Annotated in this window: 50 protein-coding genes and 1 riboswitch (2 of these 51 only partly in view); of the genes, 39 read left to right on the forward strand and 11 right to left on the reverse strand. The window is 38.9% G+C overall.

Features of this window, described 5'->3' with window-relative positions:
- The 9 genes from rhaB to NYE63_RS11905 all read left to right on the forward strand — a co-directional run.
- Positions 1 to 260, forward strand: the final stretch of a protein-coding gene (gene rhaB, locus NYE63_RS11865; protein ID WP_342605272.1) for a rhamnulokinase. It extends 1201 nt beyond the left edge of the window; only the last 260 of its 1461 coding nucleotides appear in the window; the start codon falls outside the window, past its left edge; the stop codon is at positions 258 to 260.
- Positions 261 to 275: 15 nt separating this feature from the next.
- Positions 276 to 1571, forward strand: a complete 1296-nt coding sequence (locus NYE63_RS11870) for a class II aldolase/adducin family protein (protein ID WP_342605273.1) — start codon at positions 276 to 278, stop codon at positions 1569 to 1571.
- 118 nt (positions 1572 to 1689) lie between these two features.
- Positions 1690 to 2451 carry a DeoR/GlpR family DNA-binding transcription regulator gene (locus NYE63_RS11875; RefSeq protein ID WP_342605274.1) on the forward strand — a complete coding sequence of 254 codons (762 nt, stop codon included), beginning with the start codon at positions 1690 to 1692 and terminating at the stop codon, positions 2449 to 2451.
- A gap of 449 nt (positions 2452 to 2900) precedes the next feature.
- Positions 2901 to 3800, forward strand: a complete 900-nt coding sequence (locus NYE63_RS11880; RefSeq protein ID WP_342605275.1) for an ABC transporter ATP-binding protein — start codon at positions 2901 to 2903, stop codon at positions 3798 to 3800.
- Entirely contained in the window at positions 3793 to 5043 is a 1251-nt protein-coding gene (locus NYE63_RS11885) for an ABC transporter permease (protein ID WP_342605276.1), read from the forward strand. The genes NYE63_RS11880 and NYE63_RS11885 overlap by 8 nt, the downstream gene beginning before the upstream one ends.
- Before the next feature lie 172 nt (positions 5044 to 5215).
- Positions 5216 to 5518 carry a hypothetical protein gene (locus NYE63_RS11890; RefSeq protein WP_342605277.1) on the forward strand — a complete coding sequence of 101 codons (303 nt, stop codon included), beginning with the start codon at positions 5216 to 5218 and terminating at the stop codon, positions 5516 to 5518.
- A gap of 705 nt (positions 5519 to 6223) precedes the next feature.
- On the forward strand, positions 6224 to 6571 hold the full coding sequence (locus NYE63_RS11895) for a metal-sensitive transcriptional regulator (protein WP_342605278.1): 348 nt from the start codon (positions 6224 to 6226) through the stop codon (positions 6569 to 6571).
- 16 nt (positions 6572 to 6587) lie between these two features.
- Positions 6588 to 6794 (forward strand): copper chaperone CopZ, encoded by a 207-nt coding sequence (gene copZ, locus NYE63_RS11900; protein ID WP_342605279.1) that lies wholly within the window; start codon positions 6588 to 6590, stop codon positions 6792 to 6794.
- Between the two features lie 76 nt (positions 6795 to 6870).
- Positions 6871 to 9285 (forward strand): heavy metal translocating P-type ATPase, encoded by a 2415-nt coding sequence (locus tag NYE63_RS11905; protein ID WP_342605280.1) that lies wholly within the window; start codon positions 6871 to 6873, stop codon positions 9283 to 9285.
- A gap of 194 nt (positions 9286 to 9479) precedes the next feature.
- Here NYE63_RS11905 and NYE63_RS11910 read toward each other — a convergent pair whose 3' ends face one another.
- Positions 9480 to 9983, reverse strand: a complete 504-nt coding sequence (locus tag NYE63_RS11910) for a DinB family protein (RefSeq protein ID WP_342605281.1) — start codon at positions 9981 to 9983, stop codon at positions 9480 to 9482.
- A 649-nt stretch (positions 9984 to 10632) separates the two neighbouring features.
- On the opposite strand from NYE63_RS11910, the gene NYE63_RS11915 reads away from it, so the two are divergent.
- The 4 genes from NYE63_RS11915 (at position 10633) to NYE63_RS11930 (ending at position 14893) form a co-directional block, all read left to right on the forward strand.
- Positions 10633 to 11553: a patatin-like phospholipase family protein gene (locus NYE63_RS11915; RefSeq protein ID WP_342605282.1), complete on the forward strand. Its 921-nt coding sequence runs from the start codon at positions 10633 to 10635 to the stop codon at positions 11551 to 11553.
- Between the two features lie 392 nt (positions 11554 to 11945).
- The gene (locus NYE63_RS11920) at positions 11946 to 12221 is read left to right on the forward strand and encodes a hypothetical protein (protein ID WP_342605283.1); all 276 of its coding nucleotides are present in this window, start codon (positions 11946 to 11948) and stop codon (positions 12219 to 12221) included.
- A gap of 365 nt (positions 12222 to 12586) precedes the next feature.
- On the forward strand, positions 12587 to 13885 hold the full coding sequence (locus NYE63_RS11925) for an MFS transporter (RefSeq protein WP_342605284.1): 1299 nt from the start codon (positions 12587 to 12589) through the stop codon (positions 13883 to 13885).
- A gap of 21 nt (positions 13886 to 13906) precedes the next feature.
- Positions 13907 to 14893 carry a D-glycerate dehydrogenase gene (locus NYE63_RS11930; RefSeq protein ID WP_342605285.1) on the forward strand — a complete coding sequence of 329 codons (987 nt, stop codon included), beginning with the start codon at positions 13907 to 13909 and terminating at the stop codon, positions 14891 to 14893.
- Positions 14894 to 15390: 497 nt separating this feature from the next.
- Here the strand turns inward: NYE63_RS11930 and NYE63_RS11935 are convergent, their stop codons facing one another.
- A complete protein-coding gene (locus tag NYE63_RS11935) occupies positions 15391 to 15558 on the reverse strand; it encodes an aspartyl-phosphate phosphatase Spo0E family protein (protein WP_342605286.1) in 168 nt (55 codons plus the stop codon).
- 594 nt (positions 15559 to 16152) lie between these two features.
- A riboswitch (cobalamin riboswitch) is annotated at positions 16153 to 16342 on the forward strand.
- Between the two features lie 154 nt (positions 16343 to 16496).
- On the opposite strand from NYE63_RS11935, the gene nikA reads away from it, so the two are divergent.
- From nikA to NYE63_RS11960, 5 genes are all read left to right on the forward strand, one after another.
- Entirely contained in the window at positions 16497 to 18128 is a 1632-nt protein-coding gene (gene nikA, locus NYE63_RS11940) for a nickel ABC transporter substrate-binding protein (RefSeq protein ID WP_342605287.1), read from the forward strand.
- A gap of 36 nt (positions 18129 to 18164) precedes the next feature.
- Positions 18165 to 19103, forward strand: a complete 939-nt coding sequence (gene nikB, locus NYE63_RS11945) for a nickel ABC transporter permease (protein ID WP_342605288.1) — start codon at positions 18165 to 18167, stop codon at positions 19101 to 19103.
- Between the two features lie 2 nt (positions 19104 to 19105).
- Entirely contained in the window at positions 19106 to 19936 is an 831-nt protein-coding gene (gene nikC, locus NYE63_RS11950; RefSeq protein ID WP_342605289.1) for a nickel transporter permease, read from the forward strand.
- A gap of 135 nt (positions 19937 to 20071) precedes the next feature.
- Positions 20072 to 20929: an ABC transporter ATP-binding protein gene (locus NYE63_RS11955; RefSeq protein WP_342605290.1), complete on the forward strand. Its 858-nt coding sequence runs from the start codon at positions 20072 to 20074 to the stop codon at positions 20927 to 20929.
- A 19-nt stretch (positions 20930 to 20948) separates the two neighbouring features.
- Entirely contained in the window at positions 20949 to 21743 is a 795-nt protein-coding gene (locus NYE63_RS11960; RefSeq protein WP_342605291.1) for a dipeptide/oligopeptide/nickel ABC transporter ATP-binding protein, read from the forward strand.
- 599 nt (positions 21744 to 22342) lie between these two features.
- On the opposite strand, the gene NYE63_RS11965 is transcribed toward NYE63_RS11960, so the two are convergent.
- Complete coding sequence (locus NYE63_RS11965) at positions 22343 to 23605, reverse strand: beta-propeller fold lactonase family protein (RefSeq protein WP_342605292.1); 1263 nt, start codon at positions 23603 to 23605, stop codon at positions 22343 to 22345.
- An 891-nt stretch (positions 23606 to 24496) separates the two neighbouring features.
- Between NYE63_RS11965 and NYE63_RS11970 the strand changes: the two genes are divergently transcribed.
- The 3 genes from NYE63_RS11970 (at position 24497) to tatC (ending at position 27376) form a co-directional block, all read left to right on the forward strand.
- Positions 24497 to 26239: an alkaline phosphatase gene (locus tag NYE63_RS11970; protein ID WP_342605293.1), complete on the forward strand. Its 1743-nt coding sequence runs from the start codon at positions 24497 to 24499 to the stop codon at positions 26237 to 26239.
- A 75-nt stretch (positions 26240 to 26314) separates the two neighbouring features.
- Entirely contained in the window at positions 26315 to 26527 is a 213-nt protein-coding gene (locus tag NYE63_RS11975; RefSeq protein WP_063233420.1) for a twin-arginine translocase TatA/TatE family subunit, read from the forward strand.
- 114 nt (positions 26528 to 26641) lie between these two features.
- Positions 26642 to 27376 (forward strand): twin-arginine translocase subunit TatC, encoded by a 735-nt coding sequence (tatC, locus tag NYE63_RS11980; protein ID WP_342605294.1) that lies wholly within the window; start codon positions 26642 to 26644, stop codon positions 27374 to 27376.
- 129 nt (positions 27377 to 27505) lie between these two features.
- Here tatC and NYE63_RS11985 read toward each other — a convergent pair whose 3' ends face one another.
- Positions 27506 to 28831, reverse strand: a complete 1326-nt coding sequence (locus NYE63_RS11985) for an MFS transporter (RefSeq protein WP_342605295.1) — start codon at positions 28829 to 28831, stop codon at positions 27506 to 27508.
- A 284-nt stretch (positions 28832 to 29115) separates the two neighbouring features.
- A complete protein-coding gene (locus tag NYE63_RS11990) occupies positions 29116 to 30321 on the reverse strand; it encodes an iron-containing alcohol dehydrogenase (protein ID WP_342605296.1) in 1206 nt (401 codons plus the stop codon).
- Between the two features lie 177 nt (positions 30322 to 30498).
- Between NYE63_RS11990 and NYE63_RS11995 the strand changes: the two genes are divergently transcribed.
- The 10 genes from NYE63_RS11995 (at position 30499) to NYE63_RS12040 (ending at position 42687) form a co-directional block, all read left to right on the forward strand.
- Complete coding sequence (locus tag NYE63_RS11995; protein ID WP_342605297.1) at positions 30499 to 31914, forward strand: sigma 54-interacting transcriptional regulator; 1416 nt, start codon at positions 30499 to 30501, stop codon at positions 31912 to 31914.
- A 368-nt stretch (positions 31915 to 32282) separates the two neighbouring features.
- Positions 32283 to 32915, forward strand: coding sequence for a YitT family protein (locus tag NYE63_RS12000; protein ID WP_342605298.1), 633 nt, complete (start codon positions 32283 to 32285; stop codon positions 32913 to 32915).
- A gap of 372 nt (positions 32916 to 33287) precedes the next feature.
- Positions 33288 to 34700: an amino acid permease gene (locus NYE63_RS12005; protein WP_342605299.1), complete on the forward strand. Its 1413-nt coding sequence runs from the start codon at positions 33288 to 33290 to the stop codon at positions 34698 to 34700.
- Between the two features lie 175 nt (positions 34701 to 34875).
- Positions 34876 to 35334 (forward strand): hypothetical protein, encoded by a 459-nt coding sequence (locus NYE63_RS12010; RefSeq protein ID WP_342605300.1) that lies wholly within the window; start codon positions 34876 to 34878, stop codon positions 35332 to 35334.
- Between the two features lie 105 nt (positions 35335 to 35439).
- Entirely contained in the window at positions 35440 to 36270 is an 831-nt protein-coding gene (phnX, locus tag NYE63_RS12015) for a phosphonoacetaldehyde hydrolase (RefSeq protein ID WP_342605301.1), read from the forward strand.
- A gap of 174 nt (positions 36271 to 36444) precedes the next feature.
- On the forward strand, positions 36445 to 38208 hold the full coding sequence (gene xsc, locus NYE63_RS12020; RefSeq protein ID WP_342605302.1) for a sulfoacetaldehyde acetyltransferase: 1764 nt from the start codon (positions 36445 to 36447) through the stop codon (positions 38206 to 38208).
- Between the two features lie 150 nt (positions 38209 to 38358).
- Positions 38359 to 39711: an aminotransferase gene (locus NYE63_RS12025; RefSeq protein ID WP_342605740.1), complete on the forward strand. Its 1353-nt coding sequence runs from the start codon at positions 38359 to 38361 to the stop codon at positions 39709 to 39711.
- Positions 39712 to 39861: 150 nt separating this feature from the next.
- The gene (locus NYE63_RS12030; RefSeq protein WP_342605303.1) at positions 39862 to 40611 is read left to right on the forward strand and encodes a PIG-L family deacetylase; all 750 of its coding nucleotides are present in this window, start codon (positions 39862 to 39864) and stop codon (positions 40609 to 40611) included.
- Between the two features lie 45 nt (positions 40612 to 40656).
- Positions 40657 to 41709, forward strand: a complete 1053-nt coding sequence (locus tag NYE63_RS12035) for a putative sulfate exporter family transporter (protein WP_342605304.1) — start codon at positions 40657 to 40659, stop codon at positions 41707 to 41709.
- A gap of 270 nt (positions 41710 to 41979) precedes the next feature.
- Complete coding sequence (locus tag NYE63_RS12040; protein ID WP_063233428.1) at positions 41980 to 42687, forward strand: GntR family transcriptional regulator; 708 nt, start codon at positions 41980 to 41982, stop codon at positions 42685 to 42687.
- Positions 42688 to 42893: 206 nt separating this feature from the next.
- Here NYE63_RS12040 and NYE63_RS12045 read toward each other — a convergent pair whose 3' ends face one another.
- The gene (locus tag NYE63_RS12045; RefSeq protein WP_342605305.1) at positions 42894 to 43403 is read right to left on the reverse strand and encodes a divergent PAP2 family protein; all 510 of its coding nucleotides are present in this window, start codon (positions 43401 to 43403) and stop codon (positions 42894 to 42896) included.
- A gap of 310 nt (positions 43404 to 43713) precedes the next feature.
- Here NYE63_RS12045 and NYE63_RS12050 point away from each other — a divergent pair, with 310 nt between their 5' ends.
- Positions 43714 to 44040: a hypothetical protein gene (locus NYE63_RS12050; protein ID WP_342605741.1), complete on the forward strand. Its 327-nt coding sequence runs from the start codon at positions 43714 to 43716 to the stop codon at positions 44038 to 44040.
- Positions 44041 to 44715: 675 nt separating this feature from the next.
- The gene (locus NYE63_RS12055; RefSeq protein WP_342605742.1) at positions 44716 to 45699 is read left to right on the forward strand and encodes a tRNA-dihydrouridine synthase; all 984 of its coding nucleotides are present in this window, start codon (positions 44716 to 44718) and stop codon (positions 45697 to 45699) included.
- Between the two features lie 315 nt (positions 45700 to 46014).
- On the opposite strand, the gene NYE63_RS12060 is transcribed toward NYE63_RS12055, so the two are convergent.
- Entirely contained in the window at positions 46015 to 46455 is a 441-nt protein-coding gene (locus NYE63_RS12060) for a GNAT family N-acetyltransferase (protein ID WP_342605306.1), read from the reverse strand.
- Positions 46456 to 46577: 122 nt separating this feature from the next.
- On the opposite strand from NYE63_RS12060, the gene NYE63_RS12065 reads away from it, so the two are divergent.
- Positions 46578 to 47030 (forward strand): MarR family transcriptional regulator, encoded by a 453-nt coding sequence (locus NYE63_RS12065; RefSeq protein ID WP_063233436.1) that lies wholly within the window; start codon positions 46578 to 46580, stop codon positions 47028 to 47030.
- A 52-nt stretch (positions 47031 to 47082) separates the two neighbouring features.
- Here the strand turns inward: NYE63_RS12065 and NYE63_RS12070 are convergent, their stop codons facing one another.
- Genes NYE63_RS12070 through NYE63_RS12080 form a run of 3 tightly spaced genes read right to left on the reverse strand, consistent with a single transcriptional unit; the run spans position 47083 to position 51139 of the window.
- Positions 47083 to 48942 (reverse strand): ABC transporter ATP-binding protein, encoded by a 1860-nt coding sequence (locus NYE63_RS12070; RefSeq protein WP_342605307.1) that lies wholly within the window; start codon positions 48940 to 48942, stop codon positions 47083 to 47085.
- Positions 48939 to 50663, reverse strand: coding sequence for an ABC transporter ATP-binding protein (locus NYE63_RS12075; protein ID WP_342605308.1), 1725 nt, complete (start codon positions 50661 to 50663; stop codon positions 48939 to 48941). The genes NYE63_RS12070 and NYE63_RS12075 overlap by 4 nt, the downstream gene beginning before the upstream one ends.
- Positions 50660 to 51139 carry a MarR family winged helix-turn-helix transcriptional regulator gene (locus NYE63_RS12080; protein WP_342605309.1) on the reverse strand — a complete coding sequence of 160 codons (480 nt, stop codon included), beginning with the start codon at positions 51137 to 51139 and terminating at the stop codon, positions 50660 to 50662. Before NYE63_RS12080 ends, NYE63_RS12075 begins: the two co-directional genes overlap by 4 nt.
- A gap of 492 nt (positions 51140 to 51631) precedes the next feature.
- Between NYE63_RS12080 and NYE63_RS12085 the strand changes: the two genes are divergently transcribed.
- The 5 genes from NYE63_RS12085 (at position 51632) to NYE63_RS12105 (ending at position 57223) form a co-directional block, all read left to right on the forward strand.
- The gene (locus NYE63_RS12085; protein ID WP_342605310.1) at positions 51632 to 52627 is read left to right on the forward strand and encodes a thiamine pyrophosphate-dependent dehydrogenase E1 component subunit alpha; all 996 of its coding nucleotides are present in this window, start codon (positions 51632 to 51634) and stop codon (positions 52625 to 52627) included.
- A 12-nt stretch (positions 52628 to 52639) separates the two neighbouring features.
- Entirely contained in the window at positions 52640 to 53623 is a 984-nt protein-coding gene (locus NYE63_RS12090) for an alpha-ketoacid dehydrogenase subunit beta (protein ID WP_342605311.1), read from the forward strand.
- A gap of 493 nt (positions 53624 to 54116) precedes the next feature.
- The gene (locus NYE63_RS12095; RefSeq protein ID WP_342605312.1) at positions 54117 to 55040 is read left to right on the forward strand and encodes an EamA family transporter; all 924 of its coding nucleotides are present in this window, start codon (positions 54117 to 54119) and stop codon (positions 55038 to 55040) included.
- Between the two features lie 496 nt (positions 55041 to 55536).
- Positions 55537 to 56514 carry a ring-cleaving dioxygenase gene (locus NYE63_RS12100; protein WP_342605313.1) on the forward strand — a complete coding sequence of 326 codons (978 nt, stop codon included), beginning with the start codon at positions 55537 to 55539 and terminating at the stop codon, positions 56512 to 56514.
- A 109-nt stretch (positions 56515 to 56623) separates the two neighbouring features.
- Positions 56624 to 57223 (forward strand): nitroreductase family protein, encoded by a 600-nt coding sequence (locus NYE63_RS12105; RefSeq protein ID WP_342605314.1) that lies wholly within the window; start codon positions 56624 to 56626, stop codon positions 57221 to 57223.
- A gap of 156 nt (positions 57224 to 57379) precedes the next feature.
- On the opposite strand, the gene NYE63_RS12110 is transcribed toward NYE63_RS12105, so the two are convergent.
- A protein-coding gene (locus tag NYE63_RS12110; protein WP_342605315.1) for a PLP-dependent aminotransferase family protein crosses the window boundary here: on the reverse strand, positions 57380 to 57671 show its 3' portion. The gene runs 1052 nt beyond the window's last position; only the last 292 of its 1344 coding nucleotides appear in the window; its start codon lies off the right edge, out of view; the stop codon is at positions 57380 to 57382.

A 57671-nucleotide genomic window follows, 5' to 3' on the forward strand; every position in this document is an offset into this window, starting at 1 on the left:
GAGCGAAAAATGAATTCGTTAATCAACTTACGGCAGACCTTAGCGGGAAAACCATATACGCTGGACCAACAGAGGCTACGGCGATTGGGAATATACTAGTTCAAATGATTTCAGACAATGAATTAAGCGATTTACAAACGGCACGTAAGTTAATACAACACTCGTTTCTTATAAAAAAATATGAGCCAAAAGGAAAAATTGAATCATCCCTGATTGAAAAATTTAAACAAGCAATTTCCATGAAAGAAGAATGTAAATAATAGGAGTGATAAAGTATGAATGAAAATCTGCATCCAGCCGAACAAATTGTAATGATCATGGAACGTGTCTATAAATATGGTATGACAACAATTTCAGGAGGAAACCTTTCTATTCTAGATGAAAATGGTGACCTTTGGATTACTCCATCGGGCATTGATAAAGGAACATTAACCATGGATGATATCATGTGCGTCAAAAAGGACGGTACAGTCATAGGGAAACATAAACCATCGGTAGAGCTTCCTTTTCATCAGGGAATTTATGAAGCAAGGCCCGATATAAATGCTGTCGTACATGCACATCCCCCGGCATTGGTTTCCTTTAGTATGGCTCGTAAAGGACCAAACCCAAAGTTACTTTTACATGCATATAAGAGTGTAGCAGATTCCCTTCAGGTTGCACCCTATGCGATCCCTGGAAGCGACAAATTAAAAGAAAATATTTCTGCTGAATTTGCAAAAGGAGGGGATGCAGTCATATTGGAGAATCATGGTATTGTGGTAGGGAAACCCACTATATTTGATGCCTTTATGTTGTTTGAAACCCTTGAAGATACTGCTTGTATGGAAATAAATGCGAGAAATATAGGGAAGCCATTTGAACTGACCGAACAAAATTTACAAGAAATAGATTTATATAAAGTTAATAAATTAACACAGATAGAAATGAAGTACCATTCTGTCGAAGAGGTTTCTTGCCGTCAAGAAATGATCAGGTTATTGGAACGGTTATATGATCGTCAGCTTTTTACAAGTACCTCAGGCAGCTTTTCAACACGCCTTAAAGATGGATCTATTTTAATCACGCCTTCTCAACAGGACCGTAAATATATTAAGGAAGATGAATTGGTTCTGGTTCATCATGAATTTAGTGAAGCTGGCAAGGAACCATGTGAGTTTTATGAGCTTCATCAAAAAATATATGAGTTAAACCCGGAGCTTACATCCGTCATCATTGCCAACCCAAGATTTTTAATGGCCTATGCAGTGACAGATGTTAAATATAATACACACATAATTCCAGAGGCCTACATTGTTCTTCGGGATATAGATAAAGTGCCTTTTGGAATGGGAGAAGATCATAATAGAATGATTGCAGATAAACTAGCAGAGGATAATCCTGTCCTATTAATTGAGAATGGGTATGCAGTTGTCTCAGGAAAAAGTTTACTGAGTGTATTTGATAGGCTAGAAGTAGCTGAATATAGTGCAAAAGCATTGGTGTACGCTAAAAGTATTGGCGAAGTAATCGATATTAGTGATGAAGATATTGAAGAAATTATTGAAGGTTTTAAGCTAATTGCCAAATAACGATATCAATGAAAAAAGCGGTTCCTAAGCTCTCTATTTATATAGAGGGCTTTATATATGTTACAATACAAAAACAAACAAAAGTAAACAAAGATTATATGGATAGGAGAAAGTTGGTATGCTGGTAGCTCAAAGACATCAAAAAATTGTCGAACTCGTAAATGAACGATCAAGTATTCGTGTTACAGAATTAAGTGAAATCTTTTCAGTTACAGAGGAAACAATCCGGCGTGATCTCGAAAAGCTTGAGAAAGAATCAAAACTAATACGCAGCCACGGCGGTGCAGTCAGCCTGCAAGAAGATGATTCGGAAATCCATTTTTCCGAAAGAGTGATAACAAATGTAAACGAAAAAAAAGTGATAGCATATGAAGCGGCAAAGCGGGTAGTGGAAGGTGACAGGATTATTTTAGATGCAAGTACAACTGCCTGGTATATGTCAAAAGCCTTACCAAACATACCGCTAACGGTTATTACCAATTCCACCAAAGTGGTTATGGAATTGAGTAAAAAAGAAAAAATAGAGGTTATTTCAACTGGGGGAAGATTGCTGTCAAAGTCTTTATCATTTGTTGGTCCGATAGCAGAGAAATCATTAACGATGTATCATGTCAACAAAACGTTTTTGTCTTGCAAGGGGATTCACTTAGAAGAAGGACTCAGTGATTCTAATGAGGGGCAGGCTTTATTAAAAAAGAAAATGATCGAAAGGTCGGATGCAGTGATCCTGATGGTGGATTCCTCAAAGTTTGGAAAACTGGCTTTTTCGTTAATCGTACCGCCTAGTGAAGTGGATGAGGTCATTACGGATAGAGAAATAGATGAAGCATCAAGAAAATTGCTAGAAAAAAGAAATGTAAAACTAACGATTGTAAAATAAGATAGACTCATTAGCGACAGTTGGGAAATGTGTCCTTTAAAGCGAGCAATCTGTAACTTATAGAGGTTGGGTATCTTTACGCTACCCAACCTATTTTTTTTGTTGCCTCGTTTTCAAAAAATGGGCTTTTCAGTTAAATAACATGCTCGCCGTTAGGGATAGGCAGGAGACGTACGGGGATGTGAAAATGTTGACCATGTTATTACCAATAAGGAAGGGAAATGGAGATTTGTCTTAAGGTTCGCAGAAAAAATACTATTAGGGTAAAGCGCAAACGTGAAACGTTAGGAGGCAGTCTTTCCTTTCAAGGGGCTAGATAGTGAAATTTTTTTCTGGAAATTTGCATATAATCGAAGAAGAAAAAGAGTTGGTTGTTTCTTGGTGATAGTTGAAATTGGAAAACCTTTCCGTTAACATATACATAGAAACATATATTAGGAGGTTGTGCATTGTCTTTACAAATAAAAGAAGTTACGAAAAAATTCGGGGAATTCACAGCTGTCAACCAGCTTGATTTAACTATCCCCGAAAAAGAAATGTTCGGTTTTTTAGGTGGGAACGGAGCCGGGAAAACGACCACGTTCCGGATGATACTCGGCCTGCTTGACCCCACTGAAGGGGAAGTGATCTGGGATGGTAAGAAAATCGATTATACGACCAGTTCATTGATTGGCTATCTTCCTGAGGAACGCGGATTATATCCAAAACTGAAGGTCCGCGATCAAATTGTATATTTGGCTAGATTAAGAGGGATGAACAAAAAGGATGCTTTGAAAGAGTTGGAGTATTGGCTAGACCGCTTTATGGTACCTGAGTATATCGATAAGCGAGTTGAAGAGCTTTCAAAGGGAAATCAGCAAAAGATCCAGCTGATCGCTTCCATGATTCATAAACCTGAATTACTTATCCTTGACGAACCCTTCAGCGGACTGGATCCGGTGAATGTGGAAATACTGAAGAAAGCTGTCATTGACTTAAGGGACAGCGGCACGACGATCGTTTTCTCGAGTCATCGCATGGAGCATGTTGAGGAGATGTGTGAGCATCTATGCATCATGCATAAAGGTTCCCCTGTTGTGGCAGGAAAATTAAAAGAAATCAAGCGTTCTTTTGGTAAAAAGAATGTATCAATTAAAGCTGATTTTGACTTATCTTTCTTGGATACTTATTCAGGTGTAACAAAAGTTAAGAACACGATGGAAGGGAAAATTCTTCAAGTCACAGGTGAAGATGTGGCTGAGAATATGATTCGTGATCTTGTTCCAAGAGGTTTCGTCCGGAAGTTCGAATTGGAAGAACCATCGCTGACGGATATTTTCATTGAAAAAGTAGGTGCCGTCTATGAATAACTTTTGGATTGTCCTTTCCCATACATATCTATCAAAATTAAAAACGAAATCCTTTATCATTTCTACAATCATTATGATGGCCCTGATTCTTGTCCTTACGAATATCTCGAATCTTATTGATAAATTCGACAGTGATGATCAGGAAAAGGTTGCCGTCATCGATCAGACTGAAGATAGCTTATTTGATTCTTATAAAAATGCGGTTACAGGTGTGAACGATGACCTATCGATCATTTCCGCCCAGGATGAAAAGGAAGCGGAGAAAATGGTCAGCGCAGAAGAAATCGTTGGGTATCTGTTAATCGAAAAGGATGACAGCCTAGGCTTCAAGGGAACGTATAAAGCGAATCAAATTTCAGATTCTGCAGTAAGTAATGATTTGCTTTTAGCGCTTACTCAATTGAAGGGTCAAATAACTGCGAAGGAATTGAATTTGACAGAGCAGCAAATCGCTCAATTGAATACGCCGCCAGCATTTGATACGATTGCACTTCAGAAAAATGCAAAAACGGAAGAGGATCTTAATCAAGCACGAGGTCTTGTGTATGTGCTCCTATTTGTCATTTACTTTGGTGTGTTGATGTATGCAACGATGATTGCAATGGAAGTGGCCACTGAGAAAACATCCCGAGTCATGGAAATCCTGATTTCTAGTGTTCCGCCAGTCACACAGATGTTTGCCAAAATAATGGGTGTTGCTTTACTTAGTCTTACTCAAATGATTTTATTTTTTGGAGTGGGCTATTTCTCGATTAAACAAAACTTGACAGGTATGGATGAAGGATTCTTTTCATTTTTCGGTTTCGGCAGCACCGATATCTCAACGATCATTTATGCAATCATTTTCGCTTTGCTTGGTTATTTTCTGTACGCGACTCTTGCGGCATGCCTTGGGTCCGTTGTCAGCAAAATTGAAGATGTACAGCAAATGATTTCACCGATGACCATGTTAGTCGTCATTGCCTTCATGATTGCGATGTTTGGACTAGGGAATCCGTCAGCGAGTTATATTACGGTTACATCATTCATTCCATTTTTCACGCCTATGATCATGTTCTTGCGCGTAGGGATGCTTGAAGTTCCATTCTGGGAAATCGCCATCAGCATTGCTGTGTTGATCTTAACCATTGTTTTACTAGGAATAATCGGAGCAAAAATCTATCGTGGTGGAGTCTTGATGTACGGAAGCTCAAAATCACTGAAAAGCATCAAGAATGCATTACAATTATCAAAGAAAAATTAACATGAAACCTGGATCCTTCATTCCTGTTGAAGGTATTCAGGTTTTTTAATAATATAATAACATTCAAATGAAAAATATTATGAGAGTTATGAAGAAGGAACGAAAAGTAACATAGATATAAGGGAACATAAATATATTCCATTTAAGCAACCACGATTAGGAGTGAACTATAATGAGCAATCTGGTAACGTTGACGATAGCTTCAGAAGCGTTTCTCTTGTTATCCTTCATCATTATTATTTTATCAACCAGGAATCCTAAAAAGAATGTTCTCTTTGTCATCCTATTCATCATTGGAGCTGCACCGCTTTTATATTTAGCCATAGATCATGTGAAAAACGATTATATGGATGCAAATATAGGATTAGGCCTTGCCTTTATGTATACCTGGATATATAGCGCAGTAGCCTTTATCATTGCCATCATCCTTTTAGTGAAAAAGAAAAGGAATAATAATATTTCAAAAGAACTGTGATAATCACATTTTGGAATCTAATTAAATGAAAAAAACGCTGAGGATACATTAGTATCTCAGTGTTTTTTTTTTGAGGGTTTGTAAATTTTGAACGTTGCCTCCAGGCACTCGCTTTCCCGCAGCAGTCTCGTATCTCAGGAAAGTTTTTTAGAAAAAAACTGTATGCACACTGGCGTTTCTTCAAACGAATGATCTCTAAACCCCAACCATGATTTTAAAACAAACTTTGTTACCCTTCATGTTTTTTACCTTAATACGAGATGAGACCTTACTAGATTGAAGAAATTTGCGACACTCCTGCCGAATAACTGGCTAGCCGAGACCCCACAGACGCTTGCGTCGAGGAGGCTTGGCAGACAGTCGGCGGAAAGGGAGCGGATTTCTGAAATCGGCTGAATATTTTTTTAGAAAAACGGCAGTACAACTGACTTTTCGTCGAGTTTGTCTACAGTCTGGCTGAGGATACATTAGTATCCTCAGTGTTTTTTTGTTATTTGGGTTAAAAAAAACATTCTGATACTCGTATTCTTAGGCAAAGGTTCTTGGCTAGCTAGATGTTGGATAGTCCAACCCACAAAATGTACGTTTATTAGCTTAAGAATAGAAAAAGTTAAAAAACAAATAGTAATAAATAATGAACATTATTCTTTTTCTTTGCATAGGGTAGGAGGGTATGGTATATTAATTTTCGAGGAGGGATGGGTAATGGATGAAATAATGAATAGTCAAGATTCTATGAATGAAGAAGAATGCTGTACGACATCTTCCCACGGCCGAAAGAGTCATCACTCAGAAGCAGTAAAAAAGAATTTAACGACCCGGTTAAATCGAATCGAAGGTCAAATTCGCGGTATAAAGGGTCTTATTGAAAAAGATACGTACTGTGATGATGTGATTACCCAAATAGCAGCTACACAAAGCGCGATGAATAGTGTTGCCAAGATTTTATTGGAAGGTCACCTAAGGAATTGTGTGGTCGAACGCCTGAATGATGGGGATACAGAGGTTATAGATGAAGTTCTTGTAACGATACAAAAATTAATGAAAAAATAAAGGAGTAGATGTTGAAGTGGAAACAGTAACATTGAATGTAAGTGGAATGTCTTGTGGTCATTGTGTGAATGCAGTTGAAGGGAATGTAGGAAAACTTGCAGGTGTTGAAAGCGTAAAAGTGCATTTGGATGCAGGAAAAGTAGATGTAGCGTTTGATAAGGAAAAAGTATCACTTGAGAAAATAAAAGAAACAATCGATGATCAAGGCTATGATGTCAAGTAAGTCATGAGAGTGCTGTTAAGCACTTCTTTTTTACAAATAATTATACCCCATATCGGTATAGGAAGGCGGGGATGATGTGAGCAGCCAAATAAAAGAAACAACTATGCAGATTACAGGAATGACTTGCGCTGCCTGTGCTAACCGAATTGAAAAAGGGTTAAACAGAATGGAAGGCGTTGAGGAAGCCACCGTTAATTTGGCTCTTGAGAAATCGGTCATTAAATATGATTCGGAAAAATTAAGCAACAAGGACTTTGAAAAGAAAATTCAAGATCTTGGCTATGATGTAGTAAAAGAGAAAAAGGAATTTACGATTACGGGCATGACCTGTGCCGCATGTGCTAACCGAATTGAAAAAGGGTTAAATAAGTTGGATGGAGTAAGCAGAGCCAATGTGAATCTTGCGCTCGAAAATGCGACAGTCGAGTATGATCCTACCGAAGCCTCCCCAGTTGACATCATTCAACGGGTAGAGAAGCTGGGGTATGGGGCGATCATCAAGGAAGATAATACGGAATCCGTGGATTTCCGTCAAAAAGAAATTCAAAAACAAAAGAATACATTCATCTTTTCGGTGATATTATCTTTTCCATTGTTATGGGCGATGGTAAGCCATTTTAGTTTTACTTCGTTCATCTATATGCCTGATTTCCTCATGAATCCTTGGGTGCAAATGGCTTTCGCCACCCCCGTGCAATTTCTGATTGGAAAGCAATTTTATGTTGGGGCATATAAAGCTTTGAAAAATAAAAGTGCCAATATGGATGTATTAGTCGCAATGGGAACATCCGCTGCCTATTTTTACAGTGTTTATCAGGCGATCATCTCGATGGGATCCCATCACAATACGGCACAACTTTATTTCGAAACTAGTTCGATTCTTATCACCCTCATTCTTTTAGGGAAACTTTTTGAAGTAAAAGCAAAAGGACGTTCTTCCGAGGCCATCAAAAAATTAATGGGGCTTCAGGCAAAAACGGCATTGGTTTTAAGAAATGGTGAAGAACGTGAAATACCACTTGAAGAAGTCATCGTGGGGGATACGATTGTGGTGAAGCCGGGTGAAAAGATCCCTGTCGATGGAGAGGTGGTAGAAGGGAACTCTGCCGTCGATGAATCCATGTTAACAGGTGAGAGCATTCCGGTGGATAAAACAATTGGGGATACGGTAATCGGTTCAACATTGAATAAGAATGGTTTTCTAAAAATGAAAGCGACAAAGATCGGGAGGGATACAGCTCTTTCTCAAATCATCAAAGTGGTCGAAGATGCTCAAGGTTCCAAAGCTCCGATACAACGTCTTGCTGACCAAATTTCTGGCGTCTTCGTTCCCATTGTTGTAGGAATCGCCCTTTTAAATTTTCTGGTTTGGATGATCTGGGTTAACCCAGGAGAATTCACACCAGCTTTTGAAGCGATGATTGCGGTGCTAGTCATAGCCTGTCCTTGTGCTTTAGGTCTGGCCACTCCTACATCCATCATGGCAGGATCAGGGCGAGCCGCCGAATTCGGTATTTTATTTAAAGGCGGGGAACACTTGGAAACCACTCACCATATTAATACGGTCATTTTGGATAAAACGGGAACGGTAACGAATGGTACACCAGTGTTAACCGATGTCCTCATCGAGAATGGTATGGAGGAAGAACAGTTTTTATCTCTAATCGGTGCCGCTGAAAAACAATCTGAACACCCTCTTGCCCAATCAATCGTTCAAGGAATTCAGGAAAGGCGGATAGCACTTGCTGCGGTTGAGGAATTTGAAGCGATTCCTGGATACGGGGTAAGAGCTGTAGTGGATCAAAAAGTGTTATTCGTCGGAACGCGTAAATTGATGAAGCAAAACAACGTGGATATTACTAAGGCGCTAACAGCTATGGTAGAACTTGAAGAGCAAGGAAAGACCGCAATGCTCGCCAGCATTGAAGGAGAATATGCAGGACTCATTGCGGTTGCGGATACAATAAAAGATACCTCGCTAACGGCAATTAAAAGGTTAAAAGCGATGGATATCCAGGTAATCATGATAACAGGGGATAATCAAAGGACCGCAAATGCCATCGGCCATCAAGTCGGCATTGACCAAGTGATTGCAGAAGTCCTTCCTGAAGGGAAAGCGGAAGAAGTGAAAAAACTGCAGGCCTCCGGTAAAAGAGTGGCAATGGTCGGAGATGGGATAAATGATGCTCCCGCGCTGGCACTAGCCGATATAGGAATGGCGATAGGAACCGGGACGGACGTAGCCATGGAAGCTGCTGATATTACATTGATCCGGGGGGATTTGAACAGTATTGCAGATGCAATCCTAATGAGCAGGAAAACGATGAGAAATATCAAACAAAACCTATTCTGGGCTTTTGCCTATAATGTAATCGGGATACCAATTGCGGCAATCGGACTGCTTGCCCCTTGGTTAGCGGGTGCTGCCATGGCCTTCAGTTCTGTATCAGTCGTATTAAATGCACTTCGCCTTCAACGTGTAAAGCTTTAAAGATCATGTAACATATATTGGTACTGACTGAATATAGCCATGCCACGTGTGTTTGGATATTCATTCCCAACAAATAAAAGCCGATGAATCCTGGGCAAGAGGATCATCGGCTTTCATCTGGAATGAGCGGTGCCTTAGTATGTATACAGCGACTCCTAAATGATGTTCCTTGATAAAATCGGTTGCCAAACCGCTTATTTTAAACAGTAAAATACATAATCTGTTGGTGCGCCACGCTCGCCTTGTTGATGGAGCATCGCTGATACATTACCGCGATGATAAGTTCCATGATTCACTACATGATGGATGAGGTCGGCGAGTACAAACTCACAAATCCCCATTTTGGGATGTTCGGTTACAATGGTCCGCTCAAGATCAGGCTGAGAAGTAAGAAAATTGTCATACTCCTTTGCAAGGTTCTCATAGCAGAATTCAAGTTCGTCTATTGTGACTCCGGCCACTTCTTTCCGACGCTGTTCAACTTTCTTAAAAGTATCTTGAATTGTACTTCCTTTCATTATCTCCAACCACGTAATATCTGTTGCGTAAAGGTGAACAAGGACTTCCTTTATGGATGGAAAGACACTTTTTATCGTGTCGCCATAGATTCCGTCCGGTAATTGTTTTAGGTTTTGGAACACTTGCTGATTAGCCCAAACGTGGTAATCATACATTTTCTTGGCACGGTTATTTTCCATTTTTTCACTCCTTCAATTGTTACATATCCTTTTCGACATAATTTAAAGAATACCTTTATCAAAGCTGATTCCTAATCTGATAATTTGTCCATGCAAATGCCTCGTTTTATACATATCATGTTAATAGATGCTATCCTACTACTATTATTACGTTTGATTACCATCAAAGTTGCGTTAAGGTAGTCTATCCCCTTTTAATAATATTGCAGTAGAGCCAGAGTAAATGATTAAGGGTTTCTCAAGTAGGGAATCCACAGACATGAAGTAATAATAAAGGTGATAAAAAATAAAAAAGGAAATTGGATAGATATGCAACCAAATGTCAATCAGGGATGGAAAGCATAAACAGAGATTAGAAGTACGGTTAATTCTGCGAACAACCTTAAAAGCTGGCAAGGTCAAAGAACATGATACAGAATTTGTGTTACAGATTATAAAACACAACCTTTTAAACTCATGTGATTCTTGCTACTGTTAGCGAATTAATTTATTAGAAAGAAAGAACCGTCAATAATTCCAATCATCGATGGCAAGCGGTTTTATTCTTCAACTGACGGGGCATTTTTTTGGTATCCAAGAGTGTGAAAATTCGCTTTATTTTAAAATATTGTTAATAATAATAATAACTCTTATCGAGAGGTGGAAAAAAATGAAAGCAGATGCCGTTTTTGAAGGTGGGGGGGCCAGGGGAATTGCTTTTATTGGAGCGATTCAAGCAATGGAAGAGGAAAAAGTCGAATGGGAAAGACTTGCTGGGACATCAGCAGGAGCAGTAATAGCTGCTCTTTTGGCTAGTGGCTATAAAAGCCAAGAAATTAGAGAACGGTTTAGTGAAATCAATTACTCAAAGATTCGCGGCAGGACAATTCTGAATAGAATTCCCATTTTGGGCTTCTTTTTGGAACTTATGGTTCATCTTGGAATTTACAAAAACGATTATTTGGAATCATGGGTGGATTCTCTTCTTTCAGAAAAAGGGATTAAGACATTCGCGGATCTTCCAGATGGAAAGTTGAAGATAATTGCGTCTGATGTTTCGAATGGCCAGATGCTTATTTTGCCAGATGATTTGGAACGCTATGGGATGTTACCTGCTGATTTAAAAGTTTCAACTGCCGTAATGATGAGTGCCTCTCTACCATTTTTCTTCCGTCCGATTATTTGGAAATCAAAAGACCGGAAAAAATCCTACATTTTAGATGGTGGTTTACTTAGTAACTTCCCAATATGGATATTTGATACAGACAATCCTCGTTTTCCAACATTCGGATTCCATTTTGTGAAAGATGAAGTTAACATAGATCCGGTTATACCAACGCCAATCCACCTTTTCAAAAATATATTTAAAACGATGCTTCAAGCGCATGATTTACGACATATGAACGAAGAAACGATTGAACGTACGATTCAAATTCCTACTGGCGGCATCAATGCAACTGACTTTGAACTGAGTGAGGATGAAATCGACTTTCTCTATAAATCAGGCTATACTTCTGCAAAAGAATTTTTGTCTGAGTGGGATTTTGAACAATATAAGCTCAAACGGATGCAAAGAGTAAAAAATAAGTAGGAGAAACATTACGCTATCGTTTTAAAAGGGTGAAAGAGGGGGACAAGGAGCTGTTTCAACGGCTCTTTTTCTTATTGAACTAACGATCAATAGTTTAATATGATGCATAGCGTCTTGAGCTTAAAAGCAATAAGTGGGAATACGAAATCATAAAAAATTAACATGAGATATTATTTTAGAATTTTTTAAATGAATAAACGGAAATAAAAGATTAAAAAAAGAAAACAATGTTGGAAGAAATATATATACCATATACCATACATGAATTCCCTTACCAGATTCAGGAGATGGATCAATCGAATAAATCGTTTCCGCTATAAATTATTAAATTCAATGAACAGATCCTAAAAGGAGAAGAGATAGGAGTAACTCAATGTCACTGTGAGGAACGGATGATGAGCCATCCTTTCATTCTTCTTTTAAAAATGCTGTTAAAAAATATAGTTATAGTAAATGTGCAAAGGGATGAAATCAGTATTCCAGGTGCTTATCAGGAAGTTGTGGAAACTCCATTAAGATTTATTAATACCAATAGAAAAGTGGATTCAGCAGCGCCAAGCGAACAAGTAATGTCCCACTTTTCTGGTAAACTACATACTGCTTTATCAGGTACGTTTATGGACGTCCCGCATGTAACAGGAGCGCTTGCTTATCTTATAGAAAAATAATAAAAACGTCTCTAAGCCTTTCCGGTAGAAAAGATAGAAATGAAAATGGATCGTGGGCTAAAGTTTGTTATGATTTTACTCTCAAAAAAAGCGGTCTATCAATTTTTCCCACTTGGCATAAACTAGGAATATAATCCTAAAAATAAGAATAAAGATTGACAATCACAAACACTCATAATACGATACTTTACAGAATAAACAGAATTATCTTTTTGTTTTTTTTGTCGCAAAACAAAAACTGAGTTTTATATTATAAAACAAAAACCTCCTTGTATATACATATTATCCAAGCGTGAACTCTGGCTTTTTCTTATTTTGGAAGCGCTGCCAATTATGGCGTTTTATATAACAAGGGGGGATAAGGTATGGAAGCAAGAGTGGAAACAAAGCAAGAAAAGCCATTAAATATTGGCCGGAAATTTCGCTGGACCGTTGTCATCTGGTTATTGATTGGGGGAATAATCAACTATCTTGATCGGGCCAACCTCTCCATTGCAGCTCCCGAAATGATGAAGGAACTCGGACTAAGCGTGACCGAAATCGGGTTGTTGGGAACCTTTTTTTCTTGGAGTTATGCATTAATGCAGCTTCCTTCCGGATGGCTGATCGATCGGTTCGGGACCAAAAAGGTGTATACAATCGCGCTTATTTGGTGGAGTGGTGCGACCATTTTAACGGGAGCCGTTCATAAAATGAGTTCATTTATTGCTGCACGGATTTTACTTGGAGTGGGAGAAGCACCGTGTTTTCCTACGATGGCTAAGATCACATCGTATTGGTTCCCTAAAAAGGAACGAGGCTTGGCAACTGGAATTTGGGATTCTTCGTCCAAATGGGGACCAGCCATTGCACCGCCACTTCTCGTTTTCATTATGGTGACTTTTGGGTGGAGAGCGTTGTTTTATATAACGGGTGTGATCGGCATCATCTTCGCAATCGGTTTTGTTATTTTTTATAAAAATCCTGAAAAAAGCCAAAAACTTTCCGAGGAGGAATTTGAATACATTAAGTCGGAAGGTGGTGGAGTAGAGCAAGGCATTCAATCATCAAAAATAAAATGGGGTTCGTTATTTAAATATCGAAGCGTGTGGGGGATGATTCTGGGCTTCTTCTGTACCATTTGGATCTGGAACATTTTCCTTGTCTTCCTTCCCCTTTATTTGTTTGATGTCCATCATGTCTCACTTAAAGAAATGGGTATATATGCTGGTATTCCTTGGCTTGGCGGAATCTTTGGCAATATTTTCGGAGGATATCTTACTAAAAAATTGGTTGACAAGGAAATTACTACACCTATTAAAGCAAAGCGTGCCTTAATTAGTATATGTGCCATCTCGGCCGCTATCGTTGTATGTGCAGTTCCACTTGTCAAAGGGCTCGCTATTACCTTAACATTACTTACCCTCGCTCTTTGTTTTATTTCTGCCATTACAGGCAGCGCGTGGGCACTTGCCGGTGATATTGCTCCTCCTTCCATGGTTGCTTCCGTAGGTGCAATTCAGAATTTTGGCGGTTATTTTGGTGGAGCCTTTTCCCCTGTTGTGGCAGGCATGATAGTGGATGCTACTGGCTCTTACTCTCTTGCCTTTATATCTGGCGGTTTAATCGCCGGATGCGCCGCAATCTGTTATTGGTTTATTGTAAAACATCCTATTCAAGAATAGTGTAACCGAGGAGGACATAAATTGATGCCAAAAGTGTATATAGCAAGACCAGTACCGGCCGAGGTAGAGGCATTTATTTCGAAGTATTGCCAGTATGAAAAATGGAACGGCCCTGAACCCATTACCAGAAGCCAGCTGTTTAAGCAAATTTCCGATGCGGAGGGACTGCTCATCACCGGAGAAAAAATAGATGATGAACTTATGGACCATGCACCATGTCTAAAGGCTGTCAGCAATATCTCGGTAGGCTACAACAACTTTGATCTAGAGGCAATGAAAAAGAGAAGCATAATCGGTACAAATACACCTGATGTTCTCGATGAAACCGTGGCCGATTTAGCTTTAGCCTTAATGCTCTCAGCAGCCCGTCGTATACCGGAACTGGACAAGTTTGTAAAGGATGGCAAGTGGGGAAATAAAGGCGATGAACCCCTCTTTGGCGTTGATGTTCATGGAAAAACATTGGGCATCATCGGTATGGGGAGGATTGGGGAATCTATTGCAAGACGAGGCAAATTCGGTTTTAACATGGAAGTTTTATATCATAATCGGCGAAGAAAATTCGAAGTGGAGGAAACGCTAAGTACAACCTATTCCTCTTTAGAGCACCTTTTACGGGAATCCGATTTCGTTATTTTAATGGTCCCTTATACTCCGGAGACGAGGCATCTTATGGGACGGGAGCAATTCGCACTGATGAAAAAATCTGCGATCTTTATCAATACATCCCGCGGTCAGACGGTGGACGAAAAGGCCCTCATAGAAGCACTGCGAACTAAAGAAATCCTTGCAGCTGGTTTGGATGTATTTGAACAGGAACCCGTATCGCCTGACAATCCGCTTTTAGCCATGCCGAACGTGGTTACCCTGCCGCATATAGGTTCAGCTACTCATCAAACACGATTTGATATGGCCATGCTTGCGGCGAAGAACCTCGTTGCAGCGGTTACTGGAAGGGAGATAAGCAATGTTGTCCCTGAATTGAAAGGACTTCAGTTACTAAAATAGTAAAAATTCATTAACTCAGCAGAAATATTAGGTTGTCCATGACAATTTAAATGAATCGTTGATATTTGAAAACTCACACCATTCCTAAACTTAGATGAGATAGATTGTTTGTTATTAAATGCAGGACATAAAAGAAAAATTCGATAAAAAGGCATCCATTCATTTTGGATGCTTTTTAATGGGGAGAAAGAATGTGATCAAAATGACCCTAAATAATTTGTTCTACGGCACAATTCCAACAAACAAAATAAAACGAAGAAAACTAAACTAAGAAGCATTAGGTAAGAAGGGATGATCATTTCAATGAATTTTACAGAAAAAATTAGTCCACGAGTCCAAGAAAAGAATACGAGGTGATGAAGTAAAGGAAATATGCTGCATGAACTACACAGTGACTATTAAAAAAAATTTCAAAATAACTCCGAGTGATAGTTCCAGCAGTTGTAATGATCCCATGAGTATTAGTAGAAAAATCAAATCAGGTTTCATTCCTGATTTTAGACATATTCTAAACCATTTGATTCTTTTTCATGCCAAAGTAAATTCAACAGTTTATCTAGTTCCTGGCTTTTATGTAATGTTTTTGGGGAAGAAAATCCATATATCAATCCCGTAGTTATTAATTCTTTCCTCAATATCTCAATTTTTTCATGTAATTCTTCCATACTCTCCAATGTAGAATCCCTCAAGTACTTTCTTTTTTTGTTATGAATCTATTATTACATAAATTAGGTTGCTTTCAAATAAAAAAGTGAGTATTCACTTATAAAAACAGCTTATTCGGGAGGGAGCAATACAAATCTGAAAATGAAAAATCTACACACTATCATTCATATATGTCGTTACAAATAACTGTTTGTATAAGATTATTGCCTCCGTACAAAACGAACCGTTAAAAAACATCAGGATCTTAATTTGATATGGCATAAATTTGTGATAAGGAATATAATTTGTATTAGGTAAACTTTTTGATTTTATTTTCATATAGTTAATATCCATTTTTAGAGAGTTGTAATCGTAAAACCGTATAATATAGGAGAGTTTTTAATATTTGTTAAATTCTTAAGAATAGATAGTTGTTCTCCTTTTTACAAACTGTTTTTAGTTTATTTCTAGGATGGAAATGATTAGTTGCTGAGTTTATCAAAAATTAATTAGAGATGAAACTATTAAAGTGTTAAGGAAGCATCAAAAGGTTTTGACTTAATAATTTTAAGATGGACAAGCACTATATTTTACTATGAAGATGAGGGAAAATTTCATATTTTATTGGAATGGGTATATTCGTTTAATAGCGAATATTTAAAAGGGAAGCCGGTGCAAAATCCGGCACGGTCCCGCCGCTGTATTGGTGAGTCCTATGCAAGAAAGTCACTGGATAATATCCGGGAAGACGCATGGAGATGATGAACCTAAGTCAGAAAACCTGCCCGTTCTAAAAATGCTGTTAAACCTACGGGAGATAGGGAGGTGTTAGAGTGCTAGAAGACGAATTTGTTCTTAAACTATAAGCATTTCTGACCGTTAAATCTGGTTGGAAATGCTTTTTTATATTTCGTAATTTTTCAAATAGATAAAATTCCATAATTGAAGGTGAGAAAACATGTTTTTAAAACGGTCTAAATTATTTCATTCTTTTGTTGGACTACTAGTAATTTTCACAATTTTTGTTACTGGTTGCAGCAACACAACAATAGATCAAGAAAATACATCAGATAAAGATAAACAAAAAGTTGTTACTTTTTCATGGCCTGGGGATATAGGTGACTTAAATCCACACACATATTTTCCGAATGAGTTTTTTTCCCAGGCTATGGTATATGAATCCCTTGTTTATTACGGTGAAGGCGGAGAAATTCAGCCTTGGCTTGCAGAGAGCTGGGATATATCGAAAGATGGAAAAGAATATGTATTCCATCTGAGGAAAGATGTTAAATTTTCAGATGGTTCCCTCTTTAATGCTGCAATCGTTAAGAAAAACTTTGATACCATTTTAGATAATCGCAAACAACATGAATGGGTGGAATTAATTAACCAAATCAAAGGTACTGAAATAATAGATGAATATACATTTAAACTTATTTTGAACAACGCGTATTATCCAACTCTTCAAGAACTAACTTACATCAGACCGTTGAGATTTGTAGGAGAAGCTGCTTTTCCTGACAGTCAAAACACATTTAAGGACGGACTCAAGTCTCCGATTGGCACAGGACCGTGGGTATTGAGCGAATATAAGAAAAATGAGTTTGCAGTTTTTAAAAGGAATGAACAGTATTGGGGTACTAAACCTAAAGTAGATAAGGTGGTTGTTAAAGTCATTACTGACGGTGAGTCAAGAGTATTAGCTTTTGAGAAAAAAGAACTCGACTTTATTTTTGGAAACGGGGTCATAAGCCAAGATTCATTCCAATTTTTGAAGAATTCAGGGCAATATGAAACCAAATTGTCAGAACCTACAGCTACTAGAACGCTGCTTCTTAACTCAAATAGAGAAGCGACTAAAGATCTTAAAGTTCGGTTAGCGCTCCAACATGCTTTTAATAAACAGGCTGTTATTGATAAGATCTTTTATGGTATGGAAAAAAAGGCTGATACTTTGTTTCCACCTATTTTGCCATACACGAAAATTAAAATTGAGCCTTATGAATATGATGCAGAAAAAGCAAAACAGTTATTGGATGATGCTGGATGGAAACAAGTGAAGGGGAAACCATTTAGAGAAAAAGACGGAAAAGAATTGCAATTGGAATTACTGTTTAATAGTACAGACAACATCCAAAAGTCAATCGCAGAATTTACCCAAGGTGATTTTAGAAAGCTAGGAATAGATGTTAAATTGACTAGTCAAGAAACTAATACTTTTTGGACAAATGCATTTCAAGGTGAATTTGATTTATTATTTACATCTACTTGGGCTGTACCGTTTGATCCACATTCCTATTTAGCAGCTATGACGACAAATACGGAAAATGGTGGTCCAGATTATAACGCTCAATTAGGGTTGCCAGTAAAGAAAGAATTAGACCAGAAAATTAAAAAAGTATTATTAACTACAGACGAGGAGGAGAGAAAAATACTGTATTCCGATATATTAACGACATTGCACGAACAAGCTATTTATTTACCGATATCTTATCAGTCTAATATAGCAGTGTATCAAAAAAACATTAGTGGAGTAGATTTTTTACCTCAAGAAGCTGAGGTCCCTTTAACTTCAATTGATGTTAATTGAAGTGGGGATACTTAAAAACAACTTAAGGAGTGCTACATGAGTTGGTTTATATTTAAACGTCTCACAAGTTTAATTCCAATTTTATTAGGAATTTCGCTCATCACTTTTATCTTGCTTCACTTAATTCCTGGAGATCCGGCAGTAGCTTACTTAAGGGCGTCACATATTCCTCCTACGGATGAGACAGTGGCAGCCCTTCGAGTTGAGCTTGGATTAAACAAGCCTTTATATGCCCAGTATTTTGAGTGGCTGGGAAAAGTGTTGCAATTGGATTTAGGGATGTCTTATGTGTCCAATAACTCTGTATGGGAAGAAATTGTGGTACATTTCTTCCCAACAGTTCAATTAACATTTGCTTCACTTATCTTTATTGTTGTTATTAGTTTACCCTTAGGAATGATTTCTGCTATTTACAAGGGGAAATTTGTTGATCAGTTTAGCAGAATATTAGCCTTTGTAAGTGTCTCTATGCCAACCTTTTGGCTTGGCTTTCTCTTGATCTATTTTTTATCAGTAAAGTTAGATTTATTTCCTGTATTGGGAAGGGGGACTTTGGCTCATCTAGTGCTTCCTTCCTTGACATTGGCTTTTGCGCATATAGGTACGTATATGCGATTGCTTCGGGCTAGTATGCTGGGAAATTTGAATGAACCATTTGTTGTTTATGCTAGAGCGAGAGGGTTGCGCCAAAGACTAATCGTTATCAGGCATGTCTTAAAAAAGTCCTTACTACCTGTGATAACTGGACTTGGCATGAGCTTCGGTAACATGCTAAGCGGAGCGGTTATTGTTGAAACAATTTTTGCTTGGCCCGGCATGGGACAGTTATTTGTCACATCTATATTAAATCAAGATTATCCGATGATTCAGGGGTGTGTATTATTTATGGGTGTGATCTTTGTGGTCTGTAATCTTCTTGTGGATCTTACATATTCTTTCCTGGATCCTCGTATACGCTGGGAGGGAGAGAAATAAGAGTGGTGCAAAACGTGAAACGAAAGCTGATGACACATAAGCTCATGATGATCAGCATCATGATTATTTCCTTCCTGACAGTATTGGCTCTTTTTGCTCCTTTTTTGGCTCCTAATGATCCGAACTTGATTGATATCGTTCAGAAGCTGCAAGGGCCCTCCTCTCAGTTTCCATTGGGGACTGATCATTTAGGGAGATGTATTTTGTCCCGATTAATCTATGGAACACGAACCTCGTTGGGTACAGCTTTCCTTGTCATGGGATTAATGATGATTATTAGTATCCCACTTGGTATTTATGCAGGCTTTATAGGGGGTAAGGTTGATTATCTCTTCATGAGAATGTGTGACATACTCATGGCATTCCCAAGCTTTCTTCTGTCCCTTGCTTTAATCGGAATTTTAGGACCGAGTCTTGGCAATCTGATCTTGGCGATGGTGCTTGTCCAATGGGTTTTTTATGCACGCGTCATTCGAGGAATGGTTCTTAGTGTAAAGGAGCAAAACTTTGTCTTAGCAGCCAAAATATGCGGGACACCAATGAGAGTCATTGTCATCAAACATATTTTACCTGCCATCATTTCTCAAGTTGTTGTATTAATCTTTATGGACATCGGAGGAGTTATTTTAGCAATTTCTGGACTCTCTTTTCTTGGTCTTGGCATACAGCCGCCAGAGGCAGAGTGGGGAATGATGATCAATGATAGTAAGCCATTTTTTAGAGAAACCCCTTCATTGATGCTTTACCCTGGGTTGATGATCTTCATCGTTGTGTTTGCTTTTAACTTGTTTGGCGAAGCTTTGAGGGATGCTCTAGACCTAAAAAAGGAATAGAAGGGAGGATGGATGGAAGATGGGACAACACCCCATTCTAACTGTAGAAAATTTGAAGGTTATTGTATCGACACCGTATGGAGTGACTCAGGCTGTCAATGATGTCAGTTTTAACCTCGAGGCTGGGAGAAAGTGTTGGGCATTGTCGGAGAAAGTGGATCAGGGAAAACGATGACATGCATGTCTTTGCTAAATCTTTTACCTGACAAGGCAAAGGTGGTGCAAGGGAGCATCAAGTTTAACAATATAGACCTTTTAAATGTTTCCACAGAAGACATAAGGAAAGTACGGGGCAGTGAAATCGCAATGATTATGCAAAACCCAATGATCGCCTTTAATCCTGTGAGGACGATAGGGCGGCATTTTATTGAAACACTTAGAACTCATTTGCCTATCACTAAGCAGCAAGCGCGGAAAATGGCTTTGGAGTACTTGGAAAAAACAGACCTACCAAATCCAGAAAATGTCTTGAAGCAATATCCGTTTCAGCTAAGCGGCGGGATGCTGCAACGAGTTATGATTGCGATTACGATGTCTTTAAGTCCATCTATCATCATTGCTGATGAGCCGACGACTGCACTTGATGTGACAAACCAACTCCAGGTTTTGAAACAGCTGGATAAGTTAAGGAAAGAATACAATACATGCATTTTATTAGTATCACATGATCTAGGGGTGATAGCTCAGTTAGCTGACGAAGTAGCTGTGATGTATGGCGGCTATATCGTTGAGAAAGCACCAGTGTTGAAGTTGTTCAATCGCCCAATGCACCCGTATACCCGAGTCTTGTTAGAATCCAGGCTTGGATTAACAAGAAGAAAGATAATGACTGTAAAACATGTTAGCGTTTCGCGCCCCAATCTAATGAATAGAGAAAAAATATGCCCTTTTTTAGAACGGTGTGATGACGCAGATCATACATGTTCAAGTTATAATCTTGAATTTAAAGAGTATGAAAAAGACCATCTAGTACGATGTGTAAAATCAAGTTAAAAAGTTGGGTGGATGAAGGATGAGCTTGCTTGAGTTGAGAGGTATAAAGAAAACATACTTGCTAGGGAACTCTGTTTTTGGGAAGCGTAAAGCTGTGGAAGCCAATAAGAGCATCTCTCTAACTTTGGAAGAAGGAGTTTGTTTAGGCCTCGTTGGAGAAAGTGGATCTGGAAAGAGTACCCTGGGCAAAATTATTCTGGGACTGGAAAAGCCGGATCAGGGAGAGGTTTGGTTTCTGGGGAAGAGTCTTTATTGTTTAAAAGCAAAAGAATTAAAGGAGTTACGGCGAAATCTGCAAGTTGTTTTTCAAGATTGTAATAGCGCTGTTAACCCTAGACTAACTATAGGGGAAATCATTGCTGAGCCGATAAGGAATTACGAGAGGCTCTCGTCTGTTCAAGTGAAAAAGAAAGTACAAAAGCTTTTGGAGATTGTTGGGTTATGCCAGGAAGATATTCATGAATACCCATATCAGTTCAGTGGAGGGCAGTTACAAAGAATCAATATCGCAAGAGCGATTGCCTTAAAGCCAAAGTTAATTATACTTGATGAGGCTATAAGTGCTCTAGATGCTCTAGTTCAAGTACAGATATTAAACCTTTTGGCACAATTAAAAGAAGAGTTTCAACTTTCATATCTCTTTATTTCTCATGATTTACAGGCTGTCAATTACATCGCAGACCGTCTAGCGGTAATGTACAAGGGTGAGGTTGTAGAATGGTTGGAAGATATGGAACAACTTGAACGATTAAAACATCCTGTTTCTAAAAAGTTATTGTCTTCTGTGTTGCCTACATATCCGGGAATGTTGTGATACGTTATAGGTTGTGATGTGGAAATTAGGTTGGTAATGAAATATATGAAAAATCAGGGGTTTAACACCGGTTTAAAGCCATTCCATCTATTATACTGGGATATCTATATGGGATTCCCTTCTCCGTGGCTATTATCAATAAACTAAGAACCGTTTTATTCTTTAATGGGGTCTATAGTGAGAAACGCGATAGCGTATAATATCTGTGTTTTGTCGGCAGAACCTATCACCATCAAGTAGGGATTTTATGAAGATTATAAACCTGTACCTTATTTAGATAAATCAAAGCCACCTAGAAGGTGGCTTTGATTTATTAGATTTTTACTCATGAATAAGAAACTATTATTAACAATCTTTATTCAACAGCAACAGCTTATTCGATTTGGTATAACGGTACTTCATTAAAAATCAGTTTTTGTATAAGGGGTTCTCGGTAGTTTTTCACGGAAAATATGCGCTATGCAAATTCCAGAATAAAAAAGTGACATTTATTATACCCTAGGACCATTATTAGTGAAACACAAACCTATTTTTCTTATGTTCTTTATATGAATGGTTTTTTTAGAGTTTTCTATCTTTTTGTGCAAAACTAAACTTAATTATTCCTCAAAAACCTTTTTGCCTAAAACAAACCAGACATTATTGAGGCCTTGTCCATTTATATCACCTGCCTGCTTATCTTTCACAAAGTAATAAAGTGGATGCCCTTTATACGTTGTTTGCTTTTGTCCGTCATCTCTTATGATTGTTTTAAACTCTTTTTTATCAAAACCTCTAGTGGTGATGATGTTATCTGCATGGAAAGTCGGCCAAATTTCACTACATTGACCTTTGCAATTACTGACGCTAGAATCATCTTTTGTGAAATAATAAAGTGTCATGCCATCTTGGTCTGCTAAATATTTCCCTACTTTGTTTGATCTTAGCGTTTTAAGCTTGTACTTTTTTGACTCATCCTGAATTATATCCGTGATGGAGAAGGTTTTAACATTCACACGCGCAATAGAAAGATCCCGATTTAATACATAAGCCCGTTCCCCGTCGTGACTAAAGACAATTGCTTGTCTTGGTTCGTTGAAACCGTCAATTGTTTTAACTACACGGTGATTAGCTATATTGATTACGTCGATCGTATTGTCAGTTTTATTGCTTGCAAAAAGTAGCTTGTTATCAGGCGAAAGAGCAGCACCATATGGTTCACGCCCCACTTTGATTTCACTCTTTATATTGCCGTCTAGGGTATCAACTGCAGAAATGCTGTTACGTCCGCTGTTCGCGGCATACAATGTACTTCCATCAGCGGTGATCGAGATTCCGCGAATCATAGAGAATCCTGATATTTCACGAATATTTTTCTGTGTTGCGGCTTCAACGACGGTTACTTTATCTCCTTGAAAGTTCGTGACAAAGATGAACTTTCCATCTGGAGAGACTTTAATGCCTTGTCTTGGTTGGGCGAAACCGGTAATGACTGCCACCGGTTTTCGTTTTTCCAAATCCACGACAGTGACGGAACTGTGTGCTTGATTGTTCACATATAATGTCTTTCCATCAGGGCTGACAGCAGTCCCGAATGCACCTGGACCAACGACGACTTCATCTTTCAAGGTGAAGTTTTTTGTTCTGTAAAAACGAAGCATACCGAGCGTGCTGTCTGAAACGACAAACTCTGAGCCTCCATCAATAAACACAATATTTCTCGGTGAACCAAAGCCGTCTATCTTTTTGCGCAACTTGCCCTTGGTAAGATCGTAGACTAGGACGGATTGTTCACGGCTATCTGAGACAACCGCTATTTGCTCATCCGGACTTACAGCAAGGGAATTGTTGGTGATGTGGCTGTCAAAGCCTATCTCTGACACTGGGATTTTACCTATAGTAGAAGAAGCCTCAATTACATTTGGTAGAATAGCCATAAATAGTAAGGCGATAAAGCATACAATATTAAACTTCATTTTTTTTAACATTTCTTCACCTCGTTAAATATTTTTCTTGATAATTGTTAAAATACGATCCATTAAGCCAGATAGATGAACAGGAGAATCGAATACCTGTCAATATGCTGGTTCTTAACCACCATCCTTTGAAATTTTTTAATCAAGTCGGAATTTTACTCCCTTCACTATAAATAAACGTATAGAGGAGGATATTGGTTTGATTATTAATAAAAATTTTGCGGTTCATGTGTAGAGTGAATTGTTTTGTCCCCATTTTAATTCGAATTTGATATGGTGATAGACTCTTTACAAAATATGACTAAAAATGATAATTGAGGATTGCAGCTCTGAAGAAAGTTAATGTCAAGCGAAACAAACAAATACTCAGTATCAGCAAAGAGTGCTAATTATTAAAAATCAGAAAACTATCCAACTTGTTTAGGGTACGAAAATGATTCGCAGATCAAAGCGAATAAAACTTAAACGATAATCGTATCCTTCGGTTTTTAAATACGATTATCACTTAATATGAAGCATTAATTGCTGCATCCTATTTGAGCTTAAACCTAGTTATTTGTAACGATTAAATAAATGATTCATTAAGAGAAATAGGATGAAAGTCTGTCGGTAAATGTAAAAGTTTGTAGGTCTATGTAAATGAATGAGTGAATAAAATCTCTTTTTGTGTTCAATGGGGACCATTAGTCCTGCCTGAAAAATCCTAATTGGAAATTTATTGATTTACATTTCTTCATACACCTTTAAAAATGCCCTTCTATACTTGAACCAGATTCAAATAATAGGAGGGAAAGATCAATGAATAATGAAAGAGCAATGGATGATTTAATTAAGAATTGGAGCGAATTAGGTAAGAATATGGACCGCCGAAACTTTATCCAGGGAGCAAGTAAGCTTGCCGGACTTTCATTAGGTCTTGCCCTTGCCCAATCAATGGGCGGGATTGAAGTGAATGCTGCCCCGAAATTCAGTGATTATCCATTTACTCTCGGTGTAGCTTCAGGTGATCCGCTCTCGGATAGTGTAGTTTTATGGACAAGGTTGGCACCTGATCCGTTGAATGGCGGAGGAATGTCAAAAGAAGCCATTTCCGTTAAATGGGAAGTGGCAAAGGATGAGAATTTCAGAAAGATTGTCCAGCAAGGCAAGGAAATAGCCAGGCCGGAACTTGGCCACTCCGTTCATGTGGAAGTAAGCGGGTTAAAACCTGATAAGGTCTATTTTTACCGTTTTAAAAGTGGTGGGGAAGTAAGTCAGACTGGGAAAACGAAAACACTTCCGCCAGTAGGTTCGAGTGTTTCGAGCTTGTCATTCGCGTTTGTTTCATGCCAGCAATTTGAGCATGGTTATTATACGGCCTATAAACATTTGGCAAAAGAAGATTTGGATATTGTCTTCCACCTTGGCGATTATATATATGAATATGGCCCAAATGAATATGTTGCTTCTACAGGTAATGTCCGTGTACATAGTGGTCCAGAGATCATCACGCTTGAGGATTATCGAAATAGATACGCACAATACCGCTCTGATACCCATTTAAAAGCCGCACACGCAGCTTTCCCATGGGTCGTGACTTGGGATGATCATGAAGTTGAAAACAATTATGCAAATGTCATCCCGGAAAAAGGGCAATCGGTTGAAGCGTTCATCAAGAGAAGGGCAGCGGCTTATCAGGCTTATTATGAGCATATGCCCCTTCGTAAATCGTCTTTGCCTAAAGGAGCGGATATGCGGTTATACCGAAATTTCACGTATGGCGACCTGGCCTCTTTCTTTGTATTGGATTCACGTCAATACCGCGATGATCAGGCAAACGGAGATGGAAGTACACCGCAAACGCCTGAGTCACTTGATCCGAAGCGGACATTACTAGGTCCCGAGCAGGAACAGTGGCTAACTGACAATCTATCAAAATCAAAAACGAAGTGGAATGTACTGCCTCAGCAAATTTTCTTTGCACAAAGGAATTATGGAACACCAACCGCACCCAAATTCAGCATGGATTCCTGGGATGGTTACCCGGCTGCACGTGATCGTTTGATAGATGTAATCAAAAGAAACAACCTGGAAAATCTGGTCGTGTTGACCGGTGATGTACATGCAAGCTGGGCAGCCAATTTAAAGACGGATTTCGATGATCCAAATTCCAAGATTTTCGGTGTGGAGTTTGTCGGCACTTCCATCACATCTGGTGGAAATGGTGCTGATAAGCGTGCGGATACGGATAAAATACTAAGTCAGAATCCACATATAAAGTTCTTTAATGATTACCGGGGATATGTCCGATGCAAAGTAACACCAGAACAATGGAAGGCGGACTACCGTGTAGTCCCATTCGTGACAGAACCAGGTGCGGATATATCGACAAGAGCATCCTTTGTTTTTGATAAGGATCAAACAGGGCTGAGAAAGGTTGCATCAGCAGCAGTTACGGAAGGTGTACAAAAAACGAACGAAGTCGAGGAAGATCGGACACGTGCCCATAATCGCGCACATGAAAAACAAAGATTGAACAAGCAGGGGAAAGTTACTCACTAATTGATAGGGAACGATTATGATGCTTGACAAGGACATTGCGAAAGAAAAATGAGAATATCAAAGGAGTGAATAAGAATGCTTTCAAATATTGGAATACCTGGTCTGGTAATCGTCCTAGTGATTGCACTGATTATTTTTGGACCGTCCAAGCTGCCGGAAATAGGCCGTGCATTTGGCCGGACATTATCCGAATTCAAAAGTGCCACCAAAGGATTGGTGAATGATTCAGAAAAAGAGGATGAAAACGAGAATAAAGCCGCGTTAAGAGCTGTTAAAAAAGAGGGATGAATTAAATGAGATATAGCGGGCGGAAAGACTCGCCTGCTTCTTTTCATGAGAAGAGTTTGAGGGGAAGTGCTATTTGTAATATAGCAAGAAAATATCTAAAAAGGAGGAGTGAAAGTGGAGAGTAAGGATTTACATGTTATAGAGCATATGGAGGAACTCCGAAGCAGAATCATTAAAACATTGATAGGTTTTCTTGCTTTTTTCATAGTGAGTTTCATATTCGTACAGGATATTTATGAACTGCTCATTAAGGATTTGGAAGGAAAGCTTGCCGTGCTCGGTCCGAGTGAGATCCTGTGGGTTTATATGATTATCGCTGCGGTTTGCGCAATAGCTGCAACGATTCCGCTGGCAGCCTATCAGTTATGGCGCTTTGTGGCTCCAGCGTTAAAACCGGAAGAGAGAAAAGTTACATTTCGGTTCATTCCAGGGCTGTTCATTCTATTCATCACAGGTATCTCATTTGGATATTTTGTGTTGTTTCCAATAGTGCTGGGCTTCCTCACTTCCCTATCGGCTGGGCAGTTCGAGATGATGTTCACAGCGGAAAAGTATTTTCGGTTCATGATTAATTTGATCTTACCTTTCGGGATTTTATTCGAAATGCCGCTTGTGGTCATGTTCCTGACCAGATTAGGAATCATCAATCCAACAGTGTTGAAAAAGTCTCGTAAGATTTCTTATTTCGTCCTGGTCATCATCTCGATCCTGATTACGCCTCCAGATATCATTTCGGACATTTTGGTTATCGTCCCTCTGCTTGTGCTATTTGAAGTGAGTGTACAGCTGTCCAATATGGTTTATCGAAAAAGGCTGATGAAAGATGAGTCAGCTTTACCAGTAACTTGAAATGGTTAATCGACAACTTATCGAAAAAACATTTCTTGGGAAATAGTTAATGGAACACTAAAAAGTTGAGGGGCATACCCCTCAACTTTTTTATTGCGGAATAATACTTGGTGGAAATAATTAAGTGAATTATCCTTTTTTTATCATGGCTTCTGACTTTATTTTTGGAGTGGTTTTATGTTTATTGTTACCAATCCACCAAACCGATATTGCACTCACTAAACCAGCAAAAACGACATACAAGCTAAGTAAAATAGGAGATCCATTATTATAACCTAATAATGCAGTGGCAATGATAGGTGTCAAACCACTTGCGAAAATTCCGGAAAATTGATATACGAAAGACATTCCTGTGTATCTGACAGGAGCATCAAATAGCTCTGCAAATAAAGCAGCTTCAGGCCCATAAACAGACGAATAAAAGATTCCCAGAGGGATGATGAGTGCCAACCAGATTACAAGGGTGCTGCCATTACTATTCGACATTATCCAAAAAGCAGGAAGTGCAGAAAGTCCTGTAACAAGACTACCAATTAAATAGGTTCGAGTTCTTCCAAACCGGTCAGATACATGACCGAAGATAGGAATGAAAAAGCACATGACAAATGCTGCTGCGGACACACCGAGTAATGCCTCGGTACGTGATAAATCAAGGGAGTTTGTTAAATAGGTAATTGAAAATACACCCATAACATTAAAGAACACTCCGTCTATATATCTTGCACCCATGCCAGCCAGGACATTGCCAGTATTATTTTTCCACATGTCCTTTATGGGCATGTTAGATTCTATGTTACTTTCCTTCACTTTTTTAAACTCAGGTGATTCTGAAACATTAAGCCGAATCCATAAACCAAGGAATATCAATATGGAGCTAAGCGCAAAAGCTGTTCGCCATCCCCATGACATGAACTGACTGTCAGATAAAGTAGAAGAAAGTACTCCCACAACCCCAGATGACAAAAGCAACCCAATTGATAGTCCAATTTGTGGAAAACTTGCATATAGCCCCCTTTTTTTTATTGGTGCATGTTCAAAAGTCATTAGTACAGCACCGCCCCATTCACCGCCTAGACCAATCCCTTGCAATATTCTTAAGATAAGCAAGCAGATAGGAGCCCATATTCCAATTTGGTTATAAGTGGGTATAAGGGCGATTAATACAGTACTCCCGCCCATAATTCCTAAGCTGGTTATCAGCATGCTTTTCCGACCGATTTTGTCTCCGAAATGACCAAAAATTAATCCTCCCACAGGACGGGCTATAAACCCCACAGCAAATGTGGCATAGGCTAACAAAGTGGATACAATCGGATCATCAGCAGGAAAGTATAGCTTATTGAATACAATTCCAGCGACTACACCGTAAAGGAAAAAGTCATACCACTCAATCGTTGAACCAATGAGACTAGCCCCCACCACGCGTGAGAGTGTTTTGCCCTTTTTTATTTCCATCTCTTTTCCTCCCTAACATTGATAAATTCAAAAAAATGGTTGGAAATATGAAGAAGAGTTCAATAAAGTATTCAATTATATTTCCATAAATAATAATCTGAGTGGGGGACAATTTAATCTATTTACCAGTACCTGATAACTCTAATAGTGAATTTGGAATTATTTTCAATATGTTTTTCAAGAAGTTTTTATAGTGAATGTATTTATTTAGATCAGCTTTTAGGCACTTCAATTAAAGTTAAACCTTTCAGATTGGGCGGATAGTATGCGCTCTCATTATTCGGTTACTTTATTTTTATTTCTGGTAAAGTTTGTGAATTTCGGTTAGATAGTTTCTCAGCTAATAAGTGAAAAACATTCCGAATGTCCTGCTCAGTCGGAACTTTTCTATTGGTGGCTATTCCATTACCTGAAAGAGCATCAGAAACTAATGCTGGAATTTCGGAATTTAACTTTTGGGTATCTATATATTTAAGTCCGTCATTCCAAACACCGAACTTTTCATTATATTCTTCTAGTATAGAAATAGGAAATAAAGTAAGGTTCTCTTTACTGAGAGAGGGAGAGGCGCCAAGTGCCAAAGCTATTTCTGTAAAATATTCTTGGCAGGAATCTAGGCTGAATTCCATAACAAAAGGCATCAGCAATGCTACGCTTAGTCCATGTGGAATGTGGAACCTCGCTCCTAACGCTCGACCTGTTGCATGGGCCAAATTTGTGGAGGCGTTTGAAAAAGCGATGCCTGCATAACAGCTTGCCAACATCATTTCTCTTCTAGAATCGATATCTGAACCATCCACAAAAACTTTTGGCAGTGATTTTTCGATTAGTTTTATAGCTTCAAGAGAGAATAATTTGGTCATGATGGTTGCCCTATTCGAAAGAAGGGCTTCAATAGCATGTGAAAGAGCATCGAGACCAGTATAGACCGTAAAATTGGGGGGGAGGCTTAAAGTTAATTCCGGATCTAAAATTGCCACATCTGGAACAAGGTCCGGATGACTTGGATTCATTTTTATATTCGTTACAAAATCCGTGATAACCATAATTTTAGTAACTTCAGATCCGGTTCCAGAAGTTGTAGGAACTGCAAAAAGAGGGAGCCGATCTAGTTTTTGGTAATGAGGTATGCTATTCCATTCAGTATCCATTGATTTACCGAAAACTGATAATGCCTTTGCTAAATCAATGGCACTGCCTCCTCCTATGCCAAGTACACAATCTCCCTGAAAGTCATTGAAATGCGTTAATGCGTCTTCCACATGTTGGGTAGACGGTTCTCCTGAAAAATTTTTGAAAAATTTAAATTCTATGCCACTTTTCGTTAAGATAAGGCTTATCTTTTCATGGAGGTTTAAAGGAGGTCTAGCCAAGAAAGAGTCCATGAGAATGAAAACTTTTCTCCCTCCTTTTGATCTAATTAGTTTGCCTAAATAATGAATGGCACCATTTTCAACTAAAATATTCCGAGGCAAATCAAGTATAGCCATTTTATCACCCTTTCTTAGTATTGTTAAAGAGATTTTACTAATGAAATACTAATGCAAGAAACATGCCGAACTTGGAATATTAGGAAAATCGTACAAAAATAGTGCTTCGTAAAAAATTATGGTGTTGAATTGTCACCATCCTGGTAATAAAATGACAACAAAAGGAGGCGAATAATATTGGGAATAAATGAACTTCTAGAAAAGGTACAACAATTAGAGGCCACGAATAAACAAATGCGTACAATCATTGACTTTTCCTCAGACGGACTTTATGTGGTGGATGAAGATGGAATCACTATAGAAGTTAACAAGGCTTATGAAGAGATGACAGGAATAAATCGTACTGAAGTTATTGGTAAAGATATTAGAGATTTAGTATTATTGGAGTATTTTGATGAATCAGCTGCGTATATGGCCTTACAGTCTAAGAAAACTACCACTATCATGCAGAAAATAAATAAATGTAAATACTTTGTAGCAACAGCTACTCCGGTCTTGGATAATTCAAAGAAAAAGGTAAAAATGATAGTTACGAGTGTAAGAGATATAACTTATTTGAATCATTTACAAAGTCAAACAAGAAAAATGGAACTTGATAAAGAAATTGACGCAAAACAAAGCATGAGCCATCCGCAAATTATATTTAAAAGTCAGCAAATGATGAATTTAATAGAAAAGGCAAAAAAAATTGCTGCATTTCCAACATCTGTACTCATTACAGGTGACTCCGGGACAGGTAAAGAAGTGTTGGCTAATTACATTCATCAGTACAGCCCACAAAAAGAAGCCCCTTTTATTAAAGTGAATTGTGCGGCCATCCCATCTGAATTATTTGAGTCGGAATTATTTGGATTTGCTGATGGAGCGTTTACGGGAGCTAAAAAAGGGGGAAAGGCTGGTTTTTTTGAAAAAGCGAATATGGGTACCATCCTATTAGATGAAATTGGTGAACTTCCATTGTTGATGCAAGCTAAATTGCTACGCGTTCTTCAAGATCAAGCTATTACCCGTATAGGTGATACAAGGCCAATTCCTCTTAACTTTCGATTAATTTGTTCGACCAATAAAGATCTAAGGGAACTTATTAATAAAAAGCAATTCAGAGAAGATTTATGGTATCGGATTAATGTGATCCATCTAGATATACCACCGTTATTAAAGCGGAAATCTGATATTTTACCTCTTATTGACTTTTACCTTAAGATGATTTGTGAGCAGTTCGGTTTAATAAAAAAAATAATGCCTGAAACTATAAAGCTTATGGAATGTTACCAATGGCCAGGAAATGTTCGTGAGCTGAAAAATATAATAGAGTATTTGGTGGTATCAACATCAGTACCTTCCATATTCCCTAGAGACCTGCCTGAACATATTAGAGATAATTGGAAATTAGAAAGCGATACTGAAAATGAGGAATATCATTTATCCCCCACTGCTCATTTTAATTTGAAGAAAGCAATGAATCAGTTTGAAGCTCAGATAATCTTAGAAGCCCTAAAATCTTCACCAAGCATTCGAAAGGCAGCTTCTAAACTCGAAATTGACCATGCAAATCTAATTAGGAGAATGAAACGACTTGGGATTCAGAATTGAAGCAAATGAAATATATAAAATAATGCACATAGAGGATATGCACCCTAAATCGTTACTTCTGGTTATATTTTTTGTACCCCTTAACAAGAACCATTGGATAGTTATGAAAGAAACGTTGCTTCCTAGATAATAATGACTCTGCAATTTATATTCCCTTTAAACAAACTACCACTATCATAAGATAATTCCAACATGAAAAAGGTAATTGGACATTCAAAAGGAAACATAAGTATGTGATTGTAAAAATATCGTAAGGTGAAGGTTCGAATCAGAATAAGAGATGAATGTGTATCTTATGGTTTAAGTAAATATATATTTAGGGGGGGAAAAAGCATTATCAAAATATCGAGAGGGATGGTGAGAATTTTATGAAGGATTTATTGAAAATTATCGCAGGAAACATTTCCATGACCTTTGCCTATGCTTATTTAATCGTTCCCAATGAAATTATTAATGGTGGGGTAACTAGCTCGGCGTTATTATTGAATGCATTATCGGGTTATAACATTGCCATGCTAGCCAATTTCGTTACAGGATTACTGTTAATCATTTGTTTAGTTTTTCTAGGGAAAGAGTACTTTTTTAAGTCGATTGTAAGTTCCCTTAGCTATATGGTATTTTTTAATTTTTTTTATTCATTGAATATTAATTTTGATATAAACATCGTTTTAGTGATTATCATTTCGTCAATTTTGATAGCGATAGGATATTATTTATGTATAACAGCAAATGCCTCCACTGTTGGATTTGACGTAATCGCCTTAATTTTACATCATAAAAATGAAAAAATAGATATTGCAGCGACAATAAGGATTATTAATCTTATCGTACTGATATTGGGCCTACTTGTTTACGGTTATACATCGATTGTTAAGGGGATTGCGTTTACATTGCTTTTTTCATACCTTTTAAAGAAAATGCTGGATAGGAAGCAGAAGGCCGTAAAGTCAGCTATGGAAAGTGTGTTGGATGAAACCTCCAAGGTTAAAGAAGTAAAATGAATAAAATTGCAGACATAATGGACACCGTTTGTTTTATTTGAAAATTTTCATTTTGTTATCTAAATATTCTGATTTTTAAATTGACTTTAAAAAAATCAGAGTGTATTATACACATAGAAAGTGGTACTAACATCATGACGTAGTGATGTTAAATCTGCTTCGAATTTCAAAATAGCCTTAAGGAAGGAGGACTAGTGATATAGAATCTTAAGTTCATAGCGTCATCTCCTGTGTTGTTTGAAAATGCCATGTTCCAAGTTCCCACTATCTTTGTGAAAGTGTAAAGGACAGGCAGCTGAAAAGCCTTGTTTTTACATTCAAGTAGCGATTATCTTAGTTGATTCCCCAAAATATTGAAAGTTGGTGGAGGGTATGAAACATCAACAGGAAGAACTGAAACCAGGTCTGAAACAAAGACATTTAACGATGATATCTTTGAGTGGTGTCATAGGCGCTGGTTTATTCGTAGGAAGCGGTATCATTATTGGTCAAACGGGCCCTGGGGCGGTATTATCATACGTTTTGGCAGGCTTGATTGTTGTTTTAGTCATGAGGATGCTTGGGGAAATGGCCACAGTGAATCCCAATACTGGATCTTTTGCCGTTTATGCAAGAGAGGGGATTGGTGAATGGGCCGGTTTTACAACAGGGTGGTTATATTGGTTCTTTTGGGTTATCGTAATTGCTTTGGAAGCAACAGCGGGAGCTGCGATCATACACAGCTGGCTTCCTTCCGTTCCCGTCTGGGTCATAAGTCTATCATTGATTATCCTATTGAAAATGACGAATATTTTTTCTGTAAAATCGTTTGGTGAGTTCGAATATTGGTTTTCAATCATTAAAATAATCAGTATCATACTATTTTTGTGCCTAGGTGTGGCAGTGATATTAGGGTTTATTCCAACGATAAAACCACCTGGCGCTTCCAATCTTTTGGATTTTGGCGGTTTTATTCCAAATGGACTAAGTTCTGTGCTTGTTGGAGTCGCAATTGTATTTCATGCATTTGTTGGCGTGGAAATTCCAGCTATTGCCGCAGGTGAGACGACAGATCCTGTTAAGTCAGTTAGAAGTGCATTGAATAGTGTGGTTTGGCGAATCCTGATTTTCTATATTGGGTCCATCGCAATACTAGTGACGCTATTACCCTGGAATTCGGCTTCTTTGCTGAAAAGTCCATTTGTTGCCGTACTTGAAATGATGGGAATCCCTTCTGCTGCCCTTATCATGAATATAGTGATTCTCATTGCATTGCTTTCCTGTTTGAATTCGGGATTATATACGAGTTCACGCATGTTATTTTCACTTGCACAAAAGGGTGACGCTCCAAAGCTATTTTCAAAAGTGAGCAAGAACGGTGTCCCTATATTTGCTGTAGTCGGCTCTACTTTGTTTGCCTTTATCAGCACCATTTTCAGTTATGTTTCACCTGATAAAATCTTTTTCTTTTTAGTGAATTCCTCGGGCGGAGTCGGAATTCTTGTTTATCTGGCCATTGCGGTTTCCCATCTGCGATTAAGGAAGAGAATGGAGAAAGAGAATCCCGGAATTTTCAAGATCAAAATGTGGCTATTCCCGTATTTGACTTATGCAACGATAATTTCCATGATTTCCGTGTTAATATTAATGGCATTTATCGATTCGCAGCGTCCACAGTTTATCTTTACCATGCTATTTAGCTTGATCGTTATCTGTTCATTCTTTTTCATTCGGCGAAAAAAAGCGAAGTATATGGAGAATGAATTAAATATTGTTTCTGGTTCCCCTAATTCTGAAAAGTTATAGCTTTGGCTCTATACCATTGATTTAATTTAAGGTAATGCTTCGTTTACTTCTATGGAATTCCTCAGACACAATTCTTCAATCACTAATCAGCTAGAATATGATTTCCCATAGAAAAAGAGAGTTGTGCCAACAAGTGCTTGGTGACATCTGTCTTTTAAATCATGAAGGAGGGATTATGCTGAATGGTTTCCGTGTAATAACTAGTGGGGTTGTCCTTGGAGCCATATTGCTGTCAGGCTGCAACAATACAGCTGAACCGGACGAGTCTCAACAAGAAAAAAGTCCAGTCATGAATGAAAATCCGGATTCCAATACGGGTGAGACCCAAAATGCAGAGGTAATTAAAAAAGGTGTCGGCGATGTGATTCAATCCATAAAAGGATTGGAATCAGAAATAAGTACGGAGTCGGATTCAGAGCAAATTCAAGAAATGGGAAAAGAGATCAGTTCTACTTGGGATTCGATAGAAAAGCAAGTGGAAGATGAATACCCCGATTGGTATGAAAGGATTGAGAAAAACCTTTACCCATTAATTGGGGAGTCAGGGAATCCGGACAAGGACCTTGAAAAGATTAAACGTCTCTCTGAAGCTACTAAAGAAGATTTACAGTTATTTTTGGAAGAAGTAAAATGAGTTCTCTTTATACCCGGTTATCACCAGGAGGGGATTTATGGGTTTTAACAGGTTTACCATGTTTGGTGATTTTGGAGGAGGTAAGGAAGAGGAGGGGAACATAGATTGGAAAGTGCAAAAGAATGCAAAGAGGTTCAGGCAGTGATATTTGATTGGGCAGGAACGACGGTGGATTATGGTTGTTTTGCACCGGTCCAAGCTTTTGTCGAGATATTCAGGATAAGGGGGATAGATATTACAATTAAGGAAGCAAGGGAACCTATGGGTTTATTGAAAATGGATCATATAAAGGAACTCCTGAAAATGAAACGAATCTCCAATTTATGGATTACTAAATTCGGGAAAGAAGCAGACGAAAGAGATCTAAAATCATTATATAAGGACTTTGAGGCTTTGCTTTTTAAGGTTCTTAAGGAGAATGCCAAGCCAATACCAGGCGTAATTGAATTAGTCGGCCGTTTAAGGCAGCAAGGAATAAAAATCGGTTCGACAACAGGGTATACTCGTGAAATGATTGATGTTGTTAAAGAAGAGGCGAAAAAATGGGGCTATCATCCAGATTCGATTGTTGCGTCTACCGATGTGCCTACAGGAAGGCCTGCCCCTTGGATGTGCTTTAAGACGGCGATGAATCTCCAAGTGTATCCCCTCAGCAAAATCGTTAAAGTCGGCGATACGATCAGTGACATTAAAGAAGGCATATCTGCGGGAATGTGGACTGTTGCCGTATTGAAAGGCGGCAGTGAAATCGGCCTTTCAGAAGCAGAAATCAACGAAATGGACCCATATGATCTGCAAAAACGGATGAAACATGCAGAAAACCGTTTTTTGAATGCAGGTGCCGATTTCGTAATTGATGAAATAAGTGATTTATTGGAGATCATCGATAGGATCAACTACAGATTGACAGAAAAAAAGGATATATTTGTTGGTTAAAAAAGATTCAAATACATGAGTTAGTGGCTATGGTGGTCAGAGATTTTAAATAAATTCAAAATATTCAATTTATTCATTGACTGTTACACCCAATGGTAGTATTATACATCTTATAACTGGTACGGACGTCGCAACGTCATTATCAGAAATAAATATAATTAAGGAGAATGTGCTATGGTCGAAACAAAAATGTTAAGAGGAACGAAAGTTAAAATGACACCAAGTGAAGCTATCGTTGAGACATTAGTGGCCGAGGGAGTTAAACATATCTCGGGTATTCTGGGATCTGCTTTCATGGATATGCTTGATTTATTGCCAACTGCAGGTATTCGTTTCATTGGTGTCCGCCATGAACAAAGTGCAGCACATATGGAAGATGCCTATTGTCGTGTCTCTGGTGTTGCAGGAGTTGTCATCGGGCAAAATGGACCTGGAATGACGAATATGGTCACCTCTGTTGCAGCGGCCAATCAAGCTCATACTCCAATGGTGGTCATATCACCTTCTGCTGGTACACCAACGGTTGGATGGGATGGATTTCAAGAATGTGACCAGGTTTCCATCTTCAAGGCCATCACTAAGGAAACGGTTAGAGTGACACACCCAGGTCGGGTCGCTGATTGCCTTAGGACAGCATTTCGGATTGCTTATGCCGAGAGGGGACCGGTTTTATTCGATATCCCCCGTGATTACTTCTATGGTGAAGTGGAAGATCAAATCCTTCAACCACATCAATATCGTGTAGATGAACGGGGCTGCGGATCTTCTGCATCTTTGGATAGAGCGGCAGAAATTTTAGCTGAGGCTGAGTATCCTGTCATTATTTCCGGTAGGGGAACGGTTGATTCAGATGGCATTGAGGAAATTAAGAATATTGCAGAATATTTAACAGCTCCGGTAGCTGTCTCCTATATGCATAATGATGCCTTTCCTGCAGATCATCCATTGTCAGTCGGCCCAATCGGTTATATGGGTTCAAAGGCAGCCATGAATACATTAAAGAAAGCGGACGTCATATTGGCGGTCGGTACAAGATTATCGGTTTTTGGAACGTTACCATGTTATGACATTGATTATTTCCCTAAAGATGCGCAAATCATCCAAATAGATATTAACCCAAGGCAAATAGCGAGGACGCACCCTGTGGAAGTCGGGATCATCGGAGATGCCCGTGAAGCGAGTCGTGAAATCTTGAAACGCTTGAAGGCTAGTGAACCTAACCTAAAACAAGAAAAAGAGCGGATAGTCGAAGTAACGAATGAAAAACAAAAATGGGAAGAAGAATTGGTGAAACTTGCAATGATTGATGGAACCCCGATCAATCCGCGGCGAGCCCTACTGGAATTGACTAAAGTGTTGCCTGAAAATGCCATCGTTACTACAGATATCGGTAATGTATCGTCAACTGCAAACGCTTACTTGAAATTCAATCAGAGTCGCAGGCATATCGCTGCGCTTACATTCGGGAATACGGGATTTGCTTACCCATCCGCACTAGGTGCCAAATTAGCTGAGCCGAATACGCCTGTTATAGCCATTGTTGGAGATGGTGCATGGGGCATGAGCTTACATGAAGTGAGTACGGCCGTTGAAGAGAACATACCGGTCATAGCATGTGTGTTCAATAATAATGCATGGTGTGCAGAGAAAAAGAATCAGGTCGATTTTTATAATAATCGTTTTGTTGGGGCGGATATCCAAAATCCTGATTTCGCAGAAGTTGCCCGATCAATGGGGGCTGTTGGTATTAGAGTGGAAAAACCTGAGGAGTTAGGCTCTGTCATTGAAAAAGCAATAAAATCAAACAAACCGACTGTGATTGATATACAAGTGGATGGAACACAATTAGCCCCTCCATTTAGAAAAGATGCATTAAAAATGCCTACTAGATTATTAGAAAAATACTCTCATTTAGATCATAAAAACTGGGATAAATAATGGTGTGAAAAGAGTGATATGACTTGTGCGATGACTTGGTGAACTTTTGGGTCATCGCACCATCACCAATTCGCTCTAAAAGATCTGTAACAGCATGGGAACTTAACTTAATTGCATTCAATGAAAAATAAGGGGGTTTCAATAGTGAAGATGGAAACTGAAACGAAAGACCTTGTTCAAATGGATAAAGACCATTTATGGCATGCGATGCATCGCTATAATGAGAAAGATGCTCCCATGATGGCTACAGAAGGATCCGGCTCATGGTTCACAGATACTAAAGGTGATAAATATTTAGATGGGGTTTCCGGTTTATGGTGCTTGAACCTGGGGCACGGGCGACAAGAGATTGCCCAGGCTGCCTATGAACAAATGATTAACTTATCTTACTTTCCTTTAACGTTAAGCCATAAGCCGGCAATCGAATTATCTGCAAAAATAAGTGAACATTTAAAGGGCTCTTATACAACTTTTTTTACGAACAGCGGCTCTGAGGCGAATGAGACAGCTTTTAAAATAGCCAGGCAATATCATTCTCAAAATGGGAATCAGGGTAAATACAAATTCATCTCAAGGTATAGAGCTTATCATGGCAATACTTTTGGCGCGCTTAGCGCGACCGCACAGGCTAATCGGAGAGTGAAATATGATCCGGCGGTTCCAGGTTTCCTGCATGTGCCACCGCCGTACAGTTATCGAAGCCCTTTTGGGGAAAACGTTGAAAATTCCGATTTGCTTGCAGCTGAATATATCGATCAGGTCATTAACTTTGAAGGGGCTGAAACGGTAGCTGGTGTTATTCTTGAACCATTCATCTCTGGTGGCGGTGTCCTTATTCCTTCGAAAGAATACTTAACGAGGGTTTCGGAAATCTGTAAGAAGCATGATGTTCTTTTAATTGTGGATGAAGTGGTTTCAGGTTTTGGAAGAACCGGAAAAATGTTTGGGTTCATGCACTCCGATGGGGTTCAACCGGATATTGTTACAATGGCAAAGGGTTTGACCAGCGGTTATCTTCCCCTTGGAGCAACGGCGGTGAATTCCAGGATTTATGAGAAATTCAAAGAGAACGGAAATTTAAATCATTTCAGGCATGTCTCAACATATGGAGGCCACCCTGCATCTTGCGCAGTTGCGCTAAAGAACATAGAAATCTTAGAAAATGAAAAAATCGTTCAACGAGTATCTGAACTTAGTGACTCGACACTAAGTGAGCTCTTTGAATTGACAGCCCTGGATAAAGTAGGGGAAGTTCGGGGAGTTGGGTTTTTATATGGCATTGAATTAGTGGAGGATAAAAAGACAAAAACGCCTGTTTCCGATGCATTCATGGGTAAAATAATAGGGTCTTGCAAGGAAAAGGGTCTTATCATCGGCCGTAATGGTGATACAGTTCCTGGATATGGAAATGTATTGATCATTGCACCGCCTTTATCTTCGACCGTTGAAGATTTGCGATTTGTCATAGAAACGGTTAAATCCGTTTTATATGAATTATGCTAACCATAAAAGATGATTGGCTTTAGGGTGCTATATTTATAGACGAATTTGAAGATGGGCATGATATGTCTAACCGTTTTGACATCCATGTCCATTTTTTCATATTGGATCTCACTGTGTGGGAAAACTGGAGAATCCGAAGTAGGAGGAAATATGCAATCACAACAAAGGTTATTGGTGGTTCTTGCTCATCCCGATGATGAATCATTCCTGTGTGGCGGTACCATTGCCAAAATGTCTGAGCAGGGTGTTCATATAACTTTACTATGTGCGACAAAAGGCGAAATGGGCAGGCGCATGGGAAATCCCATTCTTACAACAAGGGAGGCATTGCCTGAACTAAGGGTAGAGGAGTTAAAAAGAGCTTGTGAAGAATTGGGGATCAGCGACCTGCGATTTTTAAACGTAAGGGATAAAATGATTGAATTTGAAAGTTTCGATTTATTGGCGGAGAGAATCGTAAAGGTGATTCGTGAGATTCAACCGAATACACTAGTGACATTCCATGAGAAATATGGGGGGCATCCAGACCATTGTGCGATTGGCCGTGCTGCCGAATTTGCTTTTTTAAAATGCGGTGATCCCGATTTTTATCCAGATCCAGTATTTCCAGCTTTTAAGGTTCATAGTCTGTACTTTGTCCTTTGGCATTCTTTTTATGATGAATGGTTAAAGGAAAACGGGCTGAGCAAAATCACAAAAGTGAATATAGCAGGGACTTTACAGAAAAAGATCCGTGCCTTAAGGTCCCATCGTTCCCAGACTCTAGCCGTTCCTGAATTGTGGGGGAATCAAAATCCAAGTTTGCCTTTTTTAAAGGAATCCGAGTATTTTATCAAAGGGAATTCACCTACTAATATAGAAGAAACCGATTTTTTTCGAACGATTGAAAGGATGAGATGATACGTACTTTGGGCTTTAGTTTATCTGGAAAGGGGGAAGGAATGTATGGAATTGGAAAAATATGTGCCGCTGGAGGAAGCACCTCAGGTGCAGCAAAAACCGCTTCAAAATAAGGTGCTTTTGTGGCTGAGTGGTATCGCTTTCACCTTTTTTATTGCCCTCTTAGGCTTGGGGCTGTCCAAGATTTCAGGATTCAATCGAATCGGTCCTCTTGCATGCTCGATCATCATTGCCGTGATTTATCGTCAAATTGCGGGATATCCAGAAAAGTTCCGGACGGGAATTGAATTTTCCGCAAAAAAACTTTTGCGTTTTGCCATTATTTTATACGGGTTGAAATTAAATATAGATGTGATTTTCAATCAGGGACTGCCACTGTTGATACGTGACATAGGTACAGTAACATTTGCCATAGTCGTGATGGTCCTGATTGCAAAGTGGCTTAAGGCAGATGCTTCCATTTCCCTTCTTCTTGCTGTAGGAACCGGAATATGTGGTGCAGCAGCCATTGCGGCAATATCTCCAATCGTGAAAGCGAAGGAAGAGGATACAGCCATAGGCGTCGGAATAATTGCTTTAATGGGAACACTTTTCTCCATAGTTTATACACTTTTACGTCCGATCCTTCCGCTATCTGCTTTGGATTATGGAATCTGGTCTGGGATCAGTCTTCATGAAATCGCCCATGTTGCATTGGCAGGAGCACCGGCTGGTGAAGATGCGCTAGCGATTGCACTCCTCGCAAAATTGGGCCGTGTCTTTTTACTTATCCCTTTATGTTTCATTTTTATGTATTGGATGAAAAAACGCACATCCGGGAAAATGGGCAATGATGCCAAAATTGATTTTCCATGGTTCCTCGTTGGTTTTATAATCATGAGTCTAATAGGAAGTTATGTGTTTGGAACTTATATTACGGTCTCGCCTCTCGTAATGGATGGCATATCTAAAACGACTACATTTATATTGACAATGGCCATGATCGGTCTTGGACTGAATGTTAGTCTGCAGGCATTGCGGACAAAAGCCATGCGTCCTCTTTTAGCCATGACCATTACCTCTTTGCTGCTTTCCATAATATCGTACTTTATCGTTTAACATATAAGCTTTCCATTGTTGTCCCAGTTAGATATGCCTGGAATGTGATGAAGAATGCATATGGATAAGCCCTGAATATATAGATCTATTCAGTTTTTTTTTATACATGCGAAGAAAACGTTTTTGGGAAAGAAGGAGTGAAAAATTAAAAAAATCCTAATTTAAGGAAAAAAATGAACGCTGGTATGTTTGAATATTATAACTATTTGGTTTACAATATAAGAACTGATACGAACATTACGATGTCTTTTTCTGTTTGGAGGAAATTTTATGGAGTTAGACTTTAAAAATCCAATCCCTTTACATGCTCAATTGAAAACCATATTGGAAGATCAGATTTTGGAAGGTTATTATAAAGACAAAATCCCGAGTGAAAGGGAACTCATGGATATGTATTCTGTCAGCAGGAGTACTGTTAGGGAAGCCGTATCCATCCTGGTTCGTGAGGGAATATTGGAAAAGAGGCATGGAAAGGGAACGTTCGTTTCCCTTAAACCTGTCCAGGAATGGCTAAAGATGATAAGTTTCACTGAAACCACTAAAAGTATGGGGATTGAATTACTAGACCATGGCCGTGTAATGACACCTGAAAATATAGCTGATGCAAATGGCTTTGAAGATGAATCATACCATATTAAGAGGTTGCGGTTACAGGGAGATGTCCCCATAGCCATTGAATTGCATTATTATTCTTTGGACCTAGGGAAAAAATTGACGAAATTCGATTTAAGTACCACCGTATTGTATGACGCACTCGAAGGTGATCTGAACATTAACTTTTGTGAAGCGGAACAAATTATAACCTGTGGCTTTCCAACTAAAGAAGATGCTGAACATTTAGGTATAACAGAAACGATGTGTTTGCTGATTACAGAACGGATGATTTTTGATTCTGATGGTAACTTAGTAGAATATTATAAAGGATTATTCCGATCGGATATGTACTCATTCGCTATGAAAATGTCCCGGAAAAATTGATTTTGGGGACATGAAATGACCTAAGCCTTTCTAAGAAGCAGAGAGGCTTAGGTCATTTTCGTCTCTGAAATCATTTAGATCAATTTAGTCGGTTTTGAGCCGTTTAAAAACTCCATTAATTAAAGTAATTATATATAAAATGATAACATAGGCATATTTAATCTATTGTTATGATCAAAATATATCTTACTTCAAGATCTTGAATATCAAGGCCTGTCCACTGTTTTCAGACGTTTGGTTTTGGAGGGCTTGCCATCCTCCAATTTAGCCGAAATAAGGCCAAGTACAACTCCAAGCAGCGCACCTGCTCCCACTTCCACAGGCTGATGTCCCAACAATTCATTCAGTTCTTTATCACGCTCCACATACTCGAAGCTCGGAAACTCACCAGAAAATTTCGCCATATTATCTTCAAGATCATTTACCAGTTTAGCAATTTCGCCTGTATGGCGCCGAATCCCCTGAGCATCATACATCACAATCACGCCAAACACTGTCGCCAGCGATGTTTCCGTATGCAGCCAGCCTTTATTCGCTGCCACATAGGATGCCAGTGCGGCCACACCAGCAGAGTGTGAACTAGGCATGCCACCTGTTGTGAAAGCCTGCTTCAAGTCCCACTTTCCCGTCAGCTTATTATGGGTTAAAATTTTCAGTCCTTGCGCAATGCCGATCGCCGACAGCGCCGTTAAAATTCCCCGATTCATCTTTTCCATGAGCAACCCCTCCACTCCAGACCAGTCCTACCCAATCCGGGAATTTATCTTCCCTCTTTTGATACCCCAAAAATAATCATTATATGCAGTAGTTCCATGATTATCGGCATCTATTAAAAGTCTACTTGTATTATGTTTTATGTATTTAATGACCCTTTTTTCAGTGTACGTGTTCGACTATTTCATAATAATATTTATAGGATGAGTCCCTTAAGGAAAATATATAACGGAAGATTATTAACATGGTGTTAAGGGTGGCAATGGAATGAACAAGATCAAGGATATAAAACCGGAAGAGTTAAAAAAGATCATGAAGGTAACCGAGCGAATGTCTTTCATAAAAAACTTCAGGTCTGCTACGGCTGAAGAATGGTTTGTTTTCATTCCCGGCTTTAATGGTCCAGTTACTGGAGGAGCTGCTGGAAAGGCCATCGTTCACTACAATCTATATGGAAACAAAGATATGTTCATTAACACAACAGTCATTCTGGATGATCCTGTTCTATTTGAGGTGGAAAATTTTCAGCTGGTTTACTCAATTTGTGATGAACTTATAAATCGTATGGTAGGATACGCTGATACTTTACTGTCTATACACGCAGGTTCAAATTCTTATAATGCTGAATACAAACGATAATGTTCGTAAAAGAACAAGGAGGAAAAACAGGGCATTCAGTCAATAATCGAACAATCAGTCAAGCTTACAAGTGAAGCAGATTGGGATAAGCTCGTTCAACAAGTTAATAATTCAAAATTTGTTTTGCAGGGTGAGGCATCACATGGAACATCCGAGTTTTACACGGCCCGAGTTGAAATAACAAAAAAACTGATTCAAGAAAAAGGGTTCACTTTTGTAGCCGTTGAAGGAGATTGGCCCGCATGCCAGGCAATTACTTTCTGCATACACACATGTTGAAGTCGTGACGGATTTGGAATTAAAGATGTCTAATTAAAAAATGCTCTTGCTAGTTAAAATAAACATTTGCCAGTTCGACCCTGATTTCGTTAAAAAGTACTTTTGCGATTTCGGGGTCTTTTACGGTTAAACCCTTTTCAATCCAGTGTTCTGCCAATTTTCTTTTCAGTCTTTTTAGCAAAACTTTATTTTAACTCGAACAGTGGAATGCTGGTTGATGGGGTGGATTTTAGCAGGAGATATTTTGGTAGTACAGAGATTGTGAAGTTAAAATAAACATTTCCAATCAATTTGATAAAAAGTGCTTAATCATGGTATAAGTGTAAAGGAAGCAGAGACATTTTGCTTTTTAGGGGGTTGGCCCGGTATCCATAATGAGAGGATTTGAATTTGAATATGATAGATAATTTTTGGCGTGATTTACCACGACCATTTTTTATACTGGCACCAATGGAAGATGTGACGGATGTTGTTTTTCGTCATGTAGTGAGTGAAGCAGCCAGACCTGATGTGTTTTTTACAGAGTTTACAAACACGGAGAGTTATTGTCACCCAGAGGGCATCCATAGTGTGCGTGGGCGTTTGACTTTTACAGAGGATGAACAACCAATGGTAGCCCATATATGGGGGGATAAGCCTGAATACTTTCGGCAAATGAGTATTGGTATGGCGAAACTAGGCTATCGGGGAGTGGATATCAATATGGGCTGTCCTGTACCTAATGTGGCACAGAATGGGAAGGGAAGTGGCCTTATCCGTCGTCCAGAAGTTGCAGCAGATTTAATACAAGCAGCAAAAGCGGGAGGATTGCCCGTAAGTGTAAAGACAAGGCTTGGTTACACGGATGTAGACGAATGGCACGACTGGCTAACACACATATTGAAACAAGACATTGTTAATCTTTCCATTCATCTGCGTACAAGAAAGGAAATGAGCAAAGTAGATGCTCATTGGGAACTAATCCCGGAGATCAAGAAACTTCGTGACCAGGTGGCACCAGATACACTCTTGACGATCAATGGGGATATCCCTGACCGTCAAACTGGCTTAAAACTCGCTCATCAATACGGTATTGATGGGATTATGATTGGGCGTGGTGTTTTCAATAATCCATTTGCCTTTGAAAAGCAGCCGAAAGATCATAGTAGTAAGGAATTGCTTGATCTCTTAAGGTTGCATCTGGATCTCCATGATAAATATTCAAAATTAGAGCTACGTCCGTTCAAGGCTCTTCATCGCTTTTTTAAGATATATGTCCGTGGGTTTCGAGGGGCAAGTGAATTAAGAAATCAATTAATGAGCACAAAGTCAACAGATGAAGTGCGTGCATTGCTCGATAACTTTGGGTCAGAGAATCTTGATGGAATAGGGGAACAGTAGAAGTGTCCCAATTCAAGGTAACAGCGAAGTAGGACGTTAAAATGGTGTGTCCCCAAAAAGTTAGAATTTATACTAAGCAGTCAATTGGCTGGAGTGAAGACGGTATTGAACCGGACTCATTCCAGCCAATTTCTTTATATGTTTGTTAATACAAGTAAAAAACACAGTTAACCGAGAGTAAGGCCGACTTGTATGGAAAGCCCGACCAAATGGATGTTCCAAGGTCTGATTTTATGGTAAAAGAACAACCAAGGGTTTATAGTATGATCCCCATCAGATAGAGGTTTATATTTGTTTTACTCATATTTAACACACTTATTCATTAACTAATTCTTTTATCATCAAAAGATGTGGACCGCCATCTTCCATAAAGACATCAGATGAAGTCTGATAACCGAGTTTTTTATAAAAGCCCTCTGCCTGTGTTTGCCCATGTAATTTAACCCGGGAGATTTCCTTTTCCTTTGCAATTTCTTCTAACGTTTTTATTATTATTTTTCCAAGACCAAATTTACGGTAAGGCTCTAAGATGCAAATTCTCTCCAATTTACCTAAACCATCAACAACTCTTAACCTTCCAGTTCCGACTGGTTTTTCATTATAATAGACTAATATGTGTTCAGATAAAGAATTAAGTGAATCAAATTCATCAAATTCACTTTCTAATTGGAAGCCTTGTTCATCTACAAATACTTCTTTTCTGATATGAAAGGCTATTTTTAAATCATTTTCTGTAGTTATTCTTTTTGAATCCAATGTTCTTCATCCCTTTTCTAGATTTATTTAAAAAGACAAGTCATAATAAATGTATATCCTTTTTTAGTATAAATGAAATTATTTTTGTTGTAAATACAACAAAAAAGTCAGGGGCTTTTTTAATGAAGGAAATACTCCGTGAAATTGGAATGATAGCAAGGGCATTGGACTCTATAAGTAATATCGAATTTAAAGAATTTGACCTTACAAAAGGGCAGTATTTGTATCTTGTTCGAATATGTGAAAATCCAGGAATCATTCAAGAAAAGTTGGCAGAAATGATAAAGGTTGACCGAACGACAGCGGCTCGTGCCATTAAAAAACTAGAAATACAAGGTTTTATCGAAAAGAAAAATGATGAGGAAAACAAAAAAATTAAAAAGTTATATGCTACTGATAAAGGTGAAAAGGTCTATCCCTTTTTGAAAAAAGAAGGAGAGTATACCGACAAGGTTGCATTATCTGGATTTTCTTTGGAAGAAACGGAAACGATGTTTCATCTTCTTCAAAGGGTAAGAAAAAATATAGAGGTAGATTGGGAATTTGTGAAAAAGGGAAATAAAAGGGGGTATTGATACATTATAAAAGAGAGGCTCGATTTCGATTGGAAATTGAGCCTCTTTCTTATTATCCAGCTACATTTTCAGTGAACTGACTATTGTATAGCTCTGCATAGAAACCATTCTCCTTTAAAAGGTCTGAATGCGTTCCCTTCTCTATCACTTTTCCTTGATCCATAACAAGAATCAAATCTGCATCCTTAATCGTTGAGAGACGGTGGGCAATGACAAAGCTAGTTCGTCCTTCCATCAGTCGGTTCATGGCCTTTTGGATAAAGACTTCTGTCCGAGTGTCCACACTAGACGTCGCTTCATCCAATATCATGATTGGTGGATCTGCTAGAACAGCTCGGGCGATTGTCAAAAGCTGCTTTTGGCCTTGTGAGATGTTCGAAGCTTCTTCGTTTAAGATTGTCTCATAACCATCTGGCAGTGTCCGAATGAAATGGTCGGCATGTGCAGTGCGGGCAGCTGCAAAAATTTCTTCATCAGTTGCTCCAATTTTGCCATAAGCGATATTTTCTTTAATCGTACCATTAAAGAGCCAGGTATCTTGAAGTACCATACCAAAATTCTTTCGAAGATCATTCCGTGACATAGTCCGTGTATCAAGACCATCAATATTAATCTTTCCGCCATTGAGTTCATAAAATCTCATCAAGAGATTTATCATAGTTGTTTTTCCAGCACCAGTCGGTCCAACAATTGCAACCGTCTGTCCAGGCAAGACATCGATGTTCATATCTTCAATTAACATTTCTTCCCCATATCCAAAGTCCACATGTTCAAATGAGACAGCACCATTTGCCCTTTTTATATTAGCTGTGGTTTGTTCTTTCATTTCCTCTTCTTCATCAAGTAGTTCAAAAACACGCTCAGCGGCTGCAACCGTCGACTGAATAATGTTAGCGATGTTAGCCGTTTGTGTGATTGGCTGGGTGAACTGCTTTGAATATGTGATGAATGCTTGAATGTCACCAATTGAAATCGAACGTTGCGTTACCAATATTCCGCCAACAACGCTGATGAGGACATAGCTCAAATTTCCGATAAAGAACATCACGGGCATGATGATACCCGATATAAACTGGGCTTTGCTTCCCGCTTTATACAATTCTTCATTAACCGCAGTAAACTGGGCACTCGCCTTTTTTTCATATCCGAATGCTTTAACGACTTGATGGCCGGTATATATCTCTTCAATGTGACCATTTAATTGTCCGAGTTTACGCTGTTGATCGGCAAAATATTTTTGGGATCTTTTTAAAATAGGCCGGATTGCAAATATTGACAAAGGTAAGCTGACTATCGAGATTAATGTCAATAACGGGCTTATCGAAAGCATCATGATGATAATCCCCAAAATCGTTACGATTGATGTGATGAACTGCGTTAAGCTTTGCTGAAGGGTGCTCCCGATTGTATCAATATCATTTGTCATTCGGCTAAGTGTTTCTCCGTTTGGACGTCCTTCAAAATATTTAAGTGGAAGTTTCTCGAGCTTTTCGTTCACATCTTCTCGAAGATCATATACCGTGTCTTGTGCAACACTTGACATAATGTATTGTTGTACATAGTTGAAAAGGCTGCTTAAAGCATAAAGTCCGGCAAGGAGTAGAAGGATTTGGCCAATTTTATCAAAGTTAATAGCTGCTCCTGGTATTCCCTGGAATTTCCCGTAAGCTCCTTCGAATAATTCTGTAATTGCATTTCCCATGATCTTTGGTCCAACAATCATAAAAATCGTACTCATGATTGCAGCGAAGAACACGGAAATCAATTTGTTGCGCCGCGGTTTTAAATAGCCCAATAGACGTTTTAGTGTTCCTTTAAAATCTTTTGCTTTTTGACCCATCATCATCATGTTACCGCCACCAGGACCATGCCCAACCTGACCGCCGCCTTGAGGTTTTTTTTGATTACTCATGCAATTTCCTCCTCTGTGAGCTGTGATAAGGTGATTTCACGGTAAATGTCGTTTGTACTAAGCAACTCTTGGTGTGTACCCATACCTACAATTTTGCCTTCGTCTAACACAATGATTCGGTCAGCGTCCACCACCGTACTGACACGCTGTGCAACGAGTAATACCGTCGAATTTTTCGTTTCATCTTTCAGGGCTGCGCGAAGGTTGGCATCCGTCTTGAAGTCAAGTGCAGAAAAACTATCATCGAATATATAAATATCGGGTTTCCGAATGAGTGCCCGTGCAATCGAAAGCCGTTGTTTTTGCCCTCCTGATAGGTTTGAACCGCCTTGTTCGATTTCTGCCTCATAGCCGCCTTTCATGTTGCTGATAAAATCTTCCGCTTGCGCGATCCGAGCCGCATGCTCAACTTCAGCTTGTGTAGCTGTTTGTTTTCCAAAGCGAATGTTTTCAGAGATAGTACCTGTAAAGAGGACAGCCTTTTGTGGTACAAAGCCAATTTTTGAACGAACTTCATCTTGTGATGACTTACGAATATCAACACCATTGACGCGAATCGTTCCACTTGAAATATCATAGAAGCGAGGGATCAAATTGACCAGCGTCGTTTTCCCTGAACCTGTTCCACCGATTATTGCGGTGATTTCACCAGGACTTGCAGAAAAACTAATATCCGATAATGCATGTTCTTCTGCTCCTGGGTAACTGAACGTCACATTTTCAAATTCAAGTGTACCGTGTTCACGATCTGCCTTTTCTGTCCCCTCATCTAGGAATGAAGGTTTCATGTCAAGGACTTCGTTTATCCTTTTTGCCGACACGGCCGCTCGTGGAACCATAACGAACATCATGGATGCCATAACGAGTGCGAACATAATTTGCATAACATATTGGATAAATGCCATTAAGTCCCCGATCTGCATACCGCCGTTATCAATACGAACTCCACCAAACCAAATGATACCAACAACCGTCAAGTTCATTACAAGCATCATTACAGGCATCATGAAGGCCATGATTTTATTGACTTTGATCGAGACATCGGTCAATTCTTTATTCGCTTTCTTAAGACGTTCTTTCTCTTGTGTTTCACGATTGAAGGCACGAATGACGCGAATACCAGTTAAATTTTCTCGTAATACAAGGTTCAACCGGTCTAATTTTTTTTGCACCGTTTGAAAGAGAGGCACACCTTTATATAGAATAAGCAAGATTGACCCAATCAATAAAGGCATTGTGACAACAATGACAAGAGATAATTTTGCATCCATGGAAACAGCCATGATCACTCCGCCGATTAACATGATAGGTGCACTGATAACCATGCGAAGCATCATGATAACCACTTGCTGGACTTGTGTTATATCATTGGTCGTCCTTGTAATCAATGATGCCGTACCGACTGCATCAAATTCTTGTAACGAAAATTTTTCAACATGATTAAAGACTCTCAGGCGGAGATCGCGTCCCATTCCCATAGCCGCTTTGGACGAATAGTAGCTTGCGATTATGGATGCACAAGCGCCAAGTGCGGAAACCAACAGCATCAAACCACCGATTTTCCAAATGTAAGGAGTGTCTCCTAGAACGACACCTTTGTCAATAATATCAGCCATTAGTGTAGGCAAAAAGAGGTCCGACATCGATTGAATAAAAACCAGACCGATAACTGCTGAAATAATCCACTTATAAACGGATAAATTTTTCAGTATTTTTATCATTTTGTACACTCTCCCTGTTCGGTTGCTTGTGCTTCTAAAAAGTTTGTAATTTGAAGATGCGTTTCTAGTAAATTTTCAAACTGTTCTTCGGAAAGCGTTTCAATGGCTGTTTGAAAGACTTGGTGAATGCTTCCTTCGTGAAAATGAATCGTTTTTAATAAATTTTCCCCCTGATCGGTGATTGACAACTGAATCTCACGCCGGTTTCCCTCCACATGCTCACGATGGAGCATGCCTGTGCGAACGAGACCATCGACCGCTTGGCTCAAGGTGCTTTTGGGAAGAAATGTTTTCTCCCCGACATTTTTTTGAGTGGTCTCTTTGTAAAGGGTAATTGTCATCAAAATGGAATATTGAGGAACTGTTAATCCATTTTCTGAGGCTGTCTTTTGAACGAACCGCATTATATTTTTCTGCACGTTCCAAAATGAACGCAATAGTTGTACGGAACGCATTAATTGTTTTTCATTCTCCACTCAACATCACCATTCTTTCTTTTTTAAACTGTTCCATTTTGAACATTTAATTTTATGAATCATTTTAATTTACTTCTATTTTTCCGCTTAGTCAACAAAAAAACAACTTCAACACCCCGGGGGTCATTAGCTTTGGTGCATACAAGGAAATGAGTTTTAAAGTCAGGCGAGGCTTTCGCGTGAAAACAAATCATACAATGTGAAATTAACTTGAAAATGTGAACTGAAAAGTGTTAGGATAATATTGAGTTAGTACCAGGTAATAATAGTAGATGATAACGCAAATGAGAATGTACGGGTGTTAAATGGCAACTTTTCTTCCGTAGATACATAACAGGATTTAAGTTTGCGAGACAAACAAACAGTTAATAAGAAAGATTGGTAATTTGTGATACAGAGCCCCATTTTAAATAAGGTGCCAGTATGAGGAAAACATTCTGGTTTTAACGGGGGAATGTTTTAATTATTAGGTATTAGGAGGGATGATGACATATGGATAAAAATCGTCATCTACAGGCAGGACTGAGTGATGAGCAGGTGCTTGAAATGTATAGAATTATGTTGTTGGCAAGACGAGTGGATGAACGGATGTGGCTGTTGAACAGATCTGGAAAAATTCCATTTGTCGTTTCTTGTCAAGGGCAAGAAGCAGCTCAAGTGGGGGCTGCATTTGCATTGAATCGTGAAAAGGATTATATCCTTCCTTATTATCGGGATCTCGGAGTGGTGCTCGCGTTTGGGATGACCGCCAGGGATTTGATGTTATCAAGTTTTGCAAAAGCAGAAGATCCAAATTCAGGCGGGCGTCAAATGCCTGGGCATTTTGGGCAAAAAAAGAATCGCATCGTGACGGGATCTTCGCCAGTTACCACTCAAGTGCCACATGCAGTGGGGATTGCACTCGCTGCAAAAATGGAAGGAAAAGATATTGTTTCATTCGTTACATTCGGAGAGGGTTCATCAAACCAAGGTGATTTCCATGAAGGAGCAAATTTCGCAGGTGTACATAAACTTCCTGTTATCTTGATGTGCGAGAATAATCAGTATGCCATTTCCGTACCTATTGAAAAGCAATTGGCTTGCGAGAAAGTGTCGGACCGGGCCATTGGTTATGGCATGCCAGGAGTGACGGTTGATGGAAATGACCCGATCGAAGTATACCGGGTGGTGAAAGAAGCGGCCGAGAGAGGCAGGCGTGGTGAAGGACCAAGCTTAATCGAAACGGTTTCATACAGGCTTACACCACACTCAAGCGATGATGATGATAGTCAATACAGGTCGCCTGATGAAGTGTCGGAGGCAAAAAAAATAGATTCGATCATCACTTTCGGTGCCTATTTAAAAGAAGCAGGAATCATGGATGATCAAATGGAGAAACAAATGAACGAGGAAATAATGGAAGTTGTGAACGAAGCGACGGACTATGCGGAAAATGCTCCATTTGCGAATGAAGACACGCTCTCAAAATACGTTTACGCAGAAAGGTAAGGAGGAAAGAAGATGGCAGTGATATCTTATATAGATGCCGTGATAATGGCGATGCGGGAAGAAATGGAACGTGATTCCCGTGTATTTGTCTTAGGTGAGGACGTAGGGATAAAAGGCGGAGTTTTTAAAGCGACTTCAGGGTTATACGATCAATTCGGTGAACAGCGTGTCATTGATACCCCGCTTGCTGAATCCGCAATCGCAGGAGTCGGCATCGGTGCGGCCATGTATGGAATGAGGCCGATTGCGGAAATGCAATTCGCTGATTTTATCATGCCTGCAATCAACCAAATCATTTCAGAAGCTGCAAAAATCCGTTATCGCTCCAATAATGACTGGCATTGCCCTATCGTCATCAGAGCTCCCTACGGTGGGGGAGTACATGGGGCGTTATACCATTCACAATCCGTTGAAGCCATTTTTGCCAATCAACCGGGACTTAAAATTGTCATGCCCTCTACACCCTATGACGTGAAAGGGTTATTGAAAGCAGCCATTCGTGATGATGACCCAGTCCTTTTCTTTGAACATAAACGAGCCTATCGCCTAATTAAAGAAGAAGTGCCGAATGATGATTATGTTTTACCCATTGGTAAAGCGGATGTAAAACGTGAAGGCGAGGACGTTACAGTGATTACATACGGACTTTGTGTTCACTTTGCGCTTCAGGCAGCTGAAAGGCTGGCCAGTGATGGCATATCTGTTCATATACTTGATTTACGAACCGTTTATCCATTAGATCAAGAAGCCATTATGGAAGCTGCATCTAAAACAGGAAAAGTCCTATTGATTACTGAGGATAATAAGGAAGGGAGCATCATTAGTGAAGTATCGGCGATCATTGCAGAAAACTGCCTTTTCGATCTCGATGCCCCAATCATGAGACTTGCGGGTCCGGATGTTCCAGCAATGCCATATTCACCATCATTAGAGAAATCCTTCATGGTTAATCCTGAAAAAGTGGAAAAGGCACTGCGGGACCTGGTTGCCTACTGAACGAACCTTAAAATAGAACAAACAAAGCATCCTCCATCTGGGGGATGCTTTGTTTGTTCCCGTGATTGATCATGCCGATGAAAAATCAATTAAGGAAATCCCCAAGGATGTCCGTGAACTTGACCAAAAGTATGAACAGTTAAGTTGAAACCTGAAGTGATATAAAAGTAAAAACATAGTAATCACTTGATTTATTAGGTGACAAACTAAACTTTAGCACGGAATTTAAACGGGTGGTAGGCTGAAGAAACGAAATAACAAGCTGCGTTTTTTACTTCATTTTTCAGAAGAAGGCAAGCCTGGACACTGGCTTGCCTTCTTTAATGAACTCAAGCCTCTTTAGTTTTTTAAGACATCTTTATCTTGCCTTTATAGGGTGTTGTTTCGATTTTGGCAGAAAAAAATTTCAAGTTCATCTTATATATATAGCAAGATTTTATATGAAATCTCTAACAATGTTTGTCATAATAGGAATGTAGGAAGGGGGAACATCATGCTTCGATTATACGGGGCTTTAATCGGTCTTAGTTTGATATGGGGTTTATCATTTGTTTTTATGAAGTGGATGCTCCCGTCAGCGGGCATTTGGGGCATTGTGTTTCTCCGCTGTTTTGCGGGTGCCGTTGTTCTGCTTCCCATTTTATGGTGGAAGCGCAGGGAAATCAACTGGAAATTGCCGTGGAAAGCACTGGTCGTTGTCGGAATCTTCAATTGCGGATTAGCATGGGGATTAATATCTTTAAGTGAAACAGAGATTAACAGCAGCACGGCATCGATTCTAAATGCAACCACTCCCATCTGGACGGGGATCATCGGATTTATCATTTTTTCATACGTTCTAACCGCTCGACAATGGATGGGCATTCTAATTGGTTTTTTCGGAATTCTAGTATTGATGGATTTTCAAATCGGTCAGCTTTTTGGAAAGGAATTCATCGGGATTGGGACAATGCTGCTAGCGTCCATCTGTTATGGATTTGCCGGTCATTTTACCAAAAGGTTTCTTTCCAGTACCAGCATATTGGTCATTACGGTGTTTACGCTGCTCACGGGTGCCGTTATCGGTTTGATCGGGATGCTAATAACAGAGCCGATTAATCCACTGATGTTGATGGAACCGCTGACGATTTTCGCCATAGTCGGTCTTGGGTGCTTTGGCTCTGGGCTTGGCCAGCTGATCTATTTCTACATCAATAAAAATGGCAGCCCAGAGTTAGCCGCATCGGTTACATACCTTATTCCTGCAACCGCTATGGTTTGGGGGTATGTCTTGCTTGGAGAAGCGATAAATCCTAATGTAATTATTGGCCTGTTGATTATTTTCGCAGGAGTTTATCTTTCTTCTAAGAAGTCAAAAGAAAATGATGGCACAAACTCTTCATCCGGAAAACAAGAGAAATTGCATCACGTAAAATAAGAAACCAAAACGAAATAGCCCTCACGTAAAGATTTTGTTTTTTCTGGGGGCTTTCGTAATGAAACACATTAATAGTTTTACTTAATTCTGATTCTTTTGCAAAAGAAGTGATTGATTGTCTTTGCCGCATTTATAGATATAGACATTAACCCATATAAAGAATGGAATTTGCTTTAGAATGGATATTCTTTCGAAGAATATTTAGAATCAATTTCTCCTATTATAGAAAGGAAAATTGACAGTGGTGTTTTTTTTGCCTGAAAATATTTTGATTTTGAGATATATTAATTTGAGATAATGTTATTGACAGTGAATAGTATTCATGATAAATTATCCTTAAGTAAAGATAATTTAATTCGAGATAATAAAATGTATGTAAAACCTTATAACAAACGTCTTTAATGAATAACCTACCTCTTCTTGAAGGAAAATTATAGGGGATTAATGAAAAGCTGAACAGCCAAAATTTGAATCGTTTTAATGGGAGGAATAATTTATGAATGGATTAAAAGGTATACACCACGTAACGGCCATAACAAGTAGTGCAGAAAAGAATTATGAATTTTTCACATATATATTAGGCATGCGTTTAGTCAAGAAAACAGTTAACCAAGATGATATCCAAACCTATCACCTGTTTTTTGCCGACGATGTTGGCGGTCCAGGTACTGACATGACATTCTTCGATTTTCCTGGTATTCCTAAAGGAGTACATGGGACTAATGAGATTTCAAAAACATCCTTCCGTGTACCGAATGATGCGGCATTGGAGTATTGGGTGAAGCGCTTCGACCGCTTAGAAGTAAGGAATACAGGAATCCAAGAACAATTTGGAAAAAAGATCTTAACATTTGTGGATTTTGATGATCAGCAATATCAATTGATCTCAGACGAAAATGATGAAGGAGTTGCAGCTGGGATTCCTTGGCAAAAAGGACCGATTCCTCTTGAATACGCTATTACAGGATTAGGACCAATTTTCATACGGATCGCCAACTTCGATTACTTTAAAGAAATGATGGAAAAAGTTCTATTATTCAAAGAAATAGACAAGGAAGGATCATTTCACTTATTTGAAGTAGGGGAAGGTGGGAATGGTGCACAAGTGATTGTCGAGCATAATTCGATCCTTCCTCAGTCACGGCAGGGTTTTGGGACTGTTCACCATACAGCCTTCCGTGTTGAAGACCGTTCCGTTCTGGAAGAATGGATCAAACGAATGGAAAGCTTCCAATTTCATACGTCTGGTTATGTTGATCGTCACTTTTTTGAGTCGCTTTACGTGCGAGTGGCGCCGCAAATTTTATTCGAGTTTGCCACGGATGGTCCTGGATTTATGGGGGATGAGCCGTATGAAACGCTTGGGGAAAAGTTATCTTTACCACCGTTCTTAGAACCGAAAAGGGACCAAATCGAAAAGTTGGTCCGTCCCATTGATACAGTACGAAGCACCAAGGAAATCATTAAAGAATAATTGACAATCTTTAGCGAATGATAAGTTGGTTTATGCCCATACTAAAACAGGTAGAAATAAAAAATGGAATAATCATTTGATATAGAATAATACACTGGAGGAATGACTCATGACAAAAGATTTTTACACGGCCATTAAAGAGAGACGTTCATATTATGGAATCAATAAAGAAGTCCAAGTATCGGATGAGAAAATTAAAGAAATTGTTGAATTTGCGGTAAAACATACGCCATCGGCTTTTAATTCCCAATCTTCCCGCCTGGTTGTTTTGACAGGATCGGCGCATGATAAATTATGGGATATTACGACGCAAGCTTTAAGGAAAGCGGTTGGTGATGGAGATTTCTCTGGCACTCAACAAAAAATGGATTCCTTTAAAGCGGGATATGGTTCAGTATTATTCTTTGAAGATGAATCTGTTGTGAAATCACTTCAAGAACAATTTGCAACTTATGCCGATAACTTTCCAATCTGGTCACAACAAACATCAGGCATGCATCAATTAGTTGTTTGGACTGCACTTGAAGCAGAAGGATTGGGAGCAACTTTACAGCATTATAATCCTCTAATTGATGAAGATGTGAAAAAAGAATGGGATGTTCCAAGTAATTGGAAATTGATTGCACAAATGCCATTTGGAAATCCAACAGCTCAACCGGGCGATAAAGAATTCAAACCACTTGAAGATCGTATAAAATTTTATAAATAAAGAGGACTGATAATAGCAACTTTGTTGAGAGCCAATTCTAATTGGCTCTTTTTATTTGTGCTCATTTGCCCATATTTTTTTGTTTTACAATAAGATAAAATATTTTCACTATTTTTTGTTTATTGCACTGTGTGGAAAGTGACTATACCTAAAGTTTTATAAGTAATAATTTTGCTTTTTATTCAATTCTTTAAAAATAAGAGCTATTCCTTGGTCAAGCTTTTGTATATTTGTATTGGACACGTTTAGTTTTAATATTTTTTCCTGGTGAAAGCCATCTATATAATTTTGACCTATAGTCTCTACCAGTACTTGTTGATTTTGTAAGTTTTTGATGAGGTGAGCACTATTTAAACGATGAGGCAGTACGATATGTGCATTCATACATATTGATGCTGGGCGATAAAAGCCTGGTGTAGAGTACTTTTCTAGAGCATCATATAGCAAG

This window comes from Peribacillus sp. FSL E2-0159 (genome assembly GCF_038643155.1).
In the GTDB taxonomy this organism is placed as follows: Bacteria; Bacillota; Bacilli; order Bacillales; family DSM-1321; genus Peribacillus; species Peribacillus simplex.

Excerpts from the sequence above, each read along its gene's own strand:
- NYE63_RS11895 (WP_342605278.1), top strand. The coding sequence starts at position 6,224 with ATGGATGAAATAATGAATAGTCAAGATTCTATGAATGAAGAAGAATGC.
- NYE63_RS11915 (WP_342605282.1), top strand. The coding sequence starts at position 10,633 with ATGAAAGCAGATGCCGTTTTTGAAGGTGGGGGGGCCAGGGGAATTGCT.
- NYE63_RS11870 (WP_342605273.1), top strand. The coding sequence starts at position 276 with ATGAATGAAAATCTGCATCCAGCCGAACAAATTGTAATGATCATGGAA.
- NYE63_RS12010 (WP_342605300.1), top strand. The coding sequence starts at position 34,876 with ATGCTGAATGGTTTCCGTGTAATAACTAGTGGGGTTGTCCTTGGAGCC.
- nikB (WP_342605288.1), top strand. The coding sequence starts at position 18,165 with ATGAGTTGGTTTATATTTAAACGTCTCACAAGTTTAATTCCAATTTTA.
- NYE63_RS11885 (WP_342605276.1), top strand. The coding sequence starts at position 3,793 with ATGAATAACTTTTGGATTGTCCTTTCCCATACATATCTATCAAAATTA.
- NYE63_RS11975 (WP_063233420.1), top strand. The coding sequence starts at position 26,315 with ATGCTTTCAAATATTGGAATACCTGGTCTGGTAATCGTCCTAGTGATT.
- NYE63_RS12035 (WP_342605304.1), top strand. The coding sequence starts at position 40,657 with ATGGAATTGGAAAAATATGTGCCGCTGGAGGAAGCACCTCAGGTGCAG.
- NYE63_RS12055 (WP_342605742.1), top strand. The coding sequence starts at position 44,716 with ATGATAGATAATTTTTGGCGTGATTTACCACGACCATTTTTTATACTG.
- NYE63_RS12095 (WP_342605312.1), top strand. The coding sequence starts at position 54,117 with ATGCTTCGATTATACGGGGCTTTAATCGGTCTTAGTTTGATATGGGGT.
- NYE63_RS12100 (WP_342605313.1), top strand. The coding sequence starts at position 55,537 with ATGAATGGATTAAAAGGTATACACCACGTAACGGCCATAACAAGTAGT.
- NYE63_RS12105 (WP_342605314.1), top strand. The coding sequence starts at position 56,624 with ATGACAAAAGATTTTTACACGGCCATTAAAGAGAGACGTTCATATTAT.
- NYE63_RS11970 (WP_342605293.1), top strand. The coding sequence starts at position 24,497 with ATGAATAATGAAAGAGCAATGGATGATTTAATTAAGAATTGGAGCGAA.
- NYE63_RS11935 (WP_342605286.1), bottom strand. The coding sequence starts at position 15,558 with ATGGAAGAATTACATGAAAAAATTGAGATATTGAGGAAAGAATTAATA.
- NYE63_RS12045 (WP_342605305.1), bottom strand. The coding sequence starts at position 43,403 with ATGGAAAAGATGAATCGGGGAATTTTAACGGCGCTGTCGGCGATCGGC.
- NYE63_RS12000 (WP_342605298.1), top strand. The coding sequence starts at position 32,283 with ATGAAGGATTTATTGAAAATTATCGCAGGAAACATTTCCATGACCTTT.
- NYE63_RS11890 (WP_342605277.1), top strand. The coding sequence starts at position 5,216 with ATGAGCAATCTGGTAACGTTGACGATAGCTTCAGAAGCGTTTCTCTTG.
- NYE63_RS12085 (WP_342605310.1), top strand. The coding sequence starts at position 51,632 with ATGGATAAAAATCGTCATCTACAGGCAGGACTGAGTGATGAGCAGGTG.
- NYE63_RS12070 (WP_342605307.1), bottom strand. The coding sequence starts at position 48,942 with ATGAGTAATCAAAAAAAACCTCAAGGCGGCGGTCAGGTTGGGCATGGT.
- NYE63_RS11960 (WP_342605291.1), top strand. The coding sequence starts at position 20,949 with ATGAGCTTGCTTGAGTTGAGAGGTATAAAGAAAACATACTTGCTAGGG.
- NYE63_RS12040 (WP_063233428.1), top strand. The coding sequence starts at position 41,980 with ATGGAGTTAGACTTTAAAAATCCAATCCCTTTACATGCTCAATTGAAA.
- NYE63_RS12050 (WP_342605741.1), top strand. The coding sequence starts at position 43,714 with ATGAAGGTAACCGAGCGAATGTCTTTCATAAAAAACTTCAGGTCTGCT.
- NYE63_RS11920 (WP_342605283.1), top strand. The coding sequence starts at position 11,946 with ATGATGAGCCATCCTTTCATTCTTCTTTTAAAAATGCTGTTAAAAAAT.
- NYE63_RS12005 (WP_342605299.1), top strand. The coding sequence starts at position 33,288 with ATGAAACATCAACAGGAAGAACTGAAACCAGGTCTGAAACAAAGACAT.
- NYE63_RS11925 (WP_342605284.1), top strand. The coding sequence starts at position 12,587 with ATGGAAGCAAGAGTGGAAACAAAGCAAGAAAAGCCATTAAATATTGGC.
- NYE63_RS12030 (WP_342605303.1), top strand. The coding sequence starts at position 39,862 with ATGCAATCACAACAAAGGTTATTGGTGGTTCTTGCTCATCCCGATGAT.
- NYE63_RS12065 (WP_063233436.1), top strand. The coding sequence starts at position 46,578 with ATGAAGGAAATACTCCGTGAAATTGGAATGATAGCAAGGGCATTGGAC.
- NYE63_RS12025 (WP_342605740.1), top strand. The coding sequence starts at position 38,359 with ATGGAAACTGAAACGAAAGACCTTGTTCAAATGGATAAAGACCATTTA.
- nikA (WP_342605287.1), top strand. The coding sequence starts at position 16,497 with ATGTTTTTAAAACGGTCTAAATTATTTCATTCTTTTGTTGGACTACTA.
- NYE63_RS11990 (WP_342605296.1), bottom strand. The coding sequence starts at position 30,321 with ATGGCTATACTTGATTTGCCTCGGAATATTTTAGTTGAAAATGGTGCC.
- xsc (WP_342605302.1), top strand. The coding sequence starts at position 36,445 with ATGGTCGAAACAAAAATGTTAAGAGGAACGAAAGTTAAAATGACACCA.
- NYE63_RS11875 (WP_342605274.1), top strand. The coding sequence starts at position 1,690 with ATGCTGGTAGCTCAAAGACATCAAAAAATTGTCGAACTCGTAAATGAA.
- NYE63_RS12090 (WP_342605311.1), top strand. The coding sequence starts at position 52,640 with ATGGCAGTGATATCTTATATAGATGCCGTGATAATGGCGATGCGGGAA.
- NYE63_RS11985 (WP_342605295.1), bottom strand. The coding sequence starts at position 28,831 with ATGGAAATAAAAAAGGGCAAAACACTCTCACGCGTGGTGGGGGCTAGT.
- NYE63_RS11910 (WP_342605281.1), bottom strand. The coding sequence starts at position 9,983 with ATGGAAAATAACCGTGCCAAGAAAATGTATGATTACCACGTTTGGGCT.
- NYE63_RS12075 (WP_342605308.1), bottom strand. The coding sequence starts at position 50,663 with ATGATAAAAATACTGAAAAATTTATCCGTTTATAAGTGGATTATTTCA.